55 protein-coding genes, 2 tRNA genes and 1 pseudogene (2 of these 58 cut by a window edge) are annotated in these 56,431 nt (G+C 62.5%); 25 read left to right on the top strand and 33 right to left on the bottom strand.

Annotated features, from left to right (window positions below; genetic code table 11):
• The 4 genes from CN673_RS10530 to CN673_RS10515 form a co-directional block, all read right to left on the bottom strand.
• On the bottom strand, positions 1-367 hold the start of the coding sequence (locus CN673_RS10530) for an O-antigen ligase family protein (RefSeq protein ID WP_370853032.1). 848 nt of this gene lie to the left of the window's left edge; only the first 367 of its 1,215 coding nucleotides appear in the window; its start codon is at positions 365-367; the stop codon falls past the left edge of the window.
• Between the two features lie 80 nt (positions 368-447).
• Entirely contained in the window at positions 448-1,995 is a 1,548-nt protein-coding gene (locus CN673_RS10525) for an undecaprenyl-phosphate glucose phosphotransferase (RefSeq protein WP_099866237.1), read from the bottom strand.
• A 44-nt stretch (positions 1,996-2,039) separates the two neighbouring features.
• The gene (locus CN673_RS10520) at positions 2,040-3,218 is read right to left on the bottom strand and encodes a glycosyltransferase (RefSeq protein WP_099866236.1); all 1,179 of its coding nucleotides are present in this window, start codon (positions 3,216-3,218) and stop codon (positions 2,040-2,042) included.
• A gap of 9 nt (positions 3,219-3,227) precedes the next feature.
• Positions 3,228-3,800, bottom strand: coding sequence for a polysaccharide biosynthesis/export family protein (locus tag CN673_RS10515; RefSeq protein WP_099866449.1), 573 nt, complete (start codon positions 3,798-3,800; stop codon positions 3,228-3,230).
• A 222-nt stretch (positions 3,801-4,022) separates the two neighbouring features.
• On the opposite strand from CN673_RS10515, the gene CN673_RS10510 reads away from it, so the two are divergent.
• Positions 4,023-6,158, top strand: a complete 2,136-nt coding sequence (locus CN673_RS10510) for a GumC family protein (protein ID WP_157928870.1) — start codon at positions 4,023-4,025, stop codon at positions 6,156-6,158.
• Between the two features lie 35 nt (positions 6,159-6,193).
• Here CN673_RS10510 and CN673_RS10505 read toward each other — a convergent pair whose 3' ends face one another.
• Positions 6,194-6,415: a DUF2842 domain-containing protein gene (locus CN673_RS10505; RefSeq protein ID WP_099866448.1), complete on the bottom strand. Its 222-nt coding sequence runs from the start codon at positions 6,413-6,415 to the stop codon at positions 6,194-6,196.
• A gap of 136 nt (positions 6,416-6,551) precedes the next feature.
• Between CN673_RS10505 and CN673_RS10500 the strand changes: the two genes are divergently transcribed.
• The gene (locus CN673_RS10500) at positions 6,552-7,658 is read left to right on the top strand and encodes a COX15/CtaA family protein (RefSeq protein WP_099866234.1); all 1,107 of its coding nucleotides are present in this window, start codon (positions 6,552-6,554) and stop codon (positions 7,656-7,658) included.
• A gap of 3 nt (positions 7,659-7,661) precedes the next feature.
• Here the strand turns inward: CN673_RS10500 and argC are convergent, their stop codons facing one another.
• From argC to CN673_RS10475, 5 genes are all read right to left on the bottom strand, one after another.
• The gene (argC, locus tag CN673_RS10495) at positions 7,662-8,600 is read right to left on the bottom strand and encodes an N-acetyl-gamma-glutamyl-phosphate reductase (protein ID WP_099866233.1); all 939 of its coding nucleotides are present in this window, start codon (positions 8,598-8,600) and stop codon (positions 7,662-7,664) included.
• Between the two features lie 70 nt (positions 8,601-8,670).
• Positions 8,671-9,636 (bottom strand): agmatinase, encoded by a 966-nt coding sequence (gene speB, locus CN673_RS10490; RefSeq protein ID WP_099866232.1) that lies wholly within the window; start codon positions 9,634-9,636, stop codon positions 8,671-8,673.
• Between the two features lie 156 nt (positions 9,637-9,792).
• A complete protein-coding gene (gene rpsI, locus CN673_RS10485; protein ID WP_099866231.1) occupies positions 9,793-10,272 on the bottom strand; it encodes a 30S ribosomal protein S9 in 480 nt (159 codons plus the stop codon).
• A 2-nt stretch (positions 10,273-10,274) separates the two neighbouring features.
• Positions 10,275-10,739 carry a 50S ribosomal protein L13 gene (gene rplM / locus CN673_RS10480; protein WP_099866447.1) on the bottom strand — a complete coding sequence of 155 codons (465 nt, stop codon included), beginning with the start codon at positions 10,737-10,739 and terminating at the stop codon, positions 10,275-10,277.
• A 193-nt stretch (positions 10,740-10,932) separates the two neighbouring features.
• Positions 10,933-11,379: a PaaI family thioesterase gene (locus CN673_RS10475; RefSeq protein WP_099866230.1), complete on the bottom strand. Its 447-nt coding sequence runs from the start codon at positions 11,377-11,379 to the stop codon at positions 10,933-10,935.
• Positions 11,380-11,476: 97 nt separating this feature from the next.
• Here CN673_RS10475 and CN673_RS10470 point away from each other — a divergent pair, with 97 nt between their 5' ends.
• The 10 genes and pseudogenes from CN673_RS10470 (at position 11,477) to hupB (ending at position 21,742) form a co-directional block, all read left to right on the top strand.
• Positions 11,477-12,307, top strand: coding sequence for an enoyl-CoA hydratase (locus CN673_RS10470; protein WP_099866229.1), 831 nt, complete (start codon positions 11,477-11,479; stop codon positions 12,305-12,307).
• A gap of 84 nt (positions 12,308-12,391) precedes the next feature.
• Positions 12,392-12,754: pseudogene (locus CN673_RS21310) on the top strand (VOC family protein); the annotation flags it as partial.
• Between the two features lie 33 nt (positions 12,755-12,787).
• Positions 12,788-13,360, top strand: a complete 573-nt coding sequence (locus CN673_RS21305) for a CoA-binding protein (RefSeq protein ID WP_114149041.1) — start codon at positions 12,788-12,790, stop codon at positions 13,358-13,360.
• Between the two features lie 60 nt (positions 13,361-13,420).
• A complete protein-coding gene (locus CN673_RS10460; RefSeq protein WP_099866227.1) occupies positions 13,421-14,704 on the top strand; it encodes an O-acetylhomoserine aminocarboxypropyltransferase in 1,284 nt (427 codons plus the stop codon).
• Entirely contained in the window at positions 14,704-15,048 is a 345-nt protein-coding gene (locus CN673_RS10455; RefSeq protein ID WP_099866226.1) for a cupin domain-containing protein, read from the top strand. Before CN673_RS10460 ends, CN673_RS10455 begins: the two co-directional genes overlap by 1 nt.
• Before the next feature lie 43 nt (positions 15,049-15,091).
• Positions 15,092-16,192 (top strand): NAD(P)/FAD-dependent oxidoreductase, encoded by a 1,101-nt coding sequence (locus CN673_RS10450; protein WP_099866225.1) that lies wholly within the window; start codon positions 15,092-15,094, stop codon positions 16,190-16,192.
• Positions 16,193-16,330: 138 nt separating this feature from the next.
• The gene (locus CN673_RS10445) at positions 16,331-16,963 is read left to right on the top strand and encodes an ATP-dependent Clp protease proteolytic subunit (RefSeq protein ID WP_099866224.1); all 633 of its coding nucleotides are present in this window, start codon (positions 16,331-16,333) and stop codon (positions 16,961-16,963) included.
• Between the two features lie 304 nt (positions 16,964-17,267).
• The gene (gene clpX / locus CN673_RS10440; RefSeq protein WP_099866446.1) at positions 17,268-18,545 is read left to right on the top strand and encodes an ATP-dependent Clp protease ATP-binding subunit ClpX; all 1,278 of its coding nucleotides are present in this window, start codon (positions 17,268-17,270) and stop codon (positions 18,543-18,545) included.
• Positions 18,546-18,837: 292 nt separating this feature from the next.
• A complete protein-coding gene (lon, locus tag CN673_RS10435) occupies positions 18,838-21,255 on the top strand; it encodes an endopeptidase La (RefSeq protein ID WP_245409854.1) in 2,418 nt (805 codons plus the stop codon).
• Between the two features lie 214 nt (positions 21,256-21,469).
• Complete coding sequence (gene hupB, locus CN673_RS10430; RefSeq protein ID WP_099866223.1) at positions 21,470-21,742, top strand: DNA-binding protein HupB; 273 nt, start codon at positions 21,470-21,472, stop codon at positions 21,740-21,742.
• A gap of 56 nt (positions 21,743-21,798) precedes the next feature.
• Here the strand turns inward: hupB and CN673_RS10425 are convergent, their stop codons facing one another.
• The 11 genes from CN673_RS10425 to CN673_RS10375 all read right to left on the bottom strand — a co-directional run bounded on the left by CN673_RS10425 (position 21,799) and on the right by CN673_RS10375 (position 35,065).
• Entirely contained in the window at positions 21,799-23,442 is a 1,644-nt protein-coding gene (locus tag CN673_RS10425) for a M20/M25/M40 family metallo-hydrolase (protein WP_157928868.1), read from the bottom strand.
• 1 nt (position 23,443) lies between these two features.
• On the bottom strand, positions 23,444-24,475 hold the full coding sequence (locus CN673_RS10420; protein ID WP_099866221.1) for a class 1 fructose-bisphosphatase: 1,032 nt from the start codon (positions 24,473-24,475) through the stop codon (positions 23,444-23,446).
• A gap of 27 nt (positions 24,476-24,502) precedes the next feature.
• Positions 24,503-25,477, bottom strand: a complete 975-nt coding sequence (locus tag CN673_RS10415; RefSeq protein WP_099866220.1) for a peptide ABC transporter ATP-binding protein — start codon at positions 25,475-25,477, stop codon at positions 24,503-24,505.
• A complete protein-coding gene (locus CN673_RS10410) occupies positions 25,474-26,496 on the bottom strand; it encodes an ABC transporter ATP-binding protein (RefSeq protein WP_099866219.1) in 1,023 nt (340 codons plus the stop codon). The genes CN673_RS10415 and CN673_RS10410 overlap by 4 nt, the downstream gene beginning before the upstream one ends.
• Entirely contained in the window at positions 26,496-27,416 is a 921-nt protein-coding gene (locus tag CN673_RS10405; protein ID WP_099866444.1) for an ABC transporter permease subunit, read from the bottom strand. The genes CN673_RS10410 and CN673_RS10405 overlap by 1 nt, the downstream gene beginning before the upstream one ends.
• A gap of 40 nt (positions 27,417-27,456) precedes the next feature.
• The gene (locus CN673_RS10400; protein ID WP_099866443.1) at positions 27,457-28,461 is read right to left on the bottom strand and encodes an ABC transporter permease subunit; all 1,005 of its coding nucleotides are present in this window, start codon (positions 28,459-28,461) and stop codon (positions 27,457-27,459) included.
• Positions 28,462-28,519: 58 nt separating this feature from the next.
• On the bottom strand, positions 28,520-30,115 hold the full coding sequence (locus CN673_RS10395) for an ABC transporter substrate-binding protein (protein ID WP_099866442.1): 1,596 nt from the start codon (positions 30,113-30,115) through the stop codon (positions 28,520-28,522).
• A 290-nt stretch (positions 30,116-30,405) separates the two neighbouring features.
• Complete coding sequence (gene dgcA, locus CN673_RS10390; RefSeq protein WP_370853031.1) at positions 30,406-31,392, bottom strand: N-acetyl-D-Glu racemase DgcA; 987 nt, start codon at positions 31,390-31,392, stop codon at positions 30,406-30,408.
• On the bottom strand, positions 31,389-32,396 hold the full coding sequence (dgcN, locus tag CN673_RS10385) for an N-acetyltransferase DgcN (RefSeq protein ID WP_099866217.1): 1,008 nt from the start codon (positions 32,394-32,396) through the stop codon (positions 31,389-31,391). The genes dgcA and dgcN overlap by 4 nt, the downstream gene beginning before the upstream one ends.
• Positions 32,397-32,480: 84 nt before the next feature.
• Positions 32,481-34,070, bottom strand: coding sequence for an exodeoxyribonuclease VII large subunit (gene xseA / locus CN673_RS10380; protein WP_099866441.1), 1,590 nt, complete (start codon positions 34,068-34,070; stop codon positions 32,481-32,483).
• A 41-nt stretch (positions 34,071-34,111) separates the two neighbouring features.
• On the bottom strand, positions 34,112-35,065 hold the full coding sequence (locus tag CN673_RS10375) for a LysR substrate-binding domain-containing protein (protein WP_099866440.1): 954 nt from the start codon (positions 35,063-35,065) through the stop codon (positions 34,112-34,114).
• 261 nt (positions 35,066-35,326) lie between these two features.
• Between CN673_RS10375 and CN673_RS10370 the strand changes: the two genes are divergently transcribed.
• Complete coding sequence (locus tag CN673_RS10370; RefSeq protein WP_099866216.1) at positions 35,327-35,614, top strand: YjiS-like domain-containing protein; 288 nt, start codon at positions 35,327-35,329, stop codon at positions 35,612-35,614.
• Between the two features lie 97 nt (positions 35,615-35,711).
• Here the strand turns inward: CN673_RS10370 and CN673_RS10365 are convergent, their stop codons facing one another.
• From CN673_RS10365 to CN673_RS10355, 3 genes are all read right to left on the bottom strand, one after another.
• Entirely contained in the window at positions 35,712-36,467 is a 756-nt protein-coding gene (locus CN673_RS10365) for a DUF937 domain-containing protein (protein ID WP_099866215.1), read from the bottom strand.
• A gap of 100 nt (positions 36,468-36,567) precedes the next feature.
• Entirely contained in the window at positions 36,568-37,941 is a 1,374-nt protein-coding gene (locus CN673_RS10360) for a glutamate--cysteine ligase (protein ID WP_099866214.1), read from the bottom strand.
• 201 nt (positions 37,942-38,142) lie between these two features.
• Entirely contained in the window at positions 38,143-38,886 is a 744-nt protein-coding gene (locus tag CN673_RS10355; RefSeq protein WP_099866213.1) for a 16S rRNA (uracil(1498)-N(3))-methyltransferase, read from the bottom strand.
• A gap of 86 nt (positions 38,887-38,972) precedes the next feature.
• Here CN673_RS10355 and CN673_RS10350 point away from each other — a divergent pair, with 86 nt between their 5' ends.
• On the top strand, positions 38,973-39,428 hold the full coding sequence (locus CN673_RS10350; protein WP_099866212.1) for a GNAT family N-acetyltransferase: 456 nt from the start codon (positions 38,973-38,975) through the stop codon (positions 39,426-39,428).
• Here CN673_RS10350 and CN673_RS10345 read toward each other — a convergent pair.
• The 7 genes from CN673_RS10345 to CN673_RS10315 form a co-directional block, all read right to left on the bottom strand.
• Complete coding sequence (locus CN673_RS10345) at positions 39,421-40,047, bottom strand: hypothetical protein (protein ID WP_099866211.1); 627 nt, start codon at positions 40,045-40,047, stop codon at positions 39,421-39,423. The two genes, CN673_RS10350 and CN673_RS10345, sit on opposite strands and share 8 nt — an antisense overlap.
• Before the next feature lie 10 nt (positions 40,048-40,057).
• Entirely contained in the window at positions 40,058-40,702 is a 645-nt protein-coding gene (locus CN673_RS10340) for a LysE family translocator (protein ID WP_099866439.1), read from the bottom strand.
• A 93-nt stretch (positions 40,703-40,795) separates the two neighbouring features.
• Complete coding sequence (locus CN673_RS10335; RefSeq protein WP_245409853.1) at positions 40,796-41,530, bottom strand: metallophosphoesterase family protein; 735 nt, start codon at positions 41,528-41,530, stop codon at positions 40,796-40,798.
• Entirely contained in the window at positions 41,527-42,213 is a 687-nt protein-coding gene (locus CN673_RS10330) for a LutC/YkgG family protein (protein ID WP_099866210.1), read from the bottom strand. The genes CN673_RS10335 and CN673_RS10330 overlap by 4 nt, the downstream gene beginning before the upstream one ends.
• The gene (locus tag CN673_RS10325) at positions 42,210-43,637 is read right to left on the bottom strand and encodes a LutB/LldF family L-lactate oxidation iron-sulfur protein (protein ID WP_099866209.1); all 1,428 of its coding nucleotides are present in this window, start codon (positions 43,635-43,637) and stop codon (positions 42,210-42,212) included. Before CN673_RS10325 ends, CN673_RS10330 begins: the two co-directional genes overlap by 4 nt.
• Before the next feature lie 9 nt (positions 43,638-43,646).
• Entirely contained in the window at positions 43,647-44,432 is a 786-nt protein-coding gene (locus CN673_RS10320; RefSeq protein WP_099866208.1) for a (Fe-S)-binding protein, read from the bottom strand.
• Positions 44,429-45,247 (bottom strand): FadR/GntR family transcriptional regulator, encoded by an 819-nt coding sequence (locus tag CN673_RS10315; protein ID WP_099866207.1) that lies wholly within the window; start codon positions 45,245-45,247, stop codon positions 44,429-44,431. The genes CN673_RS10320 and CN673_RS10315 overlap by 4 nt, the downstream gene beginning before the upstream one ends.
• Before the next feature lie 191 nt (positions 45,248-45,438).
• Here CN673_RS10315 and CN673_RS10310 point away from each other — a divergent pair, with 191 nt between their 5' ends.
• Positions 45,439-46,722: a DUF3422 family protein gene (locus CN673_RS10310; protein WP_099866437.1), complete on the top strand. Its 1,284-nt coding sequence runs from the start codon at positions 45,439-45,441 to the stop codon at positions 46,720-46,722.
• A gap of 37 nt (positions 46,723-46,759) precedes the next feature.
• Here CN673_RS10310 and CN673_RS10305 read toward each other — a convergent pair whose 3' ends face one another.
• Positions 46,760-47,737 carry a LysR family transcriptional regulator gene (locus CN673_RS10305; protein WP_099866206.1) on the bottom strand — a complete coding sequence of 326 codons (978 nt, stop codon included), beginning with the start codon at positions 47,735-47,737 and terminating at the stop codon, positions 46,760-46,762.
• 207 nt (positions 47,738-47,944) lie between these two features.
• Here CN673_RS10305 and CN673_RS10300 point away from each other — a divergent pair, with 207 nt between their 5' ends.
• Genes CN673_RS10300 through CN673_RS10285 form a run of 4 tightly spaced genes read left to right on the top strand, consistent with a single transcriptional unit; the run spans position 47,945 to position 53,464 of the window.
• The gene (locus CN673_RS10300) at positions 47,945-49,435 is read left to right on the top strand and encodes an FAD-linked oxidase C-terminal domain-containing protein (RefSeq protein ID WP_370853027.1); all 1,491 of its coding nucleotides are present in this window, start codon (positions 47,945-47,947) and stop codon (positions 49,433-49,435) included.
• Between the two features lie 6 nt (positions 49,436-49,441).
• Positions 49,442-50,683: a glycolate oxidase subunit GlcE gene (gene glcE, locus CN673_RS10295; RefSeq protein WP_099866204.1), complete on the top strand. Its 1,242-nt coding sequence runs from the start codon at positions 49,442-49,444 to the stop codon at positions 50,681-50,683.
• Between the two features lie 55 nt (positions 50,684-50,738).
• Positions 50,739-52,064, top strand: coding sequence for a glycolate oxidase subunit GlcF (glcF, locus tag CN673_RS10290; RefSeq protein WP_099866436.1), 1,326 nt, complete (start codon positions 50,739-50,741; stop codon positions 52,062-52,064).
• Between the two features lie 32 nt (positions 52,065-52,096).
• On the top strand, positions 52,097-53,464 hold the full coding sequence (locus CN673_RS10285; RefSeq protein ID WP_099866203.1) for an NAD(P)H-dependent oxidoreductase: 1,368 nt from the start codon (positions 52,097-52,099) through the stop codon (positions 53,462-53,464).
• A 13-nt stretch (positions 53,465-53,477) separates the two neighbouring features.
• Here CN673_RS10285 and CN673_RS10280 read toward each other — a convergent pair.
• A tRNA-Val gene (locus tag CN673_RS10280) sits at positions 53,478-53,553 on the bottom strand.
• Positions 53,554-53,791: 238 nt separating this feature from the next.
• On the opposite strand from CN673_RS10280, the gene CN673_RS10275 reads away from it, so the two are divergent.
• The 6 genes from CN673_RS10275 to CN673_RS10250 all read left to right on the top strand — a co-directional run.
• A tRNA-Asp gene (locus CN673_RS10275) sits at positions 53,792-53,868 on the top strand.
• A 294-nt stretch (positions 53,869-54,162) separates the two neighbouring features.
• Positions 54,163-54,528 carry an NADH-quinone oxidoreductase subunit A gene (locus CN673_RS10270; RefSeq protein WP_099866202.1) on the top strand — a complete coding sequence of 122 codons (366 nt, stop codon included), beginning with the start codon at positions 54,163-54,165 and terminating at the stop codon, positions 54,526-54,528.
• A 44-nt stretch (positions 54,529-54,572) separates the two neighbouring features.
• The gene (locus CN673_RS10265; protein ID WP_198585984.1) at positions 54,573-55,127 is read left to right on the top strand and encodes a NuoB/complex I 20 kDa subunit family protein; all 555 of its coding nucleotides are present in this window, start codon (positions 54,573-54,575) and stop codon (positions 55,125-55,127) included.
• A 78-nt stretch (positions 55,128-55,205) separates the two neighbouring features.
• Positions 55,206-55,814 (top strand): NADH-quinone oxidoreductase subunit C, encoded by a 609-nt coding sequence (locus CN673_RS10260; RefSeq protein ID WP_370853026.1) that lies wholly within the window; start codon positions 55,206-55,208, stop codon positions 55,812-55,814.
• A gap of 36 nt (positions 55,815-55,850) precedes the next feature.
• The gene (locus CN673_RS10255; protein ID WP_099866200.1) at positions 55,851-56,228 is read left to right on the top strand and encodes a four helix bundle protein; all 378 of its coding nucleotides are present in this window, start codon (positions 55,851-55,853) and stop codon (positions 56,226-56,228) included.
• A 64-nt stretch (positions 56,229-56,292) separates the two neighbouring features.
• Positions 56,293-56,431, top strand: partial view of an NADH-quinone oxidoreductase subunit D gene (locus CN673_RS10250; protein ID WP_099866199.1) — the 5' portion only. The gene runs 1,052 nt beyond the window's last position; 139 of the gene's 1,191 nt are visible here — the first part of the coding sequence; it begins with the start codon at positions 56,293-56,295; the stop codon falls past the right edge of the window.

Here is a 56,431-nt window from a genome sequence, read left to right as displayed (position 1 = left end):
CCGGGATGGCGCCGAAATACCCCAGGATGCCCAGCATCGCGGTCACCAGCGCTGCGGCGATATAGGCCCCGAAGATCAGTCTCAGTCGTCGCTCGTCGTCTTCGATGATCGCTGCGAAGAATACCGAGGTCAGCGCCAGAAAGACAGAAACGGCGATGTAGAGCGGTGCGCCTTCAAGGTCGTTCATCCGCGTCAAGGCGATCAGCCCGCCGATGTTGAACACAATCAGCAGGATCAGGAGCGGTGCGACGGTGCGCGATATGCGAAGCCCGAAAAGCGCCCACAGGCCGATCAACCCGACGAGGAACAGCTCGTAAGGGGCCGGTTCGTCGATGACGAAGCCGGAAAGGAAGACGCCGAACGCCATCAGCGCAGCGCCGATCAGACGGAACGTCGCGGCCTTCGGCGCTGCAACTCGTGCAGACCCCGGATGGTAGCCGACGGCGCTCAATACGCATTCTCCGTATTCAGCAAGCGGATTGGCGTCAGAAACAGGATCTTGAGGTCGAAGAAGAGAGACCAGTTCTCGATATAGTAGAGGTCGCAGGCAGTGCGTTGCTTGATCTTCTCGTCATTGTCGATTTCGCCGCGCCAGCCATTGATCTGAGCCCAGCCCGTGACGCCGGGCTTGACGCGGTGGCGCGCGAAATACCCATCCACGACTTCAACGAACAGCCGGTCGCGGGTTTGCGCCATCACCGCATGGGGGCGGGGACCGACAAGCGAAAGCTGCCCCTTCAGAACGTTGAACAGCTGTGGCAGTTCGTCGATCGACGTCTTGCGGATGATGCGGCCGACGCGGGTGACGCGTGGATCCCCCTTCGTCACCGCAAGCCGGGCCGTCGGGTCGCTCATCTCGGTGTACATCGAACGGAACTTGTAGATCTCCACTTCCTCGTTGTTGAAGCCGTGACGCTTCTGGCGAAAGAGGATCGGGCCTTTGGAGGTTGCCTTGATTGCGATCGCCGTGACGAGCATGACCGGCCAGAGCGTCGCGATGGCGAGCAGACTGAAAGCGACGTCGAAGACGCGCTTTGCCACCGAATCCCAATCCCGGATCGGCCGATCGAAGATCGCCAGCATCGGCACCGCGCCGACATAGGAATAGGAGCGTGGACGGAACCGCAGCCGGTTTGCATGGGCTGCCAGCCGGATGTCGAGCGGCAGCACCCAAAGATGCTTCAGCAAATGAAGCACGCGGGCTTCAGCCGTGATCGGGAGCGCGATGATCAGCATGTCGATGCGGGCCCGTCGTGCGAAGTCGACAAGGTCCGCGGTATTGCCGAGCTTGGGATAGCCGGCGACGATCGACGGCGAACGTTCCTCGTCGCGGTCATCGAAAATGCCGCAGATGCGAATGTCGTTCTCTGGCTGCTGTTCGAGCTGGCGGATCAGCCGTTTTGCCAGTTCTCCGCCGCCGACAATGACGGCGCGGCGTTCCATCGTTCCGTCACGCGCCCAGCGTCTGATGGCCCAGGCAACGAGTTGACGGCTGACGAAGAGAAAGGCGAGGCCCGAAAGGTACCACGCGCCGAACCAGACCCGCGAGAAGTCCGATCCCACCTTGAGAAAGAACGCAGCCAGCGCCATGGCGGCAACCGTCATGCTCCAGGCGACGAAGGCGCGCTTGAATGTGCGCAGTGGCATGCGCAGGGCCGGCACCTGATAAGTGTCGGCAGCCTGGAGCAGGATCACGCCGAGCAATGACCCGGCAACGATCGTCACGGCATAACCGGGACGAAAGCTTGACGCGTCCGGCATGACGTAGAGCGCGTGAATCAAGACGGCCAGAAGCAGGAGACCGGCAAACTCGAAGAGTCGCAACAGCCCCGTGACCATTTGCGGAGAGTAGCTCTCATCGCGCAATTGCCTCGCGATGCGGTCGGCGAGAGAACGCAGCTCGGTCTGCCGGGCGTCGTCGACTTCCGTCTCTGCCGTGCGGCCATGATCCGATCCGTCGGCCTGCCGCGCCGGGGCGCTCTCCTGTCTCGTCATCGTTGCGGTATCCTTTGCAGGTTACCGTAGGTAGCAGGAAGGAGCTAAGAAATATTTGATGCGGTCGTTTCACTTCGATCGGCCAGCGGAGCGGCATGAGCGCCGATGTAGGCCTGGCCGATCGCCTCGGCCATGCTCTGCGCGCTGAAACGCCTGCGAAAGCTCTCGATCGATGGCATCGCGGTAGTGAGCCAATCCGGCTCCTCGACCGCGCGGACCATCGCAGTTGCAAGGGCATCTGCATTTCCCGGCTGCACGAGGGCAGGGCTTTCCGCGCCGAGGATCTCGGGAATTCCGCCGACACGGCTGGCGATCACCGGCTTTCCCCCGGCAATCGCTTCCAGGACGATATAGGGCATGGCTTCGGCGCGTGAGGGGATGACGACGTTCCTGGCCATGGCAAAGGCATCACGGGCCTTCATCGCCGCATGCAGCGAAATCCGATCATCAAGGCCAAGGTCTTTCAGCATGGCTGCGTAGCGCGGCTTGTCATCGCCATCTCCGACCATCACACCCTTGAACGGTCTTCCGGCCAATCTTTCTGCCTGCTGGAACGCGCGGATGAAGACATCCGGCCCCTTGAGGTCGCGCATCATGCCGATATAGAGGAAGTCGGCAGCCTCGCGATGCAGCGCCACCGGCACGAATTCTCCTGAGTCCAGCCCGTTATAGACCAGCATCTCTGCGCATCGGGGGCGGCCGACCTTGTCGAGATAGGTTTGCCGCTCGTGCTCGCTGACGAAGACCAGCTGGTCGGTCATGCGCTCCATCATGCGCTCGATCGCAAAGAAGAATCGGCCGGACGGGCGAGCCGCATCATAGTGAAGACTGCCGCCATGCGGCGAATAGAAACGGGCGACGCGATACCTCGAAACCCGTAGCCGTGAGCCGACGATCCGAGCATAGGCGCCGCCCTTGGCGCCATGCCCATGCAGGATGTCTGGCTGCAAATTCTTGATTTCCCGATAGCTCGCAAGCGCCGCACGCACGTCGGAGGGTGCAATCGACCGCCCGATGGGCAGGCGTGTCAGCCCGAGAGCGAGATGCGGGCGGATCGCATCGAAGAGCGCGTCCTCGTAGGACCCGCCCGTCGTGCTGTCGCAGATGATCCCGACCTGATGGCCTGCGGCGCTGTGCTCGGCCGCAAGGTCGCGCACATGCCGGAATATCCCACCCACCGGAGAGCGGAAGCAATGGATGATACGCAGGCTTTTCTCGGGCATCGTCACGGATCAGAAGAGCCGCTCGCGGACATAGATCGTGTCGCCGGCCATGATCGGATCGGAAATGATCACGCGGCCGGTCATGACTTCGCCGTTGATGGTGCGGGTTATGTCAGCGTTCGCCTGATTGGCGCGCGAGGTGAACCCGCCGGCAATGGCGATCGCCTGCTGGACGGTCATGCCCGGCACGTAGCTGTACTGGCCGGCGGCACCGACCTCGCCCATGATGAAGAAGGATCGATATTGGTCGACCTCGACCGTCACGTCCGGATCGCGCAGGTAGCCGTTGCGAAGTGCGGCGGCGAGTGCCGATTCCATCTGCTGAAGCGTCTGTCCGCGTGCCGGCAAAGAGCCCACGAGCGGAAAGGAAATGTATCCGGCTTGGTCGATCGAGTAGGTGCCTGTCAGCTCTTCCTGGTCGAATACGGTCACGCGCAGACGGTCGCCGGCGCCGAGCTGATAGGGCTGAATGGTCGCCTCATGAAACGCGGCCGGGGCCGGGCGGTACCCCGAACAGCCTCCGAGCACCGCAACGGCGGCGAGCGACAGCAGTATGTAAGTCGTTCCGATTTTCGCGAGCATCGCCATGTCCAGACGCAATGGCGCTGATCGCGCCGTTGCCATGGTTATCGACCGATTAGGGTTAACAGCTGGTAAAAAGGGCCGATGTCATCCGCTCTTCCTCCAGCGCATCGACCGGAAATATCGGCATTAACCATTGGCTTACCACGATTGTTTACGCTCCAGCCCGGTGGATCCGATCCTCGGTCGGAATTCGCCATCATCGCAGCGGAGATTCACATCATGTCCAACAGCGCAGAGGCACGCGGGGACGTCGACATCGATATCATGCGGCTGGCGGCGGCGTTGTGGGAACGGCGGTTCATGATGATCGCCATCACGCTTGCTGCCGGTCTCATCGCGTTCCTGTTCGCCAGTTCCCTCGCTCCGGTTTATCGCGGCGAAAGCCGGGTCCTGATCGAGGAACGCGAGGCGGCGATCACGCGCGCCGGGGAGGGCCTTTCGCGCGATGCCATGCTGGATGAGCAGGCCATTGCCAGTCAGGTCGAGGTGATCCGCGCCGCCGACAGCATCCGCGAAGTCGTGCGCGAACTGGATCTGGCCTCCCGCGCCGAGTTTGATCCGGCGGCCCAGCCGTCGATCGTCAACGATATCATGGTGTTCCTGGGAGCAGCCGACGATCCGCTGGAAGAAGCCTCGATCGACCGGGCCGTTGCCGCATTTCGCGAGAAGCTTCAGGTTTACCAGATCCAGAACTCGCGCGTCATCGCGATCGAATTCTCGTCGGAGGATCCTCAACTGGCCGCCGAGGTCGCCAATGCGCTGGCGCGGGTCTATCTGCAGATCCAGTCCGGTGCCAAGCTGACCTCGAACTCGAATGCCACGGCCTGGCTCGAACCCGAAATTGCGGATTTGCGCGAACGGGTGCGCACCGCGGAAGCCAAGATTGCCGATTATCGTGCCGAGTCGGACCTTTATCTGGTCGCCCAGAACGATACGCTGGTCGCGCGTCAGCTCTCCGATATCGCTGGCGAGCTGGCGCAGGTTCGCTCCGAGCGCGCCGACGCCGAAGCGCGCGCGGCCAATGCGCGCCAGGCACTCGAAGCCGGCCGGTCGGTCGACACGGTCAGCAGTGTGCTCGATTCCGGCCTGATCCAGCGCCTGCGCGAGCAGCAGGTCGCGCTGCAGTCCCAGATCGCTGATCTCTCCACGACACTGCTGGGCAACCACCCGCGCATTCGCGGGCTTCGCGCACAATTATCTGCCATCGACGATCAGATCGCGGGCGAAGTGCGCAAGGCTTTGGCCAGTCTTGAGACGAATGCCGAGGTGGCCCGCCTGCGCGAAGCCGAACTTGCCGGGCAGCTCGAAGTCATCAAGGCCAGCTCGGCCCAGGCTGATGCAGAGGGTGTCGAACTGCGCGCACTGGAACGCGAAGCGGCTGCCGAACGGCAACTCCTGGAAACCTATCTCGCCCGCTATCGCGAGGCCATTTCGCGAGGCGACCCCAATGCGCTGCCCGCCGATGCGCGCATTATTGCCAGCGCCGTGCCCGCGAGCGAGCCATACTATCCCAAGGTCTTGCCAATCACGATTGTCGTGATGGTCGCGGCACTGCTCATCCAGATGATCATCGTATTGCTGGCCGAACTCTTTTCCGGGCGCGCGCTGCGGCCTGCCGCCGGCGAATTGCCTGTCACCGCCATGGCCACAACGGGTCAGGCCAGCGGAAACCTCCATACGGCGCTGCCTGCTCCGCTGGACGCAGGGCAGGGCACCGGCGCCCCGGCTGCCGCACCGCGCGTCGACGTGGCGGATGAAGACGAAGAGGACTTCTCACCGGCTGCCATCGCCGCCATCTTGTCCGCCCGGCGGGCCCATCTCGTCGCCGGGCTTTCGCCGGAAGGCGACAGGGCATCTGTCGGTATGGTCTATCTCGCCCGCAGCTTGGCAGCTGCTTCAAAGCGTGTGCTTCTCGTCGACATGACCGGCAGTGGCGCCCCAGGTCGCATGATGCTCGGCACCGCACAGCCCGCTGGCATCACCAACCTCCTGTGCGGCGGCGTGACGATTGCCGAGACCATACAGGCCGACCAGGAGTCGGGCGCCGACGTCATTCCGCTCGGCAATGCCGATCCCGAGCGCGCCATGCGTGGAGCGTCGCGTCTGCACATGATCATCGAAGCGGTGGGCGACGCCTATGATGTCGTGATCGTGGAATGTGGGAGCACCCACATAGACAGCGTGGTGCGCATGCTGGGTGGGGCCGATCTCAACATCGTCCTTTCCGTCATCGATCCCGACGAGGATCTGGTGCCCCGCGAATTGGAAGCGCTCTACCGGGCCGGCTTCGATGATGCGCTGTTGATGCTCGCGGAAGACGATGGGCTCGGCGCGCGGCGCGACAGCGCAGCCTAGGGTCAGGAGGCTCCGATCCCGGCTTCGCCTGCGCGTCAGCTCGGTTTCTTCGCCTTGGGCGGACGTTCCATCCACCGAATGATGAACATGGCGGGAACAACCCAGAGCACGCCGGTCAGCAAGAAATAGATGAGGTGAACCCACCAGGCCGACTCGGCCAGCCGGTATGTTGCGACGGTGGTTGCAACGAGCGCGTAGATCACGGCGAGCGCGACGATAAGCACCGTTCCGACAAGCTTCTTCAATCTGACTGGCATCGCTGGCTCCTTGGCGTCCCCGACATAACGGCTTTTGGCGGCGGTGCAAGCGGCGCGACCCGATGCCGCAAACTCAGCCACCTTGCAATGGACGTGGCGCTGATGCACATCCTCGCCGATCGCGAAGGACCACGAAATGAGCGTTATCGACACAGCGCCCGCGGCGAGCAATGCCGCCCATCCTGCCGACACGCTTGAGCGCCGCGTGAAGAACCGGCGCCTGGTGCGCATTTGGCTCGGCGTCGTGCTCCTGATGATTTTCGCACTCGTCATCGTCGGCGGAGCAACGCGTCTGACCGAGTCCGGCCTGTCCATCACCGAGTGGAAACCGATCCACGGCGTCATTCCGCCCTTGAGCGAAGCAGAATGGCAGGAGGAACTGGAACTCTATCGGCAGATCCCCCAATACCAGGAAATCAATCGCGGCATGAGCCTTGACCAGTTCAAGACGATCTACTGGTGGGAATGGGCGCATCGTTTCCTTGCACGCGGCGTCGGTATCGCCTTCGCTCTGCCGCTCGCCTTCCTTTGGTTGACTGGCAGGGTCGAGCCGCGCCTGCGTTGGCCACTGGTCGGTCTTCTGGCGCTGGGCGGTCTCCAGGGTTTTGTCGGATGGTGGATGGTGGCGTCCGGCCTGACGGAACGCATCGACGTCAGTCAATACCGATTGGCGACCCATCTGACGCTGGCCTGTCTGATCTTCGCCGCCATCTTCTGGGTCATGCGGGCGCTTGCACCGCATTCCGGCGATCATCCTCCCACCGCGCGCTCTCATCTGGCAGCGGGCGGCCTCGTGGTCCTGATCATTCTTCAGATCTACCTAGGTGCGTTGGTCGCCGGTCTCAATGCGGGCTGGGCCTACAATACCTGGCCACTCATGGACGGCGCGATCATACCGGGCCAACTCTTCGTGACAGACCCTGCCTGGCTCAGCGTGTTCGAGAGCGGCAAGACCGCCCAGTTCGTCCACCGCATGACGGCCTATGCTCTGTGGATCGGCGCGCTCGCGCACATGGTCATCGCGCTGCGCCGTGCGCCGGGAACGACCCACGCCAACCGGTCCATCGTGCTCTTTGCGCTGGTTACCTGCCAGGCGGCAGTCGGCATCGCCACGCTGCTCATGCATGTGCCGATCGGCTGGGCTCTGATGCACCAGGGCGGCGCCGTTGTCGTTCTCGGCTTTGCGATCGCGCATTGGCGGGCGTTTTACGGCGCCTATCTGCTCGATGACGCCAAGGTTTGAACCCTACTGATCGCCGAAGAGCATCAGGTCGAGATTCTGCGCGGCAGCGCCTGACGCGCCCTTGCCCAGGTTGTCGAGCACCGCAACGACGTTGACGTGCTCGCCACCTTCCGTGCCGAACACATAGATCATCATTGTGTCCTGCCCATTGAGCGCGGTCGGGTCGAGCCGGCTGATCTGCATGCTGTCGTCCAGCGGCACCACATGCACGACGGACTGGCCGGCATAGTGCTGAACCAGGGTCTGGTGCACATCGCGCATGCTGCACGTGCCTTCCATCTCATCCAGATAGAGCGGCACCTGGACGGCCATGCCCTGCGCAAAGCGTCCGACGGATGGCGAGAACAGGGGCGTGCGCTTCAAGCCGCTGCGCATCTTGATCTCGGGCACGTGCTTGTGCTTGAGCGTCAGCCCGTAGAGGAAATGCGGCGCGCCCAGATACTCGGGATGGCTCTCATCCTCCATCTGCGCGATCAATTGCTTGCCGCCACCCGTATAGCCGGAAACGGCATTGATCGTGACCGGATAGTCGGAGGGCATGAGACCGCGATCGATCAGGGGCTTCAGAATGCCGATCGCGCCGGTCGAGTAGCAGCCCGGGTTGGACACGAAGCGGGCGGAGGCAATCTGTTCGGCGCGGTCCGGGTCGCTTTCGGCGAAACCATAGATCCAGTCCGGGTCGGTCCGGTGCGCGGTGCTGGTATCGATGATCCGCGTCTTCGATGAGACGCCGAGCATGGCCACCGCTTCGCGGGCGCCGTCGTCGGGAAGGCACAGGATGGCGACATCCGCTTCGCGCAGGAATTGCTCGCGGAGATCATTGTTGCGGCGCTCGGCCTCGGGGATGGAGATGATCTCGATATCCTCGCGCGCTTCAAGGCGCGAGCGGATCTGCAGTCCGGTCGTGCCGTGTTCGCCGTCGATGAAGATTTTCGGTTTCATCTCACCCTTTCCAATCGTCTTTGCTGATCAGCGCCTTGGCTGGCGTTCCGGATTCACTATCCGAACGCGTTCATGTGCCGGAAGCCGGCTCGGATGCCCGTCTCTCGGCCAGAAGTCCGAGCGTATACATCGCGACGGTGGCACCGGCAATGGCGGTCACGTCGGCATGATCGTAGGCTGGCGCAACCTCGACCACATCGGCGCCGCGGATGTCGAGGCGGCGAAGCTGGCGAAGGATCGACAGGATCTTGGCCGAGGTCGGACCACCGGCGACCGGCGTTCCGGTCCCCGGCGCGAATGCCGGGTCGAGACAGTCGATGTCGAAGGTGAGATAGACGGGACGCCCGCCCGTGCGCGCAATGATCCGGGAGGCGACGTCGCCCGAGCGCATGTCTTCCAGTTCGTGTCCATGGATGATCTGGATACCGAAATCCTCGGGTGCATGCGTGCGGATGCCGATCTGGATGGACGTGTCCGGGTCGATGATCCCGTCGCGCACGGCACGGGCCACGAATGAGCCGTGGTCGATGCGCTTGCCGTCGTCGAACCAGGTGTCCTGGTGGGCGTCGAACTGCACCAGCGAAAGCGGGCCGTGAACCGCCGCGTGCGCCTTGAGCAGCGGCCAGGTGACGAAATGATCGCCCCCGAGGGTCAAGAGAAAGGCGCCGGATTTGAGGATATTCCCTGCCTCCCGCTCGATCGTTGCTGGTGTCTTCTGGTGGTTGCCGTAGTCCAGCAGGCAGTCGCCGTAGTCGATGACGGCCATGTCCTCGAAGAGATCGCGGCCGAAGGGATATTGCGGATCATTGTCGAATATCGCGGAGGCGCGACGGATCGCCTGCGGCCCGAAACGCGCTCCCGGACGGTTCGAGACCGCTGCGTCGAACGGAATTCCCCATACGACGGCATCTGCCCCTTTGAGAGATTTCGTAAAGCGCCGCCGCATGAACGACAACGCCCCGGCATAGGTCGGATCGCTGGCAGCGCCGCGCATGGCACCAGCCGTGAAGGCATGGTCGATCGACTTCGAAGGCATGGCCGTCCCTTTCCGGATGTTCTGCCTCAAGAGCGCGACCGCGCGGGGCAGGGCCCTTGTAGGCTCGTCGGAGGGAAAATGGAAAACTCGTCGGGATAAGGCAACAAAAAAGGCGGGATCGAAATCCCGCCTTTGCATGGTGCTGGTCGCCAGCGCTTAGCGCTTGGAGAACTGGAAGGACCGGCGGGCCTTGGCCTTGCCGTACTTCTTACGCTCGACGACGCGGCTGTCGCGTGTCAGGAAGCCGCCCTTCTTGAGGACGCCGCGTAGTTCCGGTTCGTAGTAGGTCAGCGCCTTGGAGATGCCGTGACGGACAGCGCCGGCCTGGCCCGAAAGTCCGCCGCCTGCAACCGTTGCCACGACATCGAACTGGCCGTTGCGGTTGGCCGCGACGATCGGCTGCTGAAGAACCATCTGCAGCACCGGACGCGCGAAATACTTCTCGAACTCGCGGCCGTTGATGGTGATCTTGCCGGAACCCGGCTTGACCCAGACGCGCGCGACGGCGTCCTTGCGCTTGCCGGTCGCATAGGAGCGGCCCTGCGCATCGACCTTGCGCTCGTGAACCGGACGGGCCGGCTGCTCGGATGCCGTTGTGGCCTGGCCGAGTTCTTCCAGGGAATTCAGTTCAGCCATGATCAGGCAGTCCTCTTGTTCTTGGCATTCAGAGCGCCGACGTCGATCGTCTGCGGCTGCTGGGCCTCATGCGGATGGTTCGTGCCGGCATAGACCCGGAGGTTCTTCATCTGGCGACGACCGAGAGGGCCGCGCGGGATCATCCGCTCGACAGCCTTCTCAACGATGCGCTCGGGAAAGCGGCCCTCGAAGATTTGGCGCGCCGTGCGCTCCTTGATGCCGCCCGGATAGCCGGTGTGCCAGTAATACTTCTTGTCGGTGTACTTCTTGCCCGTCAGCACCGCCTTGTCGGCATTGATGATGATGACGTTGTCGCCATCGTCGACGTGCGGCGTAAAGGTCGGCTTGTGCTTGCCGCGCAGACGGTTGGCGACGAAGGTGGCGAGGCGTCCGACGACGATGCCTTCTGCATCGATGACGATCCACTTCTTCTCCACCTCTGCAGGCTTCTGCGAGAAGGTCTTCATGGAATTGTCTTTCCTTTTCATCCCAATGCCCGAAAGCAAGGGCGTTTTTTGTTGCTTGCCTTCCCGCGCGCGACACGATCACGCTGCTGGAAGGTCGCGAGGTCTATAGCCGAGACCTTCGTGCGGGTCAATCTGACCATGCCGGCTAAAGTGAAGAAGAGCTAAGAAAAAACAAAGGCTTAGAAGAGCGGTATTATTTTACCACAGCTACTCGGTCTGGCGGGATGGAGTAGGTGGCGCTTGCCTGTGCCACGAGCATACCGCTCTCGTCTGTGATGGCCACGTCGACCACCGCTAGCCTCCGGCCAAGTTTCAGCAAACGGCCGGTGCCGAAAAGCGGCTGTCCATCGGCCGGCTTGCGCAGGAAATTGATGGAAAGATTGGTCGTGACCGCGAGCGCGACCGGGCCGATATGGCCGAGAATGACGACATAGGCCGCCAGATCGGCGAGCGTGAACAGCGTCGGGCCCGACACCGTCCCGCCCGGCCGCAGGTGACGCTGATTGGGATTAAGCCGCATCACGGCACGTCCGGGCTCGATCGAGTCGATCGTAAACGCCTGTCCATCGGCATTGATCTGCGGAAACTCGTCTTGAAGGAACCGTTCCAGTTCCTCGACCCGCATGACCGGCTTGTCCATCGCTGACCTCCCTGCGCCCGTGCGCAATTGAAGGGGCTGGATGCCATGCGTCAAGTCGTGCCAAAAGACCGTTGGAGCGAAACGAGGAGCATGGACCATGGCAGACATCGTGGCGATCAACCCATCCAGCGGGAGTGCCCATGACGGCCTGCTGGTGGCCCAGCGCCATGAGGGCATCCTCCGTCTGACGATGAACAATCCACCGGCCAATGCGCTGTCGATCGCCCTGATGGAAGCGATGCTGGCCGCGCTTGAGGAAGCGCATGCGGACGATGCGGTTCGCGTCGTCATCATCGCGTCGGCGGCGAAGGCGTTCTCGGCCGGTCATGATCTGAAGGAGTTGACGCGCAACCGCACCGGAAAGGACGGTGGCCGGGCATTCTTCGACAGGACAATGCGACTGTGCGCCAAACTGATGCAGACCATCGTCGCGCTGCCAAAACCGGTCATCGCCGAGATCGACGGCATCGCGACAGCCGCAGGATGCCAGCTCGTTGCGTCCTGCGACCTTGCGATTTGTACGGACACGTCGGGTTTTGCCACACCGGGCGTGAATATCGGCCTTTTCTGCTCGACGCCCATGGTGGCGCTTTCGCGCAACGTCCACCGCAAGCAGGCGATGGAGATGCTTTTGACGGGAGAGACGATCGATGCCTCGACAGCCAAGGAGTTCGGCCTCGTCAATCGCATCGTGCCGAAAGAGTATCTGCGGCAGGTGGTCGACAAATACGCCAGCGTCATCGCCGGAAAATCGCCGCTGGTGCTGAAGATCGGAAAGGAAGCCTTCTACCGTCAGGCCGAGATGAGCCTCTCCGACGCTTACGACTATACCGCGCGCGTCATGGTCGAGAACATGATGGTGCGCGACGCCGAGGAAGGGATCGGCGCGTTCATCGACAAGCGAAAGCCGGAATGGACGGGCGAGTGATTTGCGCAAACGCTTGGTCTTGCCCCTGGCTCGGCGCACGAAGCCATTCTTCGACATCCCATTGAAACGACATGCCGAACTCTGATGACCTTTGATCCTCGCATTTCCCTCATCACGCTCGGGGTCGACAACCTCAGACGGGCAACGGCGTTCTACGAAGCGCTCGGATGGCGCCGCGCGCCGGCGTCCCAGCAGGGGGTGACCTTTATCCAGCTCGGAAACATCGTCCTCTCGCTCTTCCCGCGTGAGGAATTGGCGAAAGACGCAACGCTCATCGACAGCGGAAAGGGCTTCTCCGGCCTGTCGCTCGCCTACAATGCCCGTTCGCCGGAGGAGGTGGACCGGCTCGTGACGCTGGCGGTGGAGAAGGGCGGCCGGCTGGTCAAGACGCCGCAGAAGGTTTTCTGGGGCGGCTATTCCGGCTATTTCGCGGACACGGAAGGCCATCTCTGGGAAGTGGCGCACAATCCGTTCTTCCCGATGGACGAGCGCGGCAATCTGCGCCTTCCGGCGGTCGATCACGACAATTACCCCGACGGGGAGATCATCGATATCCTTCGCCGGGTCAAGACAGTGGCGATCGTCGGCGCGTCCGCCAATCCGGTGCGGCCGAGCTATTTCGTCATGAAGTACCTCCGCGACAAGGGCTATGACGTCCTTCCCGTCAATCCCGGCCAGGCGGGGAAAGATATTCTCGGCCAGCAAGCAGTTGCGGCGTTGGCTGACCTTCCCGTGTCGGTCGATATGGTCGATATTTTTCGCGCATCCGATGCCGTGCCGCAGCTGGTCGACGAGATTCTCGCCATGCCGTCGCTTCCCAAGGTGGTCTGGATGCAATTGGGTGTGAGAGACGATGCTGCAGCCGCTCGGCTGGAGGCGGCCGGAATTCGGGTGATCATGAACCGCTGTCCGAAGATTGAGTATGCCAGACTGTCTGGCGAGATCGGCTGGAGCGGCGTCAACAGCCGCAAGATCTCCTCGCGCAAGCCTGTCCTGCGTGATGGGTACCAAAGCTTCGGAATTCGCCAGAACTGCGATGATTCAACAAGCTAGACAATCGGCAGAGAGGTCTGAAAAGACTCCGATTATGCCGGTTTGAGAGAGGGACGTAAGATGGCCAACAACGAACCGGGATTTGCAACGCTGGCGATACATGCCGGGGCCCAGCCTGATCCGACGACGGGCGCTCGGGTGACGCCGATCTACCAGACGACCAGCTACGTTTTCGACGACACGGACCACGCCGCTTCGCTCTTCGGCCTCCAGGCCTTTGGCAACATCTATTCGCGCATCATGAACCCGACCCAGGCGGTTCTCGAGGAGAGGATAGCCGCATTGGAAGGCGGTACGGCGGCCTTGGCCACTGCTTCCGGCCACGCCGCGCAGCTTCTGACGTTCCACAACCTCATGCGTTCGGGCGACAATTTCATCGCCGCGCGCAGGCTGTACGGCGGTTCGATCAATCAGTTCGGCCATGCATTCAAGAATTTCGACTGGCAGGTGCGCTGGGCTGACCCCGCTGATCTCGATAGTTTCAAGAGCCAGATCGACGACAAGACCCGAGCGATCTTCATCGAGAGCCTTGCCAATCCTGGCGGAACCTTTGTCGATATCCAGGCCGTCGCGGACATCGCGCACGAGCACAACATCCCGCTCATCGTCGACAACACGATGGCGACACCTTACCTGACCCGCCCGATCGAACACGGGGCGGACATCGTGGTGCATTCGCTCACCAAGTTCATCGGTGGACATGGAAATTCTGTCGGCGGCGTCATCGTCGACGGCGGCACGTTCGACTGGTCGGCGTCCGGCAACTATCCCATGCTGTCGACCCCACGGCCGGAATACAACGGCATCGTCTTGCACGAGACTTTCGGCAATTTTGCTTTCGCGATCGCCGCGCGGGTGCTTGGCCTTCGCGATTTCGGTCCCGCGATCTCGCCGATGAACGCGTTTCTCATACTGACCGGCGTCGAGACCCTGCCGCTGCGGATGCAGAAGCATTCTGACAACGCGCTGGAAGTGGCGCGCTGGCTGAAGGCGCATGACAAGGTCGGCTGGGTCTCCTTCGCCGGCCTGCCTGATGATCCCAATCATGCACTCCAGCAAAAGTATGCGCCGAAGGGCGCGGGAGCCGTCTTTACCTTCGGTCTCAAGGGCGGCTACGAGGCGGGCATCCGCTTTGTCGAGGCGCTGGAGATGTTTTCCCACCTTGCCAATATCGGCGATACTCGTTCGCTGGTGATCCACCCGGCTTCGACCACCCACCGCCAACTGACGGCCGAACAGCAGGTCGCCGCCGGCGCCGGTCCTGACGTCGTGCGCCTGTCCATCGGTCTGGAAGACGTTTCCGACATCGTCGCGGACCTGGAACAGGCATTGGAGAAGGCGTGATGCGCCATATGCTGCGCGTCACGCGGGAGGGCGCGGAGCCAGAGTCCGATGCGCCCGATCCCTCGCGGGTGCTGGACGGCGCACCGCGCTTCACCACATGGAACATCGAGCAGACCGACAAGGGCCTCTTCGCCGGCCTCTGGCGTGCGACCCCCGGCAAATGGATGATCGCCTATGACGAGTGGGAGTACTTCCACGTTCTGGAGGGCCGCTCCGTCGTGACGCCGGACGGCGGTGATCCGGTCGAGCTCGGGCCAGGAGATTCCTATGTCCTCAGGCCGGGCTTCAAGGGAACGTGGGAAGTGATTGAAACGACTCTCAAAGAATACGTCATCCTGAGCTGAGCCTGATCCTCGGCGCCTTTTCCCGCAAAAGAACAAGGCTTTCATGAACGTCATCATCGTCGGCGCGGGCATCGCCGGTCTTTCCACGGCCTGGTCGCTGGTCAGGACAGGGCACCAGGTCGCGCTTTTCGAACAGGGACCGATTCCCAACCCGCTTGCTGCGTCCGGTGACCACCACCGCATCATCCGCCGCGCCTATGGGAAGGCCGCCGGCTATGGTCGTGCCATCACGGAGGCATATGAGGCGTGGGACACGATGTGGCTCGATCTTGGCCGCAGCCATCTCGATCCGCGCGGCTTCATGTGCATCTCGCGCGAGAAGGGCGATGAAGCCGAGGAGATGCGCGATGGGCTGGTCGACGGCGGCTATGAATTCGAGGATCTCACAGCCGCACAGGCAACTGGTCGCTTCCCGTTCCTGGACGAATCGTCAATTCGTTTCGCCTTCACCTCGCGCGAAGGCGGGGCTCTCCATTGCCGTCGCATCGCGGCCGATCTTGCCGAGTGGCTCACCCGTCACGGCGCGCGCCTTCATGAGCATACCAGGGTGGCCTCCGTCGACCCTACGCTTGGCAGCGTCAAAACGGCCGATGGCACGGTGCACCTGGCCGATCGCATCATCGTGACCGCCGGCGCCTGGGTGCCCAAGCTGTTTCCCGATGTGACGCGCGATCTGACGACATTCCGAACCGCGGTTGCCTATCTCGACCCGCCTGAGGAATTCCGCTCTGCCTGGGCCGATGCCCCGACCATCCTTGATGTCGGCGGAGACACTGACGGCTACATCATTCCGCCGAGCGGCGACGGTGGTCTGAAATTCGGCTCGGGATTGCACAAAAGGCCGGCCGCCGACGCCGATGCCGACCGCAGCCCGGAAGCTGGCGAAGGCGAGGCGATCCGCGATCTTTTCGCGGCGCCCTTCCGTCGTCTGGCCGAGTACAGGGTTACCGACGTGGTCAGCTGCGCCTACACCTTCACGGAGGACGAGCGCTTCTTTGCTGAAGTCCGCGACAAGGTACTGATCGTTTCGGCCTGCTCGGGGCATGGCTATAAATTTGGCGCCGCCGTCGGGCGGCGGGCCGCGCGGTGGGTGGATGACGCTGACACGGCGGGCCTGCAGCGCTGGCTCCGCGCCGAGGCTTAACGTTACCGCACGCTATCAGTCCCATTCGCCGCCCGCGTCTTGAAGATGGGCAGGCACACACTCTATGTAGGACAAAGCAAGAAAGAGTGATTCTCGCCCGGGCAGCGAAGCCGGGCTCAATTTTCAAGGGCTGATTGCATGACAAGAACGGTTGATACCGCCATGGCGCTGGTGCCGATGGTCGTCGAACAGACGAACCGCGGCGAACGCTCCTACGACATCTTCTCGCGCCTCCTCAAAGAGCGGATCATCTTCATCACCGGCCCAGTCGAAGATCAGATGGCAACGCTCGTCTGCGCGCAGCTTCTGTTCCTGGAAGCTGAAAATCCGAAGAAGGAGATCGCGCTTTACATCAATTCGCCGGGCGGCGTCGTGACCGCCGGCATGGCCATCTACGACACGATGCAGTTCATCAAGCCGGCCGTCTCGACGCTCTGCATCGGCCAGGCCGCGTCGATGGGTTCGCTGCTGCTGTGCGCTGGTCACAAGGACATGCGCTTTGCTACGCCCAACGCGCGCATCATGGTGCATCAGCCTTCTGGTGGATTCCAGGGACAGGCATCGGATATCGAGCGTCACGCGCAGGACATCATAAAGATGAAGCGGCGGCTTAATGAGGTTTATGTCCAGCATACCGGTCAAGACTATGACACAATCGAGCGTACGCTCGATCGCGACCACTTCATGACGTCGGAAGAGGCGCGCGACTTCGGCATTGTCGACAAGGTCATCGCATCGCGTGAGGCGATCGAAGCCGAAGGCGGAAAATGAATGTAGAAGGCGCTGGGCCTGGCCGTGTGATCCGGGCCGGACGCGCCCGAGCCATGGGCCGGCCATGCGCGGGCTGTTAAGTGCATGGTTACGTCGGATCGCTAGCCTGTTCGTAACTGCGCCGCATTGTTGCCGAGACGTGGCAAATCTGATTTTGTCAAGGGCACGATGCGTTAGGATGGCTTCAACGGTGCCAGGCGCCAAGGTCTGATTGCCACGAGAGCGCCGCCAGATTCGGGCCCGCTCTCGGTGGATTGAAAGTATTCCGAACGAACCGGTTCGGAAGTGCTGGAAGGAAATGGATATGAGCAAGGTCAGCGGCGGCAATAGCGGCGACTCCAAGAATACGCTTTATTGCTCCTTCTGCGGCAAGAGCCAGCACGAAGTGCGCAAGCTCATCGCTGGCCCGACGGTTTTCATCTGCGATGAATGCGTCGAGCTTTGCATGGACATCATCCGCGAGGAGAACAAGACCTCGATGGTGAAGTCGCGCGATGGGGTCCCCACGCCGCAGGAAATCATCAAGATCCTCGACGAATACGTGATTGGCCAGGATCAGGCCAAGCGCATTCTCTCGGTGGCGGTACACAACCACTACAAGCGGCTCGCCCATGCGGCCAAAGGGTCGGATGTCGAGTTGTCGAAGTCGAACATCATGCTCGTCGGCCCGACGGGCTGCGGCAAGACCTATCTCGCTCAGACGCTCGCTCGCATCATCGACGTGCCGTTCACGATGGCCGATGCGACGACACTGACGGAAGCTGGCTATGTCGGCGAGGATGTCGAAAACATCATCCTCAAGCTGCTGCAGTCCGCCGACTACAACGTCGAGCGCGCCCAGCGTGGTATCGTCTATATCGACGAGGTCGACAAGATATCCCGCAAATCGGACAATCCGTCGATCACGCGCGACGTCTCGGGCGAGGGCGTGCAGCAGGCGCTGCTCAAGATCATGGAAGGCACGGTCGCGTCCGTTCCGCCGCAGGGCGGGCGGAAGCATCCCCAGCAGGAGTTCCTTCAGGTCGACACCACCAATATCCTGTTCATCTGCGGCGGCGCCTTCGCCGGTCTCGACAAGATCATCTCGGCGCGTGGCGAGAAGACTTCCATCGGCTTCGGTGCGTCGGTCAAGGCTGCCGAGGATCGCCGGGTGGGTGAAGTGCTTCGAGACCTCGAGCCGGAGGACCTGGTGAAGTTCGGCCTCATTCCGGAATTCATCGGCCGTCTGCCGGTCATCGCGACACTGGAGGATCTGGATGAGGACGCCCTGATCCAGATTCTTTCCGAACCGAAGAACGCGCTGGTCAAGCAGTATCAGCGGCTCTTCGAGATGGAAGATGTCGAACTCTCCTTCCATGAAGACGCGTTGCGGGCCATCGCCAAGCTGGCCATCAACCGCAAGACCGGCGCCCGTGGTTTGAGATCGATCATGGAGAAGATCCTGCTCGATACCATGTTCGAGCTTCCCGCCCTTGAAGGGGTGCGCGAGGTCGTCATTTCGGATGACGTCGTCGAGGGGGCCGCGCGCCCGCTCTACATCTATTCGGAGCGGGAGGAGGAAAAGGGTAACGCAACTGCCTGATCCTCTCCGGACTGACACGGAAAAGCCCGCTTCGAGCGGGCTTTTTTGCGTCCGAAAGGCCGATTGTGCACAGCGAAAAATTGCGCGAGATTTGACAGTTGCATGACACCCGGCTTCAAGATGACTATGGCCGTGACAGCCCGCTCGGAGGGACTTGAAACGCCTGCGCCACAACGCCACTTACGCTTTTGAAACCACTCGGGGCACTCGCTTCGCCCTCGTACCGAAGGCGAGCCTTCCGTATCGGTCATCCCCCACAGATACGGCCGTCGGAAGGTGGAAAGGATAAACAATGAATGACAAGACCATGATTGAGGGCACGGATTCCTATCCGGTTCTGCCGCTGCGCGACATCGTCGTCTTCCCGCACATGATCGTGCCGCTCTTCGTCGGTCGCGAAAAATCCATTCGCGCCCTTGAGGAGGTCATGGGTGGAGACAAGCAGATTCTGCTTGCGACCCAGACCAATGCAGGCGACGACGATCCGGATACCGCGGCGATCTACACCATCGGCACCGTCGCCAACGTCTTGCAGCTGCTCAAGCTTCCCGACGGAACCGTAAAGGTGCTGGTGGAAGGCAAGACCCGCGCGGAGATCACCGGTTACTCGGAAGAAGAGAACTATTACGAGGCCTTCGCCAAGTCCCTCCCGGAGCCGGAAGAGGACACGGTCGAGCTCGAAGCGCTCGCGCGCTCGGTCGTCACCGAGTTCGAAAGCTATGTGAAGCTCAACAAGAAAATCTCGCCGGAAGTCGTCGGGGCGGCCAGCCAGATCGACGACTACTCCAAGCTCGCCGACACCGTAGGCTCGCATCTGTCGATCAAGATCGGCGAAAAGCAGGAGATGCTTTCCACCCTGTCGATCAAGAAGCGGCTGGAAATGGCTCTCGGCTTCATGGAGGGCGAAATCTCGGTCCTCCAGGTGGAAAAGCGCATCCGTTCGCGGGTCAAGCGTCAGATGGAGAAGACGCAGCGCGAATACTACCTGAACGAACAGATGAAGGCGATCCAGAAGGAGCTTGGAGACGGCGAAGACGGCCGCGACGAGATGGCCGAACTGGTCGAACGCATCGCCAAGACGAAGCTCTCCAAGGAGGCCCGCGAGAAGGCCGATGCGGAGATCAAGAAGCTCAAGCAGATGAGCCCGATGTCGGCCGAGGCGACCGTCGTCAGGAACTATCTCGACTGGCTTCTCGGACTGCCCTGGGGCAAGAAATCCAAGATCAAGACCGACCTCAACAACGCCGAGAAGGTGCTTGAGACCGATCACTTTGGCCTTGAGAAGGTCAAGGAGCGTATCGTCGAGTACCTCGCCGTGCAGGCCCGGTCCAACAAGATCAAGGGACCCATTCTGTGCCTCGTCGGTCCTCCCGGCGTCGGCAAGACCTCGCTTGCCCAGTCGATCGCCAAGGCGACCGGGCGCGAGTATATCCGCATGGCGCTCGGCGGCGTGCGTGACGAAGCCGAGATTCGCGGGCATCGCCGAACCTATATCGGCTCCATGCCGGGCAAGGTCATCCAGTCGATGAAGAAAGCCAAGAAGGCCAACCCGCTCTTCCTGCTCGACGAGATCGACAAAATGGGTATGGACTTTAGGGGAGATCCGTCTTCGGCGCTTCTCGAAGTGCTCGACCCGGAACAGAACTCGACCTTCATGGATCACTATCTTGAGGTTGAATACGACCTCTCGAACGTGATGTTCATCACCACGGCGAACACGCTCAACATTCCCGCGCCGCTGATGGACCGCATGGAGATCATCCGCATCGCCGGCTATACGGAAGACGAGAAGCTGGAAATCGCCAAGCGGCACCTGCTGCCCAAGGCGATCCGCGACCATGCCCTGCAGCCGAACGAGTTTTCGGTGAGCGATGCCGCCATCATGGAAGTCATCCGCACCTATACGCGTGAGGCTGGCGTGCGCAATCTCGAGCGCGAACTGATGAAGCTCGCGCGCAAGGTCGTGACCAAGATCCTGAAGGACAAGGACCTGAAGACCGTTGAGGTGACGCCTGAAAACGTTTCGGAATTCCTCGGCGTGCCGCGCTTCCGTCATGGTGAGATCGATGGCGAGGATCAGATCGGCGTCGTCACGGGTCTTGCCTGGACGGAAGTCGGTGGTGAACTCCTGACGATCGAAGGCGTCATGATGCCCGGCAAGGGCAAGATGACGGTCACCGGCAATCTGAAGGACGTGATGAAGGAATCGATTTCCGCGGCGGCATCTTATGTTCGCTCGCGTGCCGTCGATTTTGGCATCGAGCCTCCGCTGTTCGACAAGCGGGACATCCACGTCCACGTTCCCGAGGGTGCGACGCCCAAGGACGGCCCCTCGGCTGGCGTCGCAATGGTCACGGCCATCGTCTCGGTCATGACCGGTATTCCGGTGCGCAAGGATGTCGCGATGACGGGCGAGATCACCCTTCGCGGGCGTGTTTTGCCGATCGGCGGTCTCAAGGAGAAGCTGCTTGCCGCGCTGCGCGGTGGCATCAAGAAGGTGCTGATCCCCGAGGAGAATGCGAAGGACCTGCCGGAGATCCCGGATAACGTCAAGAACGGCCTGGAGATCGTCCCGGTATCGCGTCTCGGAGAGGTGCTGGAGCACGCCTTGGTGCGGGTTCCCGAACCGATCGAATGGGACGAGAGCACCGCGGTTTCCGTCGCCTCTCAGGACCTGCCGGACGAGGCCGGTGCCTCCGTCGCGCACTAGGCACGAGGGCATCTGATTCGTTCCTGATGAAGGACGTGCCTCACAACCAAGTGGAAAAACCGGGCGCAACGCCCGGTTTTTCGCATTCAAGCCTTAAAAACGCTGGAATACCGGGCTTTTCCGTGCAATTGGCTTGCGATTGCCAGGCGTCTGGAGAAGGATGCCGGACGATTTTCAACCAACTGTTTCATACCGATTTGAAAGGGGTGGAAACATGAACAAGAATGAACTCGTTGCTGCTGTCGCCGAAAAGACCGGCATGGCGAAGACCGAAGCCGGTTCCGCTGTTGAGGCCGTCTTCGAAGTGATCACCGGCGAACTCAAGGGCGGCGGCGACGTTCGTCTCATCGGCTTCGGCAACTTCTCCGTTTCACGCCGTGAAGCCTCCAAGGGCCGCAACCCTTCGACGGGCGCCGAGGTCGACATCCCGGCCCGCAACGTTCCGAAGTTCTCGGCCGGCAAGGGCCTGAAGGACGCGGTCAACTGAAGACCTAGACATACGGAGTAAGATAAAGCCCGGCTCAGCCGGGCTTTTTTCGTTCTTCAACGATCGGTCTCACCGCCGATCACGCTGCGGATGACTGATTGCACAAGCGCTGGGAGCACGCGGAACGTATAGTCGACATGCGTCCGTTCCAGCCAGTGGTGGTAGTCGCGGCCCCACGGACCGATATTGATCACGGGAATCGCAGCGCCGGCTTCATTCGCGTCGAGATCGATGCCTGTCCCCCACAAGGGTGAGTTCTCTGCCGTCACCGCCAGTCCGGCACCGTCGCGCGGCCCGAGGAAGCTCATATCTGATATTGCCGGAAAGAACGCCCTGCGCTCGATGCTGATGCCTTCGCGCTCACGGACCGGCGCCACGCCGGCCTCGATCAGGCGAGCCGTCTCTTCGCCTTGCCGCGTGGCCGGCCATGTGATGGCCGGGTAGGGCATGGAGGCGTTGCCGATAACGACCGCAGCTCCGTCGATGCCGACGCCGTCGACGAGGAATTCCGTCAGCTGCCGCGATCGCTCCGGCAGGTCGAGCGATGTTGCGGCGAGCGCATCGGCCCGTTGTGCAAAGGCGGCAATAAGGCCCGGCTGCCGGCCTGCCATGCCCATTAACTCGGCGAAGGAGAGCACCCGGATGTCGTTCCACACGGGCGTCGGGCTGATTGAGGCGCCCAGTGCCGCCGCGCGCTCGGCCATGCGCTGACGCGCGCGGGAGACGGCGCGCTCGGCAAGCATGCGTGCCGTCTCGAAGATGGCGATCGGGGTCCGCTGATAGGCGAGCACATTCCAGAACAGCCAGCTGCGTCCCGGTGTCGTGACGTTGTAGCAGTCCTTGTTGTCCTTCAGCGCGAGCGTGCTCGGCGGCGAGGCGACTTCACCGCGGGTAACTTCGCCAAGCTCGGGCGCGCATTCGAACTCGACGGCGAGCTCGGCGGCGAGATAAGCGCTGTTGACACCGTCGAAGGGATAGCAGGCGTGCGCGTCCTTGCCGACCACATAGGCACTGATGAGGAGTTTGCCGATGGAACCCATAGTGACGACGCGGCCATTCTGCCCGTCGCCCGTGTCGCAGGTGGCGTCGAGGTTGATCGCAAGCGGCACATCGAGCCCGCGCTCGGCCAGAAAGGCTCTAAGCATCGCCGAAATCGAGCGCATGCCACAGGAGTTTTCTTCCTCGTCGGGCGTTGCAATCAGGAGCACATTCCCCTCGCGCGCTTCCTCGCGGCTGAATGCTTCAAGCACGGCGATACCGGCCGCCACGCCGGATTTCATGTCGAGCATCCCACGTCCGGGCAGAAAGGCGCCACTCTCGAGATCGTGGAGCGCCTGCGGATGGCTGCCGGTGGTTTTCAGGCGTTCGATCAGCGCTTCGCGCAGAGCGTCGGGCGATCCGGCGAGCGGGGCAAGGTCGGTGTAGTCGTCGATCGGCACTACATCGAAGTGCCCGGCAAGCGCCACCGTCCGGCGCCCCGTGCCTCGCACCAGTGCAAGCACGCTTGCCCGACCGTTAGGATCGCCCGGAACAGGCACCAGCATGAGGTCTTCCGGGTGGTCCTTGAAATAGGGGAGCGCGCTGAGGAGATCGAGGAGGCGAGGGGCAAAGGCCGCTTCGTCCTTCGAGCCAGTCACACTCGGCCAGCCTACCAGCGTGTAGGAGAGTTCGCGTGCCCGCATGGCAAGATCGTCGTGCATTTCAGGCTGTCTGCTGTGAACTGGCGGCGTCGCGGTGATACGCGGCGATGACCTCGACTTCGTCGCGCGATCCCATGATGACGCTGACGCGCTGATGCAGCTTGCTCGGGGCGACATCCAGAATGCGCTCATGGCCGGCAACGGCCATGCCACCGGCCTGCTCCATGAGGTAGCCCATGGGATTGGCTTCGTACATCAGGCGCAGCTTCCCTGGCATGTCCGGCTTGCGATCATCCCAGGGATACATGAACACCCCACCGCGTTTCAGGATCCGGTGGATGTCGGCAACCATCGACCCCGTCCAGCGCATGTTGAAGTTCACGCCGCGTGGTCCGTTCTTGCCGGCAAGGCATTCGTCGACGTAGCGCCGCATGGGCGGGGCCCAGTGGCGGTAGTTCGACATGTTGATGGCGAATTCCTTCTGGCCTTCGGGAACCGTCAAGCGCTCGTCGCTCATGACCCAGGACCCCATCTCACGATCGAGCGTGAATTCGAAGACCCCGGTTCCAACCGAAAGCACGAGCAGCGTCTGCGGCCCGTAGATCGCATAGCCGGCGGCGACCTGCCGGGTGCCGGGCTGCAGGAAGTCCTCTTCCCGTACGTCTCGCCCGGATGAATCTTCCGGCGCGTGAAGGACGGAAAAGATCGTGCCCACGGACAGATCGACGTCGATATTGCTCGATCCGTCGATCGGATCGTAAACAAGGAGATATTCGCCCTTGGGGTACCGGTTCGGGATACGGTGAATCGTATCCATTTCCTCCGACGCCATTGCTGCCAGATGGCCGCCCCATTCATTGGCCTCGATCAGAATTTCATTGGCCAGAACGTCGAGTTTCTTCTGGACCTCACCTTGCACGTTTTCGGTGCCGAGCGATCCGAGATAGCCGCCCAAAGCGCCCTTGTTGACGGTGTGGCTGATGGCTTTACAGGCACGGGCGACGATTTCGATCAGAAGCCGCAACTGAGCCGGCAGAGCCTGTTCCTTGCGTTGTTGTTCGATCAGGAACTGCGTCAGTGTCGTGCGCTTCATGTCTCATCTGCCCTTTCTGGGTCGCTGTCAGGCTGCCTCGCTCTTTGCGACGGAGAGCGGGAAAAAGCAGGCGGCTTCCTGGCCGGCGACCGGTTCGAGTTTGGGCATCTCGATACGGCATTTCTCCTCCGCGCGCCAGCAGCGCGGATTGAACGGACATCCTGGCGGTGGGTCGAGCGGCGAGGGCAATTCGCCCGTCAGCGGAATGCGCTTCTTCTCGCGCTCGGGATCGGCCATCGGCGTGGCGGAAAGCAATGCGGCAGTATAGGGATGTTGCGGATCGGCGAAGACCGTTTCGGCCTGGCCGAACTCCACCGGCTTGCCGAGATACATGACCAGGATCTCGTCGGCGATATGGCGCACGACCGACAAATCGTGGCTGATGAAAAGGTAGGCGAGACCGAATTCCTTCTGAAGATCCGCAAGGATGTTGAGCACCTGTGCCTGGATCGAAACGTCGAGCGCGGAGACGGGTTCGTCGAGGACGAGAATCTTCGGGTTGAGCATTAGGGCGCGGGCGATCGCGATGCGCTGGCGCTGGCCGCCTGAGAACATGTGCGGATAACGCTCGTAATGCTCGCTGCGAAGGCCGACGCGGGAGAGCATCTCATGCGCCTTGGCCCGCCGCGCCTTGGCATTTTCCGACGTGTTGATCTTGAGCGGCTCTTCCAGGATGTCGCCGATCTTCTGGCGAGGATTGAGCGAGCCGTAGGGGTTCTGGAAGACGATCTGGATCTTGCGGCGCAACTCCTTGGAGCTCTTCGTCACCGTCTCGCCGTCGATCTCCAGTTCGCCCGAGGTAGGCGATTCGATCATCGTCACGAGCCGTGCGAGCGTGGACTTGCCGCAGCCCGATTCACCGACGACAGCCAGGGTCTTGCCGGCATTCAGCTTGAAGCTGACGCCGTTCAGCGCCTTCACGGTCGCCGCCGGACGAAACGCACCGCGCCGGACTTCGTAGTGGCGCGTCAAATCGCGACCTTCGAGAACGATATCGCTCACGTCAGTTCCTTTCTCGTCTCGTCCGTTGCGTGCGACTGGCTGGGATGATTCTGCGGTCTGCCGGCTACCAGCGGGTAGTTGCAGAGCGCCTGTCCCAGCGCTTCGTCCTGCCGCTTCACTGTCTGCCGGCAAAGATCGGTGGCAAAGGTGCACCGAGGCTCGAAAAGGCAGGCCGGGGGCCGGTCGCTTGGCCCGGGCACGACACCGGGAATGGACGGCAGCCGGTCACGTCCGCGTGCGCGCTCGGGCAATGCCGCCAGAAGGGCGGCGGTGTAGGGGTGATGCGGATCGCGGAAAAGAGCCTTCACGTGCTGTTCTTCGACCTTCTGGCCGGCATACTGCACCTGTACCCGCTCCGCCGTTTCCGCAACGACGCCCATGTCGTGCGTGATGAGGATCAGGCCCATGTCCGTTTCTTTCTGAAGTCGGACGAGGAGGTCGAGGATCTGTGCCTGGATCGTCACGTCGAGCGCGGTCGTCGGTTCGTCCGCGATCAGCAGTTTTGGCTTGCAGGCCAGTGCCATGGCGATCATGACGCGCTGGCTCATGCCGCCCGACAACTGATGGGGAAAGGTCGACAGACGGTCCTCGGGAGCAGGTATGCCCACCAGGTCGAGAAGCTCGATCGTGCGCGCCCGGCGCGCCTTGCGGTCCATGCCGAGATGCTGGCGAAGTGTCTCACCGATCTGGAATCCGACCGTGAAACACGGATTGAGGCTCGACATCGGCTCCTGAAAGATCATCGAGATGTCCTTGCCGATGATCTTGCGCCTCTGGCGTGCCGACATGGTGGCGAGGTTCTGCCCGGCGAACTGCATGCGGTCGGCGGTAATCGTCGCTGTCCAGGGCAGGAGGCCCATAAGCGCCAGCATCGAAACCGATTTTCCGGACCCGGATTCGCCGACGATGGAAAGGATTTCACCGCTGTCCACGCTGAGCGTGATCCCGTCCACGGCCTTGAACGGGCCTGACGACGTTTCGAACGTGACGGAGAGATTCTGGATATCGAGGATCGGCATCACGACCTCTTCAATTTTGGATCGAGCGCATCACGCAGGCCGTCACCCATGAGGTTGATGGCCAGCACGGTGATGAGGATGGCAAGCCCCGGAAAGGTCACGACCCACCAGGCACGCAGGATGAACTCGCGTGCCTCGGCAAGCATCGTGCCCCACTCCGGTGTCGGTGGCTGTGCGCCCATGCCGAGAAAGCCGAGCGCGGCGGCATCGAGGATGGCGTTGGAGAAGGAAAGCGTCGCCTGAACGATGAGCGGCGCCAGGCAGTTCGGCAGAATCGTCACGAACATCAGCCGGAAGCGGCTAGCACCGGCAACGCGTGCCGAGGTCACGTATTCACGCTCGCTTTCGGCCAGGACCGATGCCCGCGTCAATCTGACGAAATGCGGCTGCAGCACGAGCGCGATGGCAATCATGGCGTTGACGAGGCCTGGCCCGAGGATCGCCACCAGAACGAGAGCGAGGAGCAGGGATGGAAAGGCGAGAATGACATCCATCACCCGCATAATCGTCGTATCGATCCAGCCGCGGAAGAAACCCGCTATGAGGCCAAGAATGACGCCCGAACTGACCGACAGCACGACCACCGCGACCCCGATGAAAAGTGAGAACTGGGCGCCGAACATCAGCCGCGAGAGCACGTCGCGTCCGACAGGGTCGGTCCCCAGAAGGTATGCTGCCTTGCCGCCATCCTGCCAGGCAGGGGGAAGGAGCAGCGCGTCGCGGTTCTGGACCGTCGGGCTGTGCGGCGCCAGGACAGGCGCCAGCAATGCGATTGCGATGATGGCGAGGAAAACACAAAGACCGATGACGGCACCCTTGTTCTGGCTGAAGTAGTACCAGAATTCGGCAAGGCCGCTGCGTCGTTTCGGCGCCGAAGCCGTCGTCTGCGACGCCTCCGCCGCGTCGGGCTCTTGGTGCATGCCCGGCTTGTCTGCTTCCACATGTGTCATTTGAGTAATCCTAGTGCCGGATGCGCGGATTGATCAGGCCGTAGAGCATGTCGACAATCAGATTGACGAACATGATGATGATGGCGATCAGGAGCAGGCCGCCCTGGACGACCGCATAGTCGCGCCGAAAGACCGAATCGACCATCCATTTGCCGATTCCGGGCCAGGAGAAGATTGTTTCAGTGAGGATCGCACCCGCCAGGAGAACGCCCACCTGAAGGCCCACAGTCGTGATGACCGGAATCATAGCGTTGCGAAGTGCGTGAAGGCCGATGACGCGGCGCGGCGAAAGGCCCTTGGAGCGCGCCGTGCGAACATAATCCTCGCCAAGCACCTCAAGCATCGCCGAGCGGGTTTGGCGCGCGATGACGGCCAGCGGAATGGTCGCCAGCACCACGGTCGGCAAAATGAGATGGCTGAGTGCCGACGTGAAGGCGCCTTCCTGTCCGGAAAGCAGGCTGTCGATCAGCATGAAGCCCGTAACGGGAGGAAAGAAATACATCAGCGAGATTCGACCGGATACGGGCGTCCAGCCGAGCGTGCCGGAGAACAGGATGATGAGCAGAAGACCCCACCAGAAGATCGGCATGGAGTAGCCGACGAGCGCTGTTCCCATGACCGTCTGGTCGATCCACGATCCGCGCTTCACCGCCGCCAGAACGCCGAGCGGTATGCCGATCGTCGTGGCAAGGACGATGGCACAGAAGGCCAGCTCGATCGTTGCCGGAAACAACGTGAAGAACTCTTCGAGAACCGGCCGCTTGGTCACGATGGACGTGCCGAGGTCACCTTGGAAGAGGCCGAGCAGATAATCGAAATACTGGGCCACGATCGGACGATCGAACCCCATCTCGGCCTGCAATTCCGCATAGCGCTCCGCGCTCATTCCCCGCTCGCCGGCGAGCAGCATGATCGGATCGCCAGGCAACAACCTGATGAAGGCGAAGGCGACGATCGAGACCCCGATGAAGGTCGGGACGATCAGCGCCAGACGGGAAAGTGCGAAGCGAAACATGGCAAACACCGGGGGCGACGCATGTCACCCCCGGCACCCTTATTGATGTTGAAACGTACTATTCCGCGATGTCGACGCCGTCGAACGTCATGTCGCCGAGCGGGCTCTGGACAAAGCCGCTGACGGAACTCTGCATCGGAACGTAGACGATCGAGTGAGCGATGGTCGCCCAGGGAGCCTCTTCCTTGAAGATTTCCTGAGCCTGCATGTAGAGCTCGGCACGTTCTTCCTGGGATTCCAGCGACTTGGCATCCTGGACCAGCTTGTCGAACTCCTCGTTGCACCACTGTGCACGGTTGGCGCCGCCGACCGCGTCGCAGCCGAGCAGGACGGCGAGGAAGTTGTCCGGGTCACCGTTGTCGCCCGTCCAGCCGAGCAGAACGGCACCATCGCGGTCTTCCGCCGAAGACCGTTCCAGATACTCGCCCCATTCGTAGGACACGATCTCGACATCGACGCCGATGCGGTCGAAGTCGGCCTGGATGAGCTCGGCCATGCGGCGTGCGTTCGGGTTGTACGGACGCGAGACCGGCATCGCCCAGATCTTCATCGACAGGTCGGTGACGCCAGCTTCCTCGAGCGCGGCCTGCGCAGCTTCGGAATCGTATTCGTCATCGACGAGATTGTCGTTGTACGACCACATCGTCGGCGGGATCGGTGCCTTGGCCACGGTGCCGGCGCCCTGATAGACGGCGTCGATGATGGCCTGCTTGTTGATCGCCATGTTCAGCGCGCGGCGAACGGCAGGATCGTCGAAAGGCTCCTGCTGCGTGTTGTAGGCGAAATAGCCCACATTGAGGCCTTCCTGCTCCATGACCGTCAGGTCCGGGTTCTCCTGCAGGCTGGCGACGTCGGCCGGGTTCGGATAGGCCATGACGTGGCATTCACCGGCGACAAGGCGCTGCTGGCGGACGGAAGCGTCGGTCGTGATCGCAAAAACGAGATCGTCGATCGCTTCAACGCCGTTCCAATAGTCGTCGAACGACTGGTAACGGATCGTCGCGTCGGTCTGGTAGGCGACAAACTCGAACGGGCCGGTGCCGATTGGCGCCTGGTTCAACTGCTCGGGCGTGCCGGCTTCCTGCAACTGATCGGCATATTCCTTCGACATGATCGAAGCGAAGGGCATGGCGAGGTTGGCCAGGAACGGTGCATTCGGCTCGGACAGCGTGAACTTCACCGTCATGTCGTCCACCTTCTCGATGGATTCGACGAGGTCCGGCATCGACATGGAATTGTAGTATTCCCAAGACGCGCCGGAAACATAAGCGTTATAGGCGTTTTCTTCGTCGAACTGACGCTCGAACGAGAAGACCACGTCGTCCGCATTGAAATCGCGGCTCGGCGTGAAGGCATCATTGGAGTGGAACTTCACGCCTTCACGCAGCGTGAAGGTGTATTCCAGGCCGTCTTCCGAGACTTCCCAGCTCTCTGCAAGGCCCGGCTCGGTCTCGGTCGTGCCCTTCTTGAATTCGAGAAGACGGTTGTAGATCGGGTGGGCCGAAGCATCGAATGTCGTACCGGCCGTGTAAAGTGCCGGATCGAAGCCCTCGGGCGAGCCTTCCGAGCAATAGACGAGCGTCTTTGCCTGGGCTGCAGCACCGAAGCAGGCCACGAGCATGGTCGTTGCCATCAGCGTTTTGAGATTCCTCATGGATACGTTCCCCTGTTTGGTTGGGTAGAAGTGTTTTTTGAACGCCTGAACAGTGTCGTTCCGGTGGAGAAAACGGCCGCTTGGCAGCGTTCCGGCAACGAGCAAACGCCAAAGTCCGGCGAAATGCAACGGGAATCAGGCCGGATTTTGTGGCGAATGAAGATAACGTAAAGGAAGGTCGCAAGAAAATTTCAAGCTTGAAGCATCTGTCGATTTAATCGGTCGAAATTATTGCGCCGCAGCATTTCGAATGTGTGGATGATCCGCTCGATCGACTCTCGGATCAGGCTTCAACCCCACAAATCCGAGTCTGGTGGATGCATGATCGAGCCGTCATATCGGATCGCGCAGTCCCGGTCCTCGGCCAGCAGCAGTGGGCCGTCGAGATCGACGAAGGCAACGTCCTGGGCAACCAGAAATGCCGGTGCCATCGCGAGTGACGAGCCGACCATGCAACCGCTCATGATCGAGAAGCCCGCCGCCTGGGCCTCACGCTTCATGGCTAGCGCCTCGGTCAGGCCGCCCGTCTTGTCGAGCTTGATGTTCACCATGTCATAGCGCCCCTTGAGTGCGGCGAGCGAGGTGCGGTCGTGGCAACTCTCGTCGGCGCAGACCGGGAGCGGACGGGCGATCTCGGCCAGTGCCTCATCGGCGCCGGCCGGCAGCGGTTGCTCGACCATGGCCACGCCGAGCTTGATGAGATGCGGGGCGATCTCCTCGTAAAGATCGGTGGTCCAGGCTTCGTTGGCGTCGACCACGATCGTCGAAGCGGGCGCGCCCGCCCGAACCGCTTCCAGCCGCGCGATGTCGCCTTCGCCGCCAAGCTTCAGCTTCAGGAGAGGGCGGTCCGCGCTTTCGGCAGCTTTCGCGCGCATGGTCTGTGCGTCGGCCAGCGATAGTGTGAAGGCGGTGGTCACAGGTTTCGGCGCCGAAAGGCCAGCCAGAACATGCACCGGCTTGCCGCTGATCTTGGCTTCCAGGTCCCAGAAGGCGCAGTCGAGGGCGTTGCGCGCAGCGCCGCCCGGCAGGCGGTCCTGCAGGCCGAGGCGATCGAGCCGCCCCGCGGCGATGTCATCCGCAACACCCTCCAGATTGGCCATCACGCCGTCGACGGTCTCGTCATAGCGCGCGTAAGGCACGCACTCGCCGCGGCCCGTGACACCGTCCCTCGACAGTCGCGCCGTCACCACCCGCGCATGGGTCCGCGATCCGCGAGAGATGGTGAAGACGTCTTTCAACGCGAAGGAATCGGCGCTGAGTTCAAGGCGCGTCATCAGTTCCGTCCGCTCGCCAGCGCTTCGACGAGCCGCTCGGCTCCGTGCCGGTAGGGATCGACCGTGGGAAGGTTCATCCGCGCCTCGATGTCCTTGACCAGCGTGTGGGCTTCGTCATCGTCAAGCGCGGCCGTGTTGACGGATATGCCGGTGACCCGGCATGCCGGGTTGACAATCCGGGCCATCGCCAGCGCCGTGTCGTGCAGGTCTTCCAGCGAGGGCAGCGAATAGCCGGGCAGGCCGCGCATATGCGTTCGTGTCGGTTCGTGGCAGAGCACCAGCGCATCCGGGGCGCCGCCGTGGATCAGCGCAAGGGTGACGCCTGAGAACGAGGGATGGAAGAGGCTGCCCTGTCCCTCGATGATATCCAAGTGATCATCGTCATTGTCCGGCGTCAGCCATTCGATGCTGCCTGCCATGAAGTCGGCGATCACCGCATCGAGCGGCACGCCTTCGCCCGTGATGAGTATGCCGGTCTGGCCGGTGGCGCGGAACGTTGCCTTCATGCCCTGCTTGGCCATCGCCCGTTCCATGGCGAGCGCCGTGTACATCTTGCCGACCGAGCAATCGGTGCCGACGGCCAGGCAACGTTTGCCCGTGCGCTTTTCGCCATTGGCGATCGGATATTTTACGGTCGGGACACGGACATCGTGCAAAGTGCGCCCATGCTTTTCAGCCAGCCGCACCAGCTCCGGTTCGTCTCGCAGCAGATTGTGAAGTCCCGAAGCGAGATCGAGCCCGGCCTCAAGTGCCTCCGACAGCACGGAGAGCCATGATTTGGAGATCACACCGCCGCGGTTGGCGACCCCGACCACCATTGTCTTCACGCCGGCTGCAACGGCCTCGTCGATCGTCATGTCCTTGAGTTTCAGATCCGCCTTGCAGCCTTCGAGCCTCAACTGCCCGACTGCATAGTCGGGCCGCCAGTCACGAATGCCTTGCGCCACCTTGGCTGCCAGAGGATCGGCAGCGTCGCCGAGGAAAAGAAGATAGGGGGTTGGGATCATGGACGATACTCGGATGTTGCTGGATCATGGCAAGGGTAGCGCGTGCGCCGGAAGGTGCAATGGCAGAAGCCGCGTTCCGGTTCTTCAGAACAGCGAGCCCTGCACAGGCTTGCTCGGCTTTGCTCGCTTCGGTCTGGCTTTTTCGCCGCCCGTGCCGTCCGCACCCAGCGTCTGTGCCTGAATCGTTCCGTCCGAAAACTGCAGCGAAACGGGCGAGTCAGCTTCGATCTGGCTGGCGAGGGGGACAGGACGGCCGCTTTCATCGCGGACGATCGCATAACCGCGCTTCAACACGTTCTTGTAATCGAGGGATGCGAGGACTCGTATCTGTTCGCCCATCAGGCTGCGCCGTCTTTCGAAGAGTCGCTCCATTGCCCGGTCGCCGCGCAGCGCGCGCGCGGCGATCGTTTCACGGGCGCGCTCTATCCGGATTTGCGCTGGCCGCAGCGTCAATTGCGAACCAAGGCGCCGCATGTCGGCGCCCGCGCGGTCGAGCCGGCGCTCGACGATGCGCTCTGCCCGGACGGCCAGGTCGAGCACGCGCCGGCCCCTGTCCCGCAACCGGGTTTCCAGTGCGCCCGGCGTCAATTGCGCCGCACGCGCCTCGAAGGCGCGACGCTTGTTGAGCGTGTTGAGTTCGAGCGCCCGGCCCAGTTTGCCCGCCGCTTCGTCGAAACGGCGCCGTGGCAGGGCGAAGAGCATGTCGATGGAGGGAAGGGCGCGGGCTGTCTGCCGCAATGACTGGCGGCGTTGGTCGAGATGGCGCGACACGCAGCCAGCAAGGCGGGCGCCATACTGCGCAAGGGCCGCCTCAAGATCTGCGCGGACGGGCACGGCCATTTCCGCAGCTCCGGTCGGTGTCGGCGCCCGGCGGTCCGCAGCATGGTCGATCAGCGTCCAGTCGGTCTCATGGCCAACGGCTGAAATCAGCGGGATGGCAGAGGCCGCGGCGGCCCTTACGGCAGCTTCGTCATTGAAGCCCCACAGGTCCTCCAGACTGCCGCCCCCGCGCGCGACGATGATCAGATCGGGCCGGGCGATCGGGCCGTCGACAGCCAGCGCGTTGAAGCCGTGAATGGCGTTTGCCACCTCCATGCCGGTCGTCTCGCCCTGAACGCGCACCGGCCAGACGACGACATGCACCGGAAACCGGTCCCTTATTCGATGCAGGATATCGCGGATCACGGCGCCGGTCGGGGAGGTCACGACCCCGATCACTTTCGGCATGAAGGGCAGAGGCTTCTTGCGGTCTTCGTCGAACAGGCCTTCACCGGCCAGCGTCTTGCGGCGCTCCTCCAGTAATGCCATCAGCGCACCGGCGCCGGCCGGTTCCAGTGACTCAATGACGATCTGGTATTTCGACGAGCCTGGATAGGTCGTGACCTTGCCGGTCGCGATCATTTCCATGCCTTCTTCGGGCTTGAACTTCAGCTTGGAAAACGCTCCACGCCAAATCACCGCCTCGATCCGTGCGCGGTCGTCCTTCATCGCGAAATAGGCGTGACCCGAGGAATGCGGCCCCCGATAGCCGGAAATCTCACCGCGGATGCGGACATGGCCGAACGCGTCCTCCACCGTGCGCTTGATGGAGCCGGAAATCTCGCTGACGGAGTATTCGGTGATGTTGGAGACCGGCGCGGACGCCGGCGAATCGCTCGAAAAGAAGTCGGTCATCGCGTCATTGCGCCCGTTCGCTGCCGGCCGGTCAAGACCGATCACCAGCCCGGCATCATGTGTCCAGGGCGAAGACGCGCGCTACGCAGCGGTTGGTATCCCGGATCGACCTCTTCCTTTGCCGCGATCGGCATCGGCGTGATGTTGTCGAGGCTGGCGGAGATATGCTGCGTGATGGCGTTCATCAGCGATGCCGGCACGCCCGGCCGGCGCATGATGCCGATCTGGGCCGGTGCAAGGGGCGGAAAGCCGTCGGCGGGCGAAAGAATGCGCATGCCGGGGCGAAGCGCGGCTTCCGGAAGCAACGAGACCGCAAGGCCCGCAAGCACAGCCGACGCCACGACTGTCGAGGACCAACTCGTGAACAGGATCTGATATTCGCGGTCGACCGAGTCGAGCGCGGCGCAGGCCAACTGTCGCCACTGGCAATTGCGGCGGCCGACGGCGAGCGGCAGCGGCGTCGTCTCATGCGCCGTGTGGCTGGCCGAGGTGACCCAGTAGAGTGGTTCGGTCCGCACCACCTCCGACTGACGAAGCCGCGGATTGTGGGTGACAAGCGCGATATCGAGTTCACCGCGCGCCATTTTCTCGCCGAGGTCGTTTGAAGACTCGCACACGATATAAAGCTCGACATTCGGGTTCGATTTGGCGAACCGCGCGATGATCTCGGGAAGGTAGCGGTCGGCATAATCGTCTGGCGTGCCGATCCGTATCAGGCCTTCGAGGCGATTCTCGTCGAACGCCGCCAGCGTCTCTTCATTGAGCCGCAACATGCGCCGCGCATACACCAGCAGCTTTTCACCGTCTTCGGTGAGCCGGTTGGAGCGCCCATCCTTGACGAAAAGCGGTTTGCCGATCCGCTCCTCCAGTCGCCGCATCTGCATCGATACCGCCGATTGCGTCTTGTGCACGCTTTCGGCGGCCCGGGTGAATGATCCGGCATCGACAATGGCGGCGAAGGTTCTGAGCTGATCGATATCGAGCGGCGCGGGCATGGCAACACCATCATGAATATTGATGCTTATCATTAGAAACATTCGCTGGAACGATCAATGAATTTCTGCGATCACCAGCCTGTTCACTTCCGCAGAAATGCGTCTCGCAAAGCTCGTGCCCGTCGCCTTTGAGGTCGCCGGGGGCGTCAGCCTGCGCGCTGGCGGGAAGTGGGGGAAGGCATCACGAGAGCACGTGCCTTCGCCAGCCTGAACGCTCTCTGTCACGGCGCCGGATGGAAACCGGCGCGAAGGAGCAATGCCATGAAGACGATCGATACCCGCCCCGACCTCGATATCGCCCCCGCCCGGATCACGTTCGCGATCTTCGCGAAAGCGCTCGGCGTGCGTCTTCTGGTGCTCCTGCGCGCGCTGCGCAATCGGCGCGAGGTCATGAACCTTGAAGACTTTACCGAAGACCAACTGGCTGACATCGGCCTGACACGTGAAGACGTCGACCGATCGCTGGCAACCCCGTGGTACGCCGATCCCTCCACGCAACTGACGCGGTCGGCCTGGCAGCGGCGGTCGCACCTGCGCCGCCTTGGCTGACATTCAGGCGTTTCCCCGGCGCGATCGTCGAGCCCTCTGTGATCGCGCCCCTCGCATGCCCTGCGCCGCCCTGCCGCGTGGGGCATGCCCTTTTCGATCACCGATGCCGCTGCATGCCTTCCAGATACTGGTTGACGATCGCTTCCATCGACTTCTGATAGCCTGCCTGAACCTCGCGCCCCGCTTCGAACATCTGTCCGAACACTGCATCGCCTGCGCGGGGATTGCCAGCGGGTGCCCCATCGGAGGCGTCGCGTGGCGCGGCGAACATGGCATCCATCATCTCGGCAAAGGGGTTGGGGAAGGGCGAGGGCTTTGGTTTTTCAGGCAGGTCCGTCCGTCCACTCGCCTGATAGCGGATCATCTGCTTCAAGATGTCGCCGATGACGTTGCCCGATTGCGGCGGAGCCGACGCCGATGGTTCGCTTGCCTCACCCATCGCCTGTTTGAAAAGGCCACCCATCAGCACATTGGCCACGACGGGCAGCATCGCCTTCAGCGCCTCCGGTCCGATGCCGGTCGCCTGCGCGGCCTGGGCGGCGATCTGGCGGCTGAGGTCTTTCGAACCGAAGAGGTGCCCCAGGATGCCGTTGCCCTCGCTGATCGCTTGCGGCGTGAAGGCTGACTGAACATCCTCGAAATACCGGCGATGGTGTCCCTCTGCCAATGCGGACAGAAAGTCCGCCATCGGCTGAGGCGCGGCGGTGTTGCGTTTCAATCCGGCAGAAAAGGCTGGCGCGAGCGCGGCGATCGCATCGGCCATCTGGCGATCGTCCAGACCGAACTGTCGTCCCATCTGGCGCAGGGCCTCGCCCTGTTGTGCCTGGCGAATCATGTCGTAGATCGGCAGCATCGTCTGTCCTCCCGCTGAGCTGTGGAAAGACTATAGGCCGATGACGGGATGAACGAAACGATCGCGGTCAGACCGTTTCACGCTGGCGGGCGCAAGCGGCCTAGTAGGCGTACTCGTCGAAGACCGGTTCGACCGAGCCGTTCCAGCGCCCGTGATAAAGCGCCAGCATTTCCTCAGCTGCCGTCTGGCCGCGCGCCACGATCTCTTCCAGGGGCGCCAGGAAATGCGTTTCGTCATTGCCGTCTTCGTTGAGCCGTCCGCGGTCTCTGAGGCCCTCATGCGCGATGCCCAGAAGGTCGCGGCACAATTGGTGCAGTGATTGACCGGCCACCGATGCATTCAGTCCATCGGTGGGAACCGCATCGCGCAGGGCGTTGACGTCCGCAAATGTCCAGTGTCGGGTGAGAGCGTCGGCCGCGTCGAGCGCTGCCGGGCTGTAGAGAAGTCCGACCCAAAAGGCCGGAAGTGCGCAGATCTTGCGCCAAGGCCCGCCGTCAGCGCCCCGCATCTCCAGGAAACGCTTGAGCCGCACGTCAGGAAAGAGGGTCGACAGGTGGTTGGTCCAGTCGCCCATCGTCGGCAGGCCATCCGGCAGCGCGTCCTTGAGAGCTCCATCCATGAACTGGCGGAACGTCACATGCGTGCAGTCGTGGTACTTGCCGCCGCGGGTCACGAAGTACATCGGAACGTCCAGCGCCCAATCGACATAGGGCTCGAACCCGAAGCCGTCTTCCATCATGAAGGCGTGCAGACCGGCCCGCTGGTTGTCCGTGTCGCGCCATATGTCCCCGCGCCACGACAGCAGTCCGTTCGGCTTGCCTTCGGTAAAGGGAGAGTTCGCGAAAAGGGCGGTCGCGACAGGCTGCAGCTTGGTCGAGACGCGCATCTTGCGCACCATGTCGGCCTCGCTGGAAAAATCGAGGTTTACCTGGATCGTGCAGGTCCGATACATCATGTCGAGACCCTGGCGACCGACCTTCGGCATGTAGTTGGTCATGATCTCGTAACGCGACTTGGGCATGCGGGGTGTCTCTGCCAGAGACCATGTCGGACTGCCGCCAAGCCCGAGGAAATGAATGCCCAGCGGTTCGGCGATTTCCCGCAGCTGCGCAAGGTGGGCGTTCGACTCGCGGCAGGTCTGGTGGATGGTTTCCAGCGGTGCGCCGGAAAGCTCGAACTGTCCGCCAGGTTCCAGCGAGATCGCGCCTTGTCCCGTCGGTTCGACGAGCCCGATGATCCGGCCGGCATCCATGATCGGCTCCCAGCCGAGCATCCGGGCCATGCCTTCAAGCAGTGCCCTGATGCTGCGTTCGCCGTCATAGGGAACAGGGGCCTTGTCCCCAACGAAGAAGGCAAACTTTTCGTGTTCCGTCCCGATACGAAAATCCGCTTCCGGCTTCGAGCCGGCTTCGAGATAGGCAACGAGTTCGTTCTTGGAGGTAATCGGGGTGAGATCGGTCGTGTCGCGTGCCATGCAGTTTCCGGTCGGCCTTCTCACCATTCATGCGCGGCCTACCGATAACGGCAGAGCTGGCGTTTGAACGACAAGACAATAGTGCTATGGCCCGTCGGTTTGCAGGCCGTCTCATTCGCCCGTTGCTTGGACCATAAGGCGCGCGCCGCGCAAGCGAAAATCGTTGAACGTCTCGTCAACGTTATTTGTTCGCGACAAACCCTAATCCGTGCGCCAGTCTCCGAGCGTCGCCTGAACGATCGCCATGGCCGCGACAGCGGCTGTATCGGCGCGCAGGATTCGCGGGCCGAGCGGGATTGCAGTGACGAAGGGCAGAGCGTTGAGCATCGCGCGCTCTTCGTGCGAAAATCCGCCCTCGGGGCCGATCAGTACGCCCAACTGTGCATCCTCGATAGCTTCCAGTATGCCGAGCGGATTTGTGGTATCGTCCGCCTCGTCGCAAAAGATCAGGCGGCGGGCCTCGGGCCAGTCGGCTAGGAGGTGTTCGAGTTTCACCGGCTCGCGAACGGTGGGCAGGCTGAGGATGCCGCATTGTTCGGCGGCCTCGCGCGCATTGGCGGTCACACGGTCGAGGTTTACGCGTGTGACCTGTGTGTGGTGGGTCAGGACCGGCTGCAACACACCCGCACCCATCTCCACGGCCTTCTGCACCATATAGTCGAGCCGACCCTGTTTCAGGGGCGCGAAGACATAGTGAAGGTCGCATGGCGCAGGCTGCGTTCGTGTCTTCTCAACGGGCACGAGCGCGCCGCGCTTGCGGCTTGCCTGTGACAGCCGGACCAGCCATTCGCCGTCGGCACCGTTGAAGGCCAGGAGCTCCGCACCGTCGGAAAGGCGCATCACATTGGAAAGATAGTTGAGCTGGTCCTTGTCGAGTTCGACAGCCTGCCCTTCAGACAGTTCGGCACCGACGAATACACGCTGCATCTTGAAGTTCGCTCGCATGCGAATGGGATGCACGAGATGCTGCCGACTGACAAGAAGGACCGCCGTGATTTGACCGCACGGCGTCAGGGCTGCAGTCTTGGCTGATGATCGACCTGAAGATAACGCCGGCCGCCACGCAGGACCGCGCCGCCGTCGAGGCACTCGTCGAGGCAGCATACCATCACTATGTCGCGCGCATCGGCAGGCCGCCGGGTCCGATGCTGGACGATTATGCCGCCCACATCGCCGCAAATGCCCTCTGGCTCGCTCACGATGAAAAAGGCCTTGCCGGCCTTGTCGTGCTGCTCGAAGGGGATGGACATCTTCTGCTCGACAACGTGGCGGTGCATCCGACCCGGCAGGGCGAGGGCATAGGCAAGCGGCTGATGGCCTTCGCCGAATTTGTGGCAATCGACCGCGACCTGCCGGAAATCCGCCTCTACACGCACGTCGCCATGACGGAAAACCAGGCGATCTATCAGCGGCTGGGCTATAGCGAAACACACCGGATACGCGAAAAGGGCCTGGACCGGGTCTACATGGCCAAGCGTCTCAACTAACGACAGCGGTCTCGTGCAGCGCCGGATGATAGCCGGCGCGCAGCGCCGCCACGGTGGATGGCGGGGTCAGCATGACGGTTAGGCCGGTCGGCCGGACGTCTGCATCGTCGTAGCCATGAAACGACCATCGCCGAAAACGCCCGCCGATCACCAGATACGTTTCCCGTTCGCATCCGATCATTGACCCATCCGGCAATTTCTCGGCGGCCCTTGCGTCAATGGCGGCCGGTTCGTGGCCGGCCGCTGTGCGTTCGCAGTGCAGTCTGCTGTCGATCTGGCCGGCAAGCGCGCCATCAAGGTCGTTGCCTGATCGAAATGCGTCGGCAAAAGCCTTTGCTCTTGTCCTCTGGCATTCGAAACACGGACGATGGCCGGCGGCAAGGGCAGTCGCTTCATCCAGAAAGAAGAGTTCGGTGTAGCCGGTGGGCCCCATGACGGTGCGGCTGCGTCCATGGAAGTCCAGGAGGCAGATGATCCAGGCCTTGGAGGCCCAGCGCCGCGCCGTCAACCGGCGGCTGTCCGGTTCATGGATCCGTCCTCCGCGATTGCCCATGAACATGCCGCGTGCCGGCGATGCATGGATCATGCCGAAGGGATCGACCCGGTTCTGCAGCGCCATGAAGATCGTCTCAGGCGCGGTTGGTCAGCAGTGTGGTCACGCCCGCCATGACCAGCATCGCACCGCCCGAGCGCGTGATGACCCGCAGGACACCGGGACGGGCGATGGCATCGCGGGCGCGGTTGGCAAGCAGGATATAGCCGTAGATGTTGGCCATCGCGATGAGCACGAACGTCGCGACAAGCATGGCAGCCTGTGGCGCGAAGGCACGGCTCGTCTCGATGAACTGCGGCAGGAAGGCGACGAAGAAGATGATTCCCTTTGGATTGAAGAGGGTGACGAGGAACGCCTCGCGCATCAGCCGCAGCCGGCTGCTGGATGCGTCCGATGGGGTGTCATGGACGGCATCGAAGGCCGGAGAGGGGGCCCGGCTGCGCCACATGCGGATGCCGAGATAGATCAGGTAGCCGGCACCCAGCCACTTCACCGCCGTGAAGACGGCAGCCGACGTCGCAAGAAGTGCGCCAACGCCGATGACCGACAGTGTTGCCGCGCCCAGATCGCCGAGACCGACCCCAAGAACGCTGGCGAGTGCGACGCGCCGGCCATGGACGAAGGCCTGCGTCACGACGGTGATGACGGTCGGTCCGGGAATGATGATCAGCAGAAAGCTGGCCATGGCGAAGGCCAACAACGTCTCGAATGAAACGGGCATGGGTGCGCTCGCGGGATGAATTGTGAAGATCGGCCACATCAAGCCATTGCACGCTGATGAATGCAACCCTCAGAGCGCCAGCCTGAAGCAGTTTCAGCGCGAAACCGTGATGACGTCCCTGCGGTCGTCTTCGAGCACCAGCCCCGCCAGGGACTCGCGGATATAGACGCCGGTGTCGATATTGATCCGGTTCGCTCTGAAGTCGACCGCGGGCTGAGGTGTGTGACCGTGCACGACGATCTTGGGGTGCGGGCCGGTCCAGTCGAGAAATGCGTCGCGTATCCACATCAGGGCGCGGGGCGATTGCTTGGAAAGCGCAACGCCCGGTTCGATGCCCGCATGACAGAAGAAATAATCGCCAAACGAGGCAGAGAAGGGTCGCTCGGCAAGAAAGCGCGCGTGAATGGCTGGTACGGCCGCGCGAAAAAGCCGGGCGGTTCGCTCGAACGCGGGTCCCGGCGCCAATTCCAGTTCCACGCCATAGGAACGCGCGGTTGTCTCGCCGCCATTGTGCGCGAAGACGCTGATTGGCTGGGGCTCCTGCAGGAAGTCGATCATGCCCTGATCGTGATTGCCGCGCAGAGCGATGATCCGGTCATCCTCGGCAAGCCGTCTCAGAAGGAAATCGATGACTCCCTTCGCGTCGGGGCCGCGGTCGACATAGTCGCCGACATGGACGATGCGCCAGTCGGCGACCGGTCGTGCGGCGAGATCTGCCGCGATGCGCTCATGCATGGCGCGTAGGAGGTCGGCATAGCCATGAACGTCGCCAATGGCGTAGATGCGCATCCCCGGAGGCGCGCGGGCCTCTGAAAGTTCGATCGTCACCGGTCTTTGGCCGGATCGACCACAACGATGTGAAGCGCCCTCGGGCCGTGCGCCCCGAGCAGAATCTTCTGCTCGATGTCACCGGAGCGCGAGGGACCCGTCACGAAGTTGACGACGCGCGACATCTCGCCCTTGCCAAAACGCGTCCTCACGCGGTCCCAGATGCTCTCCATGTCACCCTCGACGTCATCCGCATGGATCACGACGATGTGGTACTCGGGCAGGAAATTCAGCGTGGTCGGGTTGTCGCCGCCGGCAGTGAGGGCGAGCGTTCCCGTTTCAGCCACGGCGGCGAAGGCGTGGCTCAGCCCTGCCATGTCGCTGCCGTCGGTGGGCCCCTTGAGGATCTCCAGCGTGCGCTCGCTCAGCCAGTCCGCCGCGCCGAGCCGTGCGTCGTCACCCATCCGGATCGCGGCCGGCAGGTTGCGCTCGCGCAGATAACGGCTGACGCTGTGCGGCAATTCGCTGTAGTCGCCCACGGTCTCGACCGTCGCATTGACGCTTTCGGCCTGCGCCCGGAAAAGATCAATCCGCTCGTTGCGCGGCAATTGTCCGCGCTGCGGCACGATCCCGCGCGGCGCCCCAGAAAGCCGGGCCTCCACCACCTCGCGACGACCGGCAGCCTCGCCTTGGGAGCCAAGCGCGGTGCGCACGCGGGTCAGGATATTGTGCTTTGCCGTCATGGTCGATGCGATGCCTGGTGTTTTCGGTATTGCTGCATGAATGTCGGGCCCTCCGGCGCCGGCAGGTCGCGGTGGTCCGTCCATCCGCCCGCAAGCGGCAGGGCGCCCAGGCGGTGCCGCTTGCCCGCAAGACGTGAAAGCAGCGGCATGGCGAGCGATACGGCTGCCCTGTAGAGCTTTGGCCGGCGGGCGAAGAAGGCCCAAAGGCCAAGGCCGTAGCGGCTTGCCCTGGCGCTCAGGTGCTTTTCGAATTCCTGCTCGCGCCAGTGCCGCATCATCTTCGGCAGCGGAATGCGCATCGGGCAGACCGCCTCGCACCGCCCGCAGAACGTCGAGGCATTGGGCAGATGTCCGGCCTTGTCGATGCCGTTGAGCGAGGGGGTCAGCACCGCGCCCATCGGACCGGGATAGACCGACCCGTAGGCGTGACCGCCCACGGCATGGTAAACGGGGCAGTGGTTCATGCAGGCACCGCAGCGAATGCAGCGCAGCATGTCCTGATATTCGGTGCCCAGCATCGATGAGCGCCCGTTGTCGAGCAGGATGACGTGGTATTCCTCCGGCCCGTCCGGGTCGTCGGGTCTCTTTGGGCCGGTCGAGAAGGTGGTGTAGACGGACATGTCCTGACCGGTCGCCGATCGGGCGAGCACCCTCAGAATCTGGCTCGTGTCCTCAAGCGTCGGCACGATCTTTTCGATCGACGCAACGACGACATGCACCTTGCCGAGCGTCTGGGTGAGGTCGCCATTGCCTTCATTGGTCACGATCACTGACGAACCCGTCTCGGCAACGAGGAAGTTGGCTCCGGTGATCCCGACATCCGCCTCGAAATAGCGCTGGCGCAGCACCTCCCGCGCTTCCGACAGGAGCGCCGTTGGTTCCGTCAGGTCCCTGAACTCGGGCAGATGCGTGTGCACGCGCCGGAAATCGCCCTCGACCTGGTCCTTGTTGAGGTGAACGGCCGGCGCGATGATGTGGCTCGGATGCTCGCCCCGCAATTGAATGATGTATTCGCCGAGGTCGGTCTCCACCGGCTCGATGTCGTGCTGCGAGAGAAAATCGTTGAGTCCGATCTCCTCGGTGATCATCGACTTGCCCTTGGTCACCGTGCGCGCGCCACGCCGTTTGCAGATGTCGAGCACGATGTTGCGCGCATCGGCCGCCGTTTCGGCCCAATGGACCGTTCCGCCCGCCGCAGTCACCCGCGCTTCATAGGTTTCCAGGTAGAGGTCGAGATTGGCGAGCGTGTGATCCTTGATCGCCTTGGCGTTGTCGCGCAGGCTCTCGAATTCCGGCAGCGCGCCCGCGGCCTTGGCCCGCTTGTCGATGAAACCCTTCTCGACATTGCCGAGCGCCTTTTGCAGTTGCGCGTCGACCAGCGCCTTGCTCACATGGCTCTTGAACTTGTGGGACGTAAGTTGCATCGCGCGTTCCTATTTGGCCCTGCCGGCGATCGGCGGTGTGTCGGTCAGCCCGGCCAGCACCTCCGCGACGTGGCGGACCTCGGTTGCGGCGCCCTGGCGGCGCAGCTTGCCCGCCATGTTCATCAGGCATCCCATGTCGCCGGCAAGCAGCAGATCCGTTTCTGCGGCCTCGATGTTGGCGGTCTTCTTGCCCACGATATGGTTGGAGATGTCGGGATACTTCACGCAGAATGTCCCGCCGAACCCGCAGCACACTTCGCTGTCGCCCATCTCCTTCAGCTGGATGCCGTTCATCGAGGCCAGCAGCGCCCTCGGCTGCGCCTTGACGCCGAGTTCGCGCAGCCCCGAGCATGAGTCGTGATAGGTCACCGACGCTTCGAGCCGCGCGTCGACGGACGAAACGCCCATCACGTCGGTCAGAAAGGATACGAGTTCGTGGCACTTGGCGGCAAAGCTCTGCGCGCGCGCCTGCCATTTCGGGTCCCCGTCGAAAAGGCCGGGGTAATGCTTGCGCAGCATCGAGGCGCATGAGCCTGAAGGCGCCACCACATAGTCGAACGCTTCGAATGCCTCGATGACCTGCTCGGCGATCGCGCGCGTGTCCTTTCGGTCACCCGAGTTGTAGGCCGGCTGGCCGCAGCAGGTCTGCGCGTTGGGAACATCCACCTTGCAGCCGGCATTTTCCAGCAGTTTGAGGCTGGCAAAGCCGACGCTCGGCCGGAACAGGTCGACCAGACACGTGACGAAAAGGCCGACATGCGGCGGTGAGCCATTTGTTTCTTGTGCGCCTGTCACTCGGCCGCCTCCGTATTTTCGTCCCTGTCGTGTCCGGCCACGGGGCCGGTGCGCTGGCGCAGCCTGAGACGCGCGATACGCTCCCAATCGCCGGTGCGCTCGGCCTCATGCATCGCAGCCGTCACGAAATCGATATGCGCCTCCGCTGCCGTGCGGGCCGCATTTGGATCGGCCGAAACAACAGCTTGTGCGATCGCGAGATGCTGCTGGAGAAGCTTCTCCCGTGCGCCGGGCAGTCCGTAGATCAGCGAGCGATTGTAGAAGACGCCGTCGCTGAGCAGCCGGTAGCATGAGCGAAGCGTGTGGAGAAGCACGATGTTGTGCGCGCATTCGCCGACGGCGTTGTGCAGCTCGACGTCCAGTTCGGCTTCCTCGGCAAAGTCGCCGCGTTCGTGAGCCGCACGCATTCGATCGATTACCGTCGTGAGCATCGCGCGGTCGGCCGGTGTGGCACGTCGGGCGGCGAACGAGGCCGTCATCGCTTCGATCTCTCGGCGGTATTCGAGATAGTCCAGCGTCGCCTTGCGGTGTTTGGCGATGAGCGCGATCAGCGGCCGGGCAAAGACCTGCCCGATGATGTCGGCGACATGCGTTCCCCCGCCAGGTCGGGTCACCAGCAATCCGCGTGCTTCGAGGTCCTTCAACGCCTCGCGAAGAATTGGCCGCGATACCGCGAGGCGGCGTGACAATTCCCGCTCGCCCGGCAGCCTGTCGCCGACGCGCAGCACGCTGTCGAGAATGAGCCGTTCGATCTGCAGCACGACTTCGTCGGCCGTTCGGCCGTGCGCCACGCGATCGAAGATCTCCGCTGTCATCGTTGAACTCCAGACGGCAGTCTTTTCCGCCAGGTCGAACGTATCAATTCGGTCGAAAGCTGGTCAATAATATTATCCAGTTGCGCCCGGCGCGGTGCCGGGGCCCCACAGCGCCAGCCTGTCGCACTTGCCTGGCGGGCCGCGCGCACAGCATAGTGGAGGAAATGGATCAGGCAGGTGGGCGGATCGACGTGGGCAAGGGCAGTTTCGGTTTTCCGGTCGCCGATCAGCGCGCCAAGGCGCTCGGCGAAATTCACGCTCGGCCATCGCCGCTGATCGAGGCGCCTCGGCTGATCGTCCAGCTCGCCTTCATGACCGATGGTGGCCAGGGTGTCGACCAGGCCGTTCTCGGTGAACTCGCGCGTATGCGTGGTCTGGCCGCGCCGCAGAAGGATGCGCGTCACCATGCGATGACCTGGGGCCGCGGGACGCTGCGTTGGGAGCGCCATGCCGAATTTTCCACCTATGCCTGGGAAGGGCCTGTCCCGAGCCGATTCGGCGGCCCCATCGATGGCCATCCCTTCGGCGACGGCTTCAACCCGCCCGGCACGCTCATCTCCGGTGTGCGGCTTGAAATTAGGCCCTGGACCGACGCGACCGAGCGGGCGATCACGATCTTCGACCCGGCAAGCCTTTGCTACTCGCTGGTCGAGGACGACCGCGCCGCCGCCGTCACGGATTTTCGTCAGGACAAGGACGGTCTGACACGGATCCTCGTACTGGATCGCGGGCTCTCGCCGGCACGCGCCGGTGCGTTGTCGCAGCGTCTTATGGAGGTTGAGACCTACCGCACTCTCGCCATGCTGGGTCTGCCGCTCGCCCAGTCGCTCTCGCCGGAAATCCGCCGGATCGAGGACGGGCTGACCGAGATCACGCAGCGTATGCGCTCGGAGGCGCGGGCGGAAAGCGATGCGCTTTTGGAGCGGATATCGGGCCTGGCCGCCGAATTGGAGGCCAATGCGGCGGCCGGCCTCTACCGGTTCGGTGCCACCCGCGCTTATGACGGCATCGTGGAAGAGCGGTTGAATGCGTTGAAGGAACATCCCGTAGCCGGTTACGAATCCTGGGGCACCTTTCTGCGGCGGCGCATCGCGCCGGCCATGCGCACATGCCGATCGCTCGAGGAACGGCAGATCAACCTGTCCCGCAAGCTCGCCCGCGCCACGACGCTGCTGCGAAGCTGGATCGATGTCGAACTGGAAAAGCAGAACAGCGCCCTGCTGCAATCGATGAACCGGCGCGCCAAGCTTCAGTTGCGGCTGCAACAGACGGTGGAGGGCCTGTCAGTCGCGGCCATTTCCTACTATGTCGTCGGTCTTGTGTCCTATCTAGCAAAGGCGCTCTACGAATGGGGGCTGCCGCTTCGGCCGGAGATCGCAACGGGCGCCGCAGTCCCTGTCACCGTTCTCGCGATCTGGTGGATCGTCCGTCGGATCCGCCGCCATCACGAGGAAGAGGACAGGGCAGGGGCATGAATCCGCCCTTGAGCGGCCTGCACAAACATAAGGACGCCTAGAGGACCGGGTCGATTGGCCGGGCATCCGCATCGCGTTCGGCCTCGATGGCGTGGTCGCCGCGGCTTTCGATCGCGGTTCCCTTGTCCCAGTAGGGTGTTGGTCCGAAAAGGTCGGCGAGAAAGTCGATGAATACCCTGATCTTGGCCGGCAGGAAGCGTCGGCTGGCATAGACGGCATGGACCGCCACGTTGCGCGATCCTTCGAACTGCGGGAGCACGCGTACCAGTTTCCCGGCCGCAAGCTCTTCGCCGATGTCCCATGTCGAGCGCAAGGCGATGCCGACGCCGCCGATGACGCATTCCCGTACCACTTCGGACGAATTCGTCAGCAGCGGTCCCGAAGGCCGGTAGACCAGCGGCCCGTCGGTCCCGTCCAACCTCCATGGTTCGCTGTTGTGCGAGGGGATGCATAGATGTGCGTCGAGATCGGCGATCGTCGATGGTAAGCCGCAGCGCGCGATATAGAGCGGCGAGGCGCAGAGGATACGCTTTACCGGCGCGAGCTTGCGGGCCACGAGGCTCGAATCGGAAAGCTCTGCGATCCGAAGCGCCACATCGTAGCCGTCTCCCACGATGTCGACGAAATCGTCGCTGAGCACGAGATTTATGGCAAGATCCGGATTGGCCAGCATGAATCGATTGATATGCGGGGCAATGTGCATCCGTCCGAAAGAGGTCGGCGCGGACACTTTCAGCGTGCCGCGCGCCAGCGCCGAGCGCCGCGACACGAAGGCTTCCGCTTCCTCGATGCCAGCGAGAATGGCGATCACGCGCTCGTAGAAGCCATGGCCCGCCTCCGTCAGGGATATTTGCCGCGTGGTGCGCTGCAAGAGCCGGGTACCCAGCCGATCCTCCAGCCGCCTCAGCCTTTTAGATACGACAGCCGGCGAGAGCCCAAGCTCGCGCCCTGCCGACGACATGCTGCCGGCAGCGACCACGCGGGCGAAGATTTCCAGATCGCCGAGATTGTTCATGGCTCTGTCTGCAATGGAATTGCCTTGCCCTCTATCCCCTTTACGCCGGGGGCTCCTGCTTGGATTTGCCCGATCACGACGCTAGTCATGAATTCGCATGAAACCGCTCGGATATGAAATGAGTCAAAAGACACATTGTCGCGAGCGGCTGTCATCTGGTAAAAAATTTTCACCAGTCAGGCCATGACCGACGGAGGAGACACCACGATGCTCAAGATGCCGGAGCAGGATTCAGGCGTTGTCGCGCGCCGTGCAACGATCGTGTCCGACCTGAGGGACATCGTTCCCGGCGAGGGTGTCGTCGATACGCTGAACGAGATGCGCGCCTTCGAGACAGACGCGTTGACAGCCTACCGGCAGATGCCACTGGTCGTCGTGCTGCCGGAAACCGTCGACCAGGTCAGTAGAGTCCTTGCCTACTGTCACAAATACGGCATCCGCGTTGTCCCAAGGGGCGCAGGCACCTCGCTGTCCGGTGGCGCGTTGCCGCTCGGCGACGCGGTGCTTCTCGTCATGTCGCGATTTAATCAGGTGCTGGAAATCGACTACCCGAACCGGGCCGTCGTCGTGCAGCCGGGCGTGACCAACCTCGGCATCACCCATGCCGTCCAGGAGGAAGGCTTCTATTACGCCCCGGACCCGTCGTCGCAGATCGCCTGTTCGATCGGCGGCAACATCGCGGAAAATTCCGGCGGCGTGCATAGCCTGAAATACGGCCTCACCACCAACAATGTGCTCGGTCTCGAGATGGTGCTGATCGATGGTGATGTGGTGCGCATCGGCGGAAAGCATCTCGATTCCGAAGGCTACGATCTGCTGGCGCTGATGACAGGCTCCGAAGGCCTGCTCGGCGTCGTCACGGAGGTCACGGTTCGCATTCTCCAGAAGCCGGAAACGGCGCGTGCGGTCCTTGTCGGCTTCCCGACTAGCGAGGAAGCGGGACAATGCGTCGCCGACATCATAGCCGCGGGAATTATACCCGGCGGTATGGAAATGATGGACCGTCCCGCGATCCACGCCGCCGAGGACTTCGTGCACGCCGATTATCCCCTCGATGTCGAGGCGCTGTTGATCGTCGAACTGGATGGACCGGAGGCCGAGGTCGACCATCTTCTGGCCGAAGTGGAGGCAATGGCCTCGCGCAACGGCGCATCGACCCTCAGGGTCTCCCAGTCGGAGGCCGAACGGGCGACATTCTGGGCAGGCCGCAAGGCAGCCTTTCCAGCGGTCGGTCGCATCTCGCCCGACTATTTCTGCATGGACGGGACCATCCCCCGCAAGGAATTGCCACGCGTGCTCGCCGGGATGCGCGAGCTGTCCGAAAAGCACGGCCTGCGCGTCGCCAACGTCTTTCACGCGGGCGACGGCAACCTGCATCCGCTGATTCTCTATGACGCCAACAAGCCGGGCGAATTGGCCGCGGCGGAAGCCTTCGGTGCCGATATCCTCAGACTGTGCGTCGCTGTCGGCGGGGTTCTGACGGGGGAGCACGGCGTCGGCGTGGAAAAACGCGATCTGATGCCCGAGATGTTCAACGAGGACGACCTTGATCAGCAGATGCGCGTCAAATGCGCATTCGACGAAAAGCATCTGCTGAACCCCGGCAAGGTTTTCCCGCAGTTGAAGAACTGCGCGGAAATGGGCCGCATGCATATCCATCGCGGCCAACTGCCGTTCCCCGATATTCCGAGATTCTGACAAGTGATGTCCGACCAGACCGTGATTGAACCGGCGCCGAGCGCCATGCTGCGCCCCACGACGGAAGACGGCGTTCGCGATGCCGTTGCCTGGGCGATTTCCGAGCGCGCGCCGCTGGAGATCGTCGGGCATGGGTCGAGGCGAGCCATCGGCCGGCCGATGCAGACGGCCGAGACCTTGTCGCTTGCCGATCTTTCCGGCGTCACGCTCTATGAGCCCGAAGAACTGGTGCTCTCGGCGCGCGCTGGCACTCCGCTCGCCGATCTGTCGACACTGCTTGCCGAGCGCGGTCAGCAATTCCAGTTCGAGCCGATGGACTACGGGCCGCTTCTGGCCGAGCCACCCGGCGTCGGCACGCTGGGTGGCATGGCGGCGTCAAACCTGTCCGGTCCTCGGCGTCTCAAGGCCGGGGCAGCGCGCGATCATGTGCTGGGCATGCGGTTCGTCACCGGGCGCGGCGACATCGTCAAGGCCGGCGGCCGGGTCGTCAAGAACGTCACCGGCTACGATCTGTCCAAGGGTCTGTGCGGCTCATGGGGAACCCTCGGCGCAATGACCGAAGTCACCATGAAGGTCATGCCGCGTCCCGAGACGGAAGCGACGCTTGTCCTTTCGGGCCTCGACGATGGTGAAGCGACGGAGGCGATGGCGGTTGCGATGGGATCGAGCGCCGAAGTGGCGTCTGCGGCCCATCTGCCGGAAAGTGTCAAGGGACGGTTTCTGGACAAGGCATTGGCGGCATCTTCGACGGTGCTACGCCTTGAAGGCTTTGCTCCGTCGGTCGAATACCGTTTTTCGCGTCTGGCGGCACTTTTGAAGCCTTTTGGCCCCGCCGAGCGTCTTGACGGGGACGAATCGCAGCGGCTGTGGCGCGAGATACGCGACGTCGAGCCGTTCTGCGATGGAACGGCCCGCCCGGTCTGGCGCGTTGCCGTCGCCCCGTCGGTGGGACACCAGCTCGTCGGTGCCTTGCGGCTGCGGGTCGGCGTTGATGCATTCTATGACTGGCAGGGCGGGCTCGTCTGGCTGCGCATGGAAGCCGAACCCGGCGCCGAACTGCTGCGTGCGACGATTCGTGCGCTCGGCGGCGGGCATGCAACGCTCATCCGAGCAAGCCGTGAGGACCGTGCGTCGATACCGGTGTTCGAGCCGCAGCCGGCACCGCTGGCGGCACTCGCCGGGCGGCTGAAGGCCCAGTTCGATCCGCACGGCATTCTCAATCCGGGCCGCATGGCCAGCACATATTGAACGCCTGGCCGCCTGGCCGGCACTTCATGAATTATTGGCGGGATCGCACAAGACGATGGAAACCAACTTTACCGAGAAACAGCTCAGCGATCCGGCAACCCGCGAATCGGAACAGATTCTGCGCAAATGCGTGCATTGCGGTTTCTGCACGGCCACTTGTCCGACCTATGTGACGCTGGGCAACGAGTTGGATAGCCCGCGCGGGCGCATCTATCTTATCAAGGACATGCTGGAGAACGACCGGCCGGCCGACAAGGAGATCGTCACGCATATCGACCGGTGCCTCTCATGCCTTGCCTGCATGACGACTTGCCCATCGGGCGTCAATTACATGCATCTCGTCGACCATGCCCGCGCTCATATCGACAAGACCTATCGCCGGCCGCTGGCCGATCGCACGATTCGCGCGGTGCTGGCGCGGGTGCTGCCCTATCCCGATCGCTTTCGCGCAGCCTTGCGCGCGGCGGCCCTCGGTCGACCCTTCGCCGGGATCTTCCGGCGTATCCGTCCGCTCCGGCCGCTGGCCGCGATGTTGGCGCTCGCTCCGAAGTCGGTGCCGGCCAGGTCGAGCGCTTCGGGGCCGGGCGTCCACCGGTTGGTCGGCGAACGCCGGGGTCGTGTCGCGATCCTCGGAGGCTGCGCCCAGACCGTTCTCGATCCGGACATCAACGCAGCGACGATTCGGCTCCTTACGCGGTTCGGGATCGAGGTGGTCGGCGCCGAAGGCGAGGGATGTTGCGGTGCCCTGGTCCATCACATGGGCAAGGAAGGGGCCGCGTTGGCCGCCGCCCGCCAGAATGTCGATGCGTGGACACGCGAGATGGACAAAGGCTTGGATGCGATCATCATCACCGCATCAGGCTGCGGCACCACGATCAAGGATTACGGCTACATGCTGCGCCTCGACCCTGCCTATGCCGAAAAGGCACGGCGGGTGTCCGAGATGGCACTCGACATCACCGAGTATCTCGCGCGGCTCGATCTTCCGCCGACGAGCGCGCCGGCACCGCTGGCCGTCACCTATCATTCGGCCTGTTCGATGCAACATGGCCAGAAGATCACTCGTGAGCCCAAAAGTCTTCTGACTGCCGCTGGATTCACCGTCAGCGAGCCGCTGGAAGGGCATCTGTGCTGTGGTTCCGCCGGGACATACAACATCATGCAGCCGGAAATTTCCGCCCGCCTGCTCAAACGGAAGGTGACCAACCTGGAACGCACCCGTCCGGACGTCGTGGCGACAGGTAACATCGGCTGCATCACGCAGATTGGCGCCGGAACGGCCGTTCCGGTGGTGCATACGGTGCAACTGCTTGACTGGGCACATGGCGGGCCGCGCCCACACGCCCTGGCGGGCGCAAGCACGACTACCGCTGCCGAATAGCCCGACCGGCCGGAGCACACGAGGAGATCACCATGAACCTTTACGCGAAACTGCGCGCCCGCGCTGACGAGGGCAGGCCCGTTCGCGTCGGCCTCATAGGCTCTGGCAAGTTCGGCTCGATGTTCCTGGCGCAGGTGCGCACCGTTCCCGGCATGCACCTGATGGCGATTGCCGATCTCGACCCGGCCCGCGCAAGGCGTGCGCTGGAAGAGACCGGCTGGGATGCCGGGGCTGTTGTCGCCAGCTCTTTCGAATCGGCGCGTCGATCGAATCGCATTCATGTCACGGAGGACTCCGAGGCGCTGATTGCCGCCGACGGGCTCGACGTCGTCATCGACGCCACCGGCAACCCGGCTGCCGGCATTCGTCACGCGCTACTGGCGGCGCGGCATGGCCGCCATATGGTGATGGTCAATGTCGAGGCCGACGTGCTGGCCGGACCCTATCTGGCGGCTAAGTTCCGAAAGGCCGGTCTCGTCTACAGCATGGCCTATGGCGACCAGCCGGCCCTCGTCTGCGAAATGGTGGACTGGGCGCGCACCTGCGGGTTCGAGGTCGTGGCAGCGGGAAAAGGCACCAAATATCTGCCGCACTATGCCGCCTCGACACCGGAAACGGTCTGGCAGCACTACGGGATCAGCGCCGAGGATGCGGCGCGCGGGGGAATGAACCCGCAGATGTTCAATTCCTTCATCGACGGCACCAAGTCGGCCATCGAGATGGCGGCGATCGCCAACGCGACCGGCCTTGACGCGCCCGCAGACGGACTGCTGTTTCCCCCGTGCGGCGTTCAGGACCTGGCGCAGGTCCTCAAGCCGGCCGGCGATGGCGGTGTGCTTGAAAAGTCCGGCATGGTCGAGGTCGTCTCCAGCCAGGAGCGCGATGGCCGCCATGTCGTCGGAGACTTGCGCTGGGGCGTATTCGTGACGTTCCGCCCGCATGATTCGGATGCGAGGGGAGACTACGCGCGGCGATGCTTTGGCGAATACCAGGTGGTGACCGACCCGTCCGGCCGATATGCCTCGCTCTTCCGCCCCTCCCATCTCATCGGCCTGGAACTTCCCGTCAGCGTTGCCTCCGCCGCATTGCGAAGCGAGCCGACCGGACATTGCGCGGAATTTTCCGCCGATGTCGTCGCGGTTTCGAAGAAAGCCTTGAGAAAGGGTGAGAAGCTGGACGGCGAGGGCGGACACACCGTCTGGGGCCGCATCATGCCGGCAAGTCGGTCGCTGGCGCAAAAGGCGCTGCCCATAGGCCTTGCCCATGGCGTGACGTTGAAGGCGGATATCGCCGAAGGCGGGGTGGTGACGTGGGACGACGTGGAGGTCGCCGACAGTCAGGCCGTCACGATCCGGCGGGCCATGGAAAACGCCTGCACACAGGACACGTTCGATCGTTGAACGGCGTTGAAAATGGTGGGCGGTGAGAGACTCGAACTCCCGACATCCTCGGTGTAAACGAGGCGCTCTACCAGCTGAGCTAACCGCCCCCGCGCCGGTTGCCCCGGCGTAGCGTGGGCACCGTTTAGGCGGTTTGCGGCTTTAGCGCAAGGGGAAAATCGAGCCGATTTTCAGCCGCTTTCATGAGACACGGGTCACCTTTCGCACCTTCGTGCATCTTTGTTGGAAAAGCGCGTGAACTTGCCTTGACAGCCTCAGTTGGAGGTCCTATTCAGCCGCCACGAACGAAACAGCAGACGCGTTCGCAGCGTCGTTTCGATCGGTTGCGCGGGTGTAGCTCAGTTGGTTAGAGTGCCGGCCTGTCACGCCGGAGGTCGCGGGTTCGAGCCCCGTCACTCGCGCCACTTTCCTTTTCATCGATTTGAATTCCGGAAAGTGGCGCCCGCCGCACCAAGCAAGCTCACCTCACAGATTTTCCTGCACGTATCGCATCTCTCTCGGGCGAGGTTTGTCGCTTCGCAAACGATGCCCGAGCACGTTGCTGCGAACACTGCGTTTTGACCGACGCGCCCTTGCTTCACGCGGCGCGCTGCTATAACCAAGCCGCGATGCAACATACACGATGTCCCGGCCGGCGATCGAAGGTCGCCCGGCGCGCTTTTCAGGCGGGCCCAAGGTAGGGATCAGAGGCAGCCAGCATGAACGAACTCCTGAGTTCCTATGTCCCGATTGCGATCTTTCTCGGGCTGTCGCTCGTAATAGGTCTCGCGCTTTTGATCGCGCCGTTCGTGGTCGCCTATAAGGCGCCCGATCAGGAAAAGCTGTCGGCCTATGAGTGCGGCTTCAATGCCTTCGACGACGCGCGCATGAAGTTCGATATTCGCTTCTATCTCGTGGCGATTCTCTTCATCATCTTCGATCTGGAAGTTGCTTTCCTGTTCCCATGGGCCGTTTCCTTCGGTGAGGTGGGTTGGATCGGCTTCTGGTCCATGATGGTATTTCTTACCGTCTTGACGGTCGGCTTTGTTTACGAATGGAAAAAGGGAGCGCTGGAATGGGAGTAGCTGACGCCCGCCCGCCCTTGAAGAGCGGTGATCGCGGCGCGACGATGGTCGCGCCGGCCGCAACGGGGATCATCGATCCCAACACCGGCCGGCCCATCGGGCACGACGACGCATTCTTCGGCGAGATCAACAACGAGCTTGCTGACCGTGGCTTCCTCGTCACTTCGGCGGACGAGCTCATAAAATGGGCCCGCACCGGCTCGTTGATGTGGATGACCTTTGGTCTGGCCTGCTGCGCTGTCGAGATGATGCAGATGTCTATGCCGCGCTACGACGCCGAGCGCTTCGGTTTTGCCCCGCGCGCCTCGCCGCGCCAGTCCGATGTGATGATCGTCGCCGGCACGCTCACCAACAAGATGGCGCCTGCGTTGCGCAAGGTCTATGACCAGATGCCGGAGCCGCGCTACGTCATCTCGATGGGGTCATGCGCAAATGGCGGCGGCTACTATCACTACTCCTATTCAGTGGTCAGAGGCTGCGACCGCGTCGTTCCCGTCGACATATACGTGCCGGGCTGTCCGCCGACGGCCGAGGCGCTGCTTTACGGCGTGATGCTGCTGCAGAAGAAGATTCGCCGCACGGGCACGATCGAGCGCTGAGGCGCGGGGTTTTCGGGCGCTGGGATGTGCCTTGCCAGCCCAGCCCGACTCTCCCGGCTTTAGAGATAGCAGGTGGTTATGGATCATTTGAATGACGGGCTGAGGGATCTTTCAGCCTATATTACGGAAGAGAAGGGCGATCTGATCGACAGCGCCGGCATCACCTTCGGCGAATTGACGGTGACCGCAAGTGCGACTTCGATCGTTCCGCTCTTGACGTTTCTGCGCGACGATCCGCAATGCCAGTTCGTCAACATAATCGATATCTGCGGGGTGGACTGGCCGGGCCGCGCCCAGCGCTTCGACGTCGTCTATCATCTGCTGTCGCCGCGCCAGAACAGCAGGATCCGCATCAAGGTTGCCGCCGGCGAGGACGAGCCGATCCCGTCGGTCTGTGGTGTCTTCCCCGGCGCGGACTGGTTCGAGCGTGAAGCCTATGACCTTTACGGCATTCTCTTCACTGGGCATCCCGACCTGCGCCGCATTCTCACCGACTACGGATTCGAGGGTCATCCGCTGCGCAAGGATTTCCCTCTGACGGGGTTCGTCGAGGTACGCTACGACGACGAGATGAAGCGCGTCGTCTACGATCCGGTGGACCTGCGCCAGGAATACCGCGATTTCGATTTTCTCTCTCCTTGGGAAGGCACGGACTATGTGTTGCCGGGAGATGAGAAGAAAAGTTGAGTGAATGGTGAATGGTGAATAGGGAAGGCCAAGCAGATTGTTGATCCGATAAACGATTATCGGGACTTGAAGGTCTGGAAGGATTCGATGGAGCTTGCTGTCAACATTTATGGGATGACCGACCGCTTTCCGCGGGACGAGGTCTATGGTTTGACGGCACAGATGCGCCGAGCCGCCGTTTCCATCCCGTCCAACATTGCCGAAGGCTTTGGACGCGGTCAGCGGCGCTCGTTCATTCAGTATCTGCGTATCGCACAGGGGTCGCTGAAGGAACTGGAGACGCAGACCGTTCTCTCTGAACGTTTGGGATTTGCAGATTCCGCCGCCACCGGCGCACTGGCGCTACGATACGAAGCGCTTGGCAAGATGCTTCGCGCTTTCATTGTTTCGCTCGAACGCAAGGGGGAAGGGTGATGGAGCTTTCTTCGCCTCTATTCACTATTCACCATTCACTATTCACCTCCTTGCGGAGCAGGCCATGACCGAACACAACGTTCGCAACTTCAACATCAACTTCGGACCGCAACATCCTGCAGCGCATGGTGTTTTGCGTCTGGTTCTGGAGCTTGACGGGGAAATCGTCGAGCGTGTCGATCCGCATATCGGCCTTTTGCATC

This window comes from Neopararhizobium haloflavum (genome assembly GCF_002750855.1).
Lineage (GTDB): Bacteria > Pseudomonadota > Alphaproteobacteria > Rhizobiales > Rhizobiaceae > Georhizobium > Georhizobium haloflavum.
This window is presented reverse-complemented; position numbering and strand designations above follow the sequence as displayed.

Excerpts from the sequence above, each read along its gene's own strand:
- CN673_RS10525 (WP_099866237.1), bottom strand. The coding sequence starts at position 1,995 with ATGACGAGACAGGAGAGCGCCCCGGCGCGGCAGGCCGACGGATCGGAT.
- CN673_RS10520 (WP_099866236.1), bottom strand. The coding sequence starts at position 3,218 with ATGCCCGAGAAAAGCCTGCGTATCATCCATTGCTTCCGCTCTCCGGTG.
- CN673_RS10515 (WP_099866449.1), bottom strand. The coding sequence starts at position 3,800 with ATGCTCGCGAAAATCGGAACGACTTACATACTGCTGTCGCTCGCCGCC.
- CN673_RS10510 (WP_157928870.1), top strand. The coding sequence starts at position 4,023 with ATGTCCAACAGCGCAGAGGCACGCGGGGACGTCGACATCGATATCATG.
- CN673_RS10505 (WP_099866448.1), bottom strand. The coding sequence starts at position 6,415 with ATGCCAGTCAGATTGAAGAAGCTTGTCGGAACGGTGCTTATCGTCGCG.
- CN673_RS10500 (WP_099866234.1), top strand. The coding sequence starts at position 6,552 with ATGAGCGTTATCGACACAGCGCCCGCGGCGAGCAATGCCGCCCATCCT.
- argC (WP_099866233.1), bottom strand. The coding sequence starts at position 8,600 with ATGAAACCGAAAATCTTCATCGACGGCGAACACGGCACGACCGGACTG.
- speB (WP_099866232.1), bottom strand. The coding sequence starts at position 9,636 with ATGCCTTCGAAGTCGATCGACCATGCCTTCACGGCTGGTGCCATGCGC.
- rpsI (WP_099866231.1), bottom strand. The coding sequence starts at position 10,272 with ATGGCTGAACTGAATTCCCTGGAAGAACTCGGCCAGGCCACAACGGCA.
- rplM (WP_099866447.1), bottom strand. The coding sequence starts at position 10,739 with ATGAAGACCTTCTCGCAGAAGCCTGCAGAGGTGGAGAAGAAGTGGATC.
- CN673_RS10475 (WP_099866230.1), bottom strand. The coding sequence starts at position 11,379 with ATGGACAAGCCGGTCATGCGGGTCGAGGAACTGGAACGGTTCCTTCAA.
- CN673_RS10470 (WP_099866229.1), top strand. The coding sequence starts at position 11,477 with ATGGCAGACATCGTGGCGATCAACCCATCCAGCGGGAGTGCCCATGAC.
- CN673_RS21305 (WP_114149041.1), top strand. The coding sequence starts at position 12,788 with ATGGACGAGCGCGGCAATCTGCGCCTTCCGGCGGTCGATCACGACAAT.
- CN673_RS10460 (WP_099866227.1), top strand. The coding sequence starts at position 13,421 with ATGGCCAACAACGAACCGGGATTTGCAACGCTGGCGATACATGCCGGG.
- CN673_RS10455 (WP_099866226.1), top strand. The coding sequence starts at position 14,704 with ATGCGCCATATGCTGCGCGTCACGCGGGAGGGCGCGGAGCCAGAGTCC.
- CN673_RS10450 (WP_099866225.1), top strand. The coding sequence starts at position 15,092 with ATGAACGTCATCATCGTCGGCGCGGGCATCGCCGGTCTTTCCACGGCC.
- CN673_RS10445 (WP_099866224.1), top strand. The coding sequence starts at position 16,331 with ATGACAAGAACGGTTGATACCGCCATGGCGCTGGTGCCGATGGTCGTC.
- clpX (WP_099866446.1), top strand. The coding sequence starts at position 17,268 with ATGAGCAAGGTCAGCGGCGGCAATAGCGGCGACTCCAAGAATACGCTT.
- lon (WP_245409854.1), top strand. The coding sequence starts at position 18,838 with ATGAATGACAAGACCATGATTGAGGGCACGGATTCCTATCCGGTTCTG.
- hupB (WP_099866223.1), top strand. The coding sequence starts at position 21,470 with ATGAACAAGAATGAACTCGTTGCTGCTGTCGCCGAAAAGACCGGCATG.
- CN673_RS10425 (WP_157928868.1), bottom strand. The coding sequence starts at position 23,442 with ATGCACGACGATCTTGCCATGCGGGCACGCGAACTCTCCTACACGCTG.
- CN673_RS10420 (WP_099866221.1), bottom strand. The coding sequence starts at position 24,475 with ATGAAGCGCACGACACTGACGCAGTTCCTGATCGAACAACAACGCAAG.
- CN673_RS10410 (WP_099866219.1), bottom strand. The coding sequence starts at position 26,496 with ATGCCGATCCTCGATATCCAGAATCTCTCCGTCACGTTCGAAACGTCG.
- CN673_RS10405 (WP_099866444.1), bottom strand. The coding sequence starts at position 27,416 with ATGCACCAAGAGCCCGACGCGGCGGAGGCGTCGCAGACGACGGCTTCG.
- CN673_RS10400 (WP_099866443.1), bottom strand. The coding sequence starts at position 28,461 with ATGTTTCGCTTCGCACTTTCCCGTCTGGCGCTGATCGTCCCGACCTTC.
- CN673_RS10395 (WP_099866442.1), bottom strand. The coding sequence starts at position 30,115 with ATGAGGAATCTCAAAACGCTGATGGCAACGACCATGCTCGTGGCCTGC.
- dgcN (WP_099866217.1), bottom strand. The coding sequence starts at position 32,396 with ATGATCCCAACCCCCTATCTTCTTTTCCTCGGCGACGCTGCCGATCCT.
- xseA (WP_099866441.1), bottom strand. The coding sequence starts at position 34,070 with ATGACCGACTTCTTTTCGAGCGATTCGCCGGCGTCCGCGCCGGTCTCC.
- CN673_RS10375 (WP_099866440.1), bottom strand. The coding sequence starts at position 35,065 with ATGCCCGCGCCGCTCGATATCGATCAGCTCAGAACCTTCGCCGCCATT.
- CN673_RS10370 (WP_099866216.1), top strand. The coding sequence starts at position 35,327 with ATGAAGACGATCGATACCCGCCCCGACCTCGATATCGCCCCCGCCCGG.
- CN673_RS10365 (WP_099866215.1), bottom strand. The coding sequence starts at position 36,467 with ATGCTGCCGATCTACGACATGATTCGCCAGGCACAACAGGGCGAGGCC.
- CN673_RS10360 (WP_099866214.1), bottom strand. The coding sequence starts at position 37,941 with ATGGCACGCGACACGACCGATCTCACCCCGATTACCTCCAAGAACGAA.
- CN673_RS10355 (WP_099866213.1), bottom strand. The coding sequence starts at position 38,886 with ATGCGAGCGAACTTCAAGATGCAGCGTGTATTCGTCGGTGCCGAACTG.
- CN673_RS10350 (WP_099866212.1), top strand. The coding sequence starts at position 38,973 with ATGATCGACCTGAAGATAACGCCGGCCGCCACGCAGGACCGCGCCGCC.
- CN673_RS10345 (WP_099866211.1), bottom strand. The coding sequence starts at position 40,047 with ATGGCGCTGCAGAACCGGGTCGATCCCTTCGGCATGATCCATGCATCG.
- CN673_RS10340 (WP_099866439.1), bottom strand. The coding sequence starts at position 40,702 with ATGCCCGTTTCATTCGAGACGTTGTTGGCCTTCGCCATGGCCAGCTTT.
- CN673_RS10330 (WP_099866210.1), bottom strand. The coding sequence starts at position 42,213 with ATGACGGCAAAGCACAATATCCTGACCCGCGTGCGCACCGCGCTTGGC.
- CN673_RS10325 (WP_099866209.1), bottom strand. The coding sequence starts at position 43,637 with ATGCAACTTACGTCCCACAAGTTCAAGAGCCATGTGAGCAAGGCGCTG.
- CN673_RS10315 (WP_099866207.1), bottom strand. The coding sequence starts at position 45,247 with ATGACAGCGGAGATCTTCGATCGCGTGGCGCACGGCCGAACGGCCGAC.
- CN673_RS10305 (WP_099866206.1), bottom strand. The coding sequence starts at position 47,737 with ATGAACAATCTCGGCGATCTGGAAATCTTCGCCCGCGTGGTCGCTGCC.
- CN673_RS10300 (WP_370853027.1), top strand. The coding sequence starts at position 47,945 with ATGCTCAAGATGCCGGAGCAGGATTCAGGCGTTGTCGCGCGCCGTGCA.
- glcE (WP_099866204.1), top strand. The coding sequence starts at position 49,442 with ATGTCCGACCAGACCGTGATTGAACCGGCGCCGAGCGCCATGCTGCGC.
- glcF (WP_099866436.1), top strand. The coding sequence starts at position 50,739 with ATGGAAACCAACTTTACCGAGAAACAGCTCAGCGATCCGGCAACCCGC.
- CN673_RS10285 (WP_099866203.1), top strand. The coding sequence starts at position 52,097 with ATGAACCTTTACGCGAAACTGCGCGCCCGCGCTGACGAGGGCAGGCCC.
- CN673_RS10270 (WP_099866202.1), top strand. The coding sequence starts at position 54,163 with ATGAACGAACTCCTGAGTTCCTATGTCCCGATTGCGATCTTTCTCGGG.
- CN673_RS10265 (WP_198585984.1), top strand. The coding sequence starts at position 54,573 with ATGGTCGCGCCGGCCGCAACGGGGATCATCGATCCCAACACCGGCCGG.
- CN673_RS10260 (WP_370853026.1), top strand. The coding sequence starts at position 55,206 with ATGGATCATTTGAATGACGGGCTGAGGGATCTTTCAGCCTATATTACG.